63 protein-coding genes (1 of these 63 cut by a window edge) are annotated in these 57,007 nt (G+C 59.0%); 36 read left to right on the top strand and 27 right to left on the bottom strand.

Features of this window, described 5'->3' with window-relative positions; genetic code table 11:
* The 7 genes from OK438_03690 to acs all read left to right on the top strand — a co-directional run.
* On the top strand, positions 1-168 hold the 3' portion of the coding sequence (locus tag OK438_03690; protein MDA4124536.1) for a hypothetical protein. Its footprint begins 378 nt before the window's first position; the window shows 168 of its 546 coding nt (coding positions 379-546); the start codon falls outside the window, past its left edge; it ends in the stop codon at positions 166-168.
* 260 nt (positions 169-428) lie between these two features.
* Positions 429-833: a hypothetical protein gene (locus tag OK438_03685; GenBank protein MDA4124535.1), complete on the top strand. Its 405-nt coding sequence runs from the start codon at positions 429-431 to the stop codon at positions 831-833.
* A 103-nt stretch (positions 834-936) separates the two neighbouring features.
* Complete coding sequence (locus tag OK438_03680) at positions 937-1,818, top strand: hypothetical protein (protein ID MDA4124534.1); 882 nt, start codon at positions 937-939, stop codon at positions 1,816-1,818.
* Between the two features lie 33 nt (positions 1,819-1,851).
* Entirely contained in the window at positions 1,852-2,214 is a 363-nt protein-coding gene (locus OK438_03675; protein ID MDA4124533.1) for a hypothetical protein, read from the top strand.
* Positions 2,215-2,277: 63 nt separating this feature from the next.
* Positions 2,278-2,553 (top strand): hypothetical protein, encoded by a 276-nt coding sequence (locus tag OK438_03670; protein ID MDA4124532.1) that lies wholly within the window; start codon positions 2,278-2,280, stop codon positions 2,551-2,553.
* A gap of 54 nt (positions 2,554-2,607) precedes the next feature.
* Positions 2,608-4,785 carry an acetate--CoA ligase family protein gene (locus OK438_03665; protein ID MDA4124531.1) on the top strand — a complete coding sequence of 726 codons (2,178 nt, stop codon included), beginning with the start codon at positions 2,608-2,610 and terminating at the stop codon, positions 4,783-4,785.
* A gap of 82 nt (positions 4,786-4,867) precedes the next feature.
* Positions 4,868-6,898, top strand: coding sequence for an acetate--CoA ligase (gene acs / locus OK438_03660; GenBank protein ID MDA4124530.1), 2,031 nt, complete (start codon positions 4,868-4,870; stop codon positions 6,896-6,898).
* Positions 6,899-6,917: 19 nt separating this feature from the next.
* Here acs and OK438_03655 read toward each other — a convergent pair whose 3' ends face one another.
* Positions 6,918-7,538: an acetate uptake transporter gene (locus tag OK438_03655; GenBank protein ID MDA4124529.1), complete on the bottom strand. Its 621-nt coding sequence runs from the start codon at positions 7,536-7,538 to the stop codon at positions 6,918-6,920.
* 77 nt (positions 7,539-7,615) lie between these two features.
* Here OK438_03655 and OK438_03650 point away from each other — a divergent pair, with 77 nt between their 5' ends.
* Positions 7,616-8,584, top strand: a complete 969-nt coding sequence (locus tag OK438_03650) for a cupredoxin domain-containing protein (GenBank protein ID MDA4124528.1) — start codon at positions 7,616-7,618, stop codon at positions 8,582-8,584.
* On the opposite strand, the gene OK438_03645 is transcribed toward OK438_03650, so the two are convergent.
* Together OK438_03645 and OK438_03640 are read right to left on the bottom strand one after the other, a co-directional pair.
* Positions 8,581-8,904 carry a hypothetical protein gene (locus tag OK438_03645; GenBank protein ID MDA4124527.1) on the bottom strand — a complete coding sequence of 108 codons (324 nt, stop codon included), beginning with the start codon at positions 8,902-8,904 and terminating at the stop codon, positions 8,581-8,583. The genes OK438_03650 and OK438_03645 overlap by 4 nt on opposite strands.
* A 78-nt stretch (positions 8,905-8,982) precedes the next feature.
* Positions 8,983-9,396, bottom strand: coding sequence for a hypothetical protein (locus tag OK438_03640; GenBank protein MDA4124526.1), 414 nt, complete (start codon positions 9,394-9,396; stop codon positions 8,983-8,985).
* Positions 9,397-9,457: 61 nt separating this feature from the next.
* On the opposite strand from OK438_03640, the gene OK438_03635 reads away from it, so the two are divergent.
* On the top strand, positions 9,458-10,546 hold the full coding sequence (locus OK438_03635) for a mandelate racemase/muconate lactonizing enzyme family protein (protein ID MDA4124525.1): 1,089 nt from the start codon (positions 9,458-9,460) through the stop codon (positions 10,544-10,546).
* Between the two features lie 72 nt (positions 10,547-10,618).
* Here the strand turns inward: OK438_03635 and OK438_03630 are convergent, their stop codons facing one another.
* The 5 genes from OK438_03630 to OK438_03610 all read right to left on the bottom strand — a co-directional run bounded on the left by OK438_03630 (position 10,619) and on the right by OK438_03610 (position 15,710).
* Positions 10,619-12,541, bottom strand: a complete 1,923-nt coding sequence (locus tag OK438_03630) for a helicase-related protein (GenBank protein MDA4124524.1) — start codon at positions 12,539-12,541, stop codon at positions 10,619-10,621.
* A gap of 98 nt (positions 12,542-12,639) precedes the next feature.
* Positions 12,640-13,293 (bottom strand): TMEM175 family protein, encoded by a 654-nt coding sequence (locus OK438_03625; GenBank protein MDA4124523.1) that lies wholly within the window; start codon positions 13,291-13,293, stop codon positions 12,640-12,642.
* 1 nt (position 13,294) lies between these two features.
* Positions 13,295-14,080: an HAD-IIA family hydrolase gene (locus tag OK438_03620; protein ID MDA4124522.1), complete on the bottom strand. Its 786-nt coding sequence runs from the start codon at positions 14,078-14,080 to the stop codon at positions 13,295-13,297.
* Positions 14,077-14,505, bottom strand: coding sequence for a DUF126 domain-containing protein (locus tag OK438_03615; GenBank protein MDA4124521.1), 429 nt, complete (start codon positions 14,503-14,505; stop codon positions 14,077-14,079). The genes OK438_03620 and OK438_03615 overlap by 4 nt, the downstream gene beginning before the upstream one ends.
* Positions 14,502-15,710 (bottom strand): aconitase X catalytic domain-containing protein, encoded by a 1,209-nt coding sequence (locus OK438_03610; protein ID MDA4124520.1) that lies wholly within the window; start codon positions 15,708-15,710, stop codon positions 14,502-14,504. Before OK438_03610 ends, OK438_03615 begins: the two co-directional genes overlap by 4 nt.
* A 55-nt stretch (positions 15,711-15,765) precedes the next feature.
* Here OK438_03610 and OK438_03605 point away from each other — a divergent pair, with 55 nt between their 5' ends.
* The 3 genes from OK438_03605 to rpsJ are packed head-to-tail and all read left to right on the top strand — an operon-like array spanning position 15,766 to position 18,786.
* Entirely contained in the window at positions 15,766-16,917 is a 1,152-nt protein-coding gene (locus OK438_03605) for an iron-containing alcohol dehydrogenase (protein MDA4124519.1), read from the top strand.
* Positions 16,918-16,971: 54 nt separating this feature from the next.
* Positions 16,972-18,429: an aldehyde dehydrogenase family protein gene (locus OK438_03600; GenBank protein MDA4124518.1), complete on the top strand. Its 1,458-nt coding sequence runs from the start codon at positions 16,972-16,974 to the stop codon at positions 18,427-18,429.
* Between the two features lie 45 nt (positions 18,430-18,474).
* Entirely contained in the window at positions 18,475-18,786 is a 312-nt protein-coding gene (gene rpsJ / locus OK438_03595) for a 30S ribosomal protein S10 (GenBank protein MDA4124517.1), read from the top strand.
* Here the strand turns inward: rpsJ and OK438_03590 are convergent.
* Genes OK438_03590 through OK438_03580 form a run of 3 tightly spaced genes read right to left on the bottom strand, consistent with a single transcriptional unit; the run spans position 18,783 to position 20,678 of the window.
* Entirely contained in the window at positions 18,783-19,676 is an 894-nt protein-coding gene (locus OK438_03590) for an NAD(P)-dependent oxidoreductase (GenBank protein ID MDA4124516.1), read from the bottom strand. The genes rpsJ and OK438_03590 overlap by 4 nt on opposite strands.
* 27 nt (positions 19,677-19,703) lie before the next feature.
* Entirely contained in the window at positions 19,704-20,099 is a 396-nt protein-coding gene (locus OK438_03585) for a hypothetical protein (protein MDA4124515.1), read from the bottom strand.
* A 33-nt stretch (positions 20,100-20,132) separates the two neighbouring features.
* Positions 20,133-20,678, bottom strand: a complete 546-nt coding sequence (locus OK438_03580; protein ID MDA4124514.1) for an NUDIX domain-containing protein — start codon at positions 20,676-20,678, stop codon at positions 20,133-20,135.
* A 178-nt stretch (positions 20,679-20,856) separates the two neighbouring features.
* Between OK438_03580 and pyrB the strand changes: the two genes are divergently transcribed.
* The 7 genes from pyrB to OK438_03545 all read left to right on the top strand — a co-directional run bounded on the left by pyrB (position 20,857) and on the right by OK438_03545 (position 28,010).
* Complete coding sequence (gene pyrB / locus OK438_03575; GenBank protein MDA4124513.1) at positions 20,857-21,792, top strand: aspartate carbamoyltransferase; 936 nt, start codon at positions 20,857-20,859, stop codon at positions 21,790-21,792.
* Positions 21,793-22,284, top strand: coding sequence for an aspartate carbamoyltransferase regulatory subunit (locus OK438_03570; protein MDA4124512.1), 492 nt, complete (start codon positions 21,793-21,795; stop codon positions 22,282-22,284).
* Between the two features lie 86 nt (positions 22,285-22,370).
* The gene (gene arcC, locus OK438_03565; protein ID MDA4124511.1) at positions 22,371-23,315 is read left to right on the top strand and encodes a carbamate kinase; all 945 of its coding nucleotides are present in this window, start codon (positions 22,371-22,373) and stop codon (positions 23,313-23,315) included.
* Between the two features lie 109 nt (positions 23,316-23,424).
* Positions 23,425-25,824 carry a xanthine dehydrogenase family protein molybdopterin-binding subunit gene (locus OK438_03560; protein MDA4124510.1) on the top strand — a complete coding sequence of 800 codons (2,400 nt, stop codon included), beginning with the start codon at positions 23,425-23,427 and terminating at the stop codon, positions 25,822-25,824.
* The gene (locus OK438_03555) at positions 25,821-26,690 is read left to right on the top strand and encodes a xanthine dehydrogenase family protein subunit M (GenBank protein MDA4124509.1); all 870 of its coding nucleotides are present in this window, start codon (positions 25,821-25,823) and stop codon (positions 26,688-26,690) included. The genes OK438_03560 and OK438_03555 overlap by 4 nt, the downstream gene beginning before the upstream one ends.
* Positions 26,687-27,184: a 2Fe-2S iron-sulfur cluster-binding protein gene (locus OK438_03550; protein MDA4124508.1), complete on the top strand. Its 498-nt coding sequence runs from the start codon at positions 26,687-26,689 to the stop codon at positions 27,182-27,184. Before OK438_03555 ends, OK438_03550 begins: the two co-directional genes overlap by 4 nt.
* Before the next feature lie 85 nt (positions 27,185-27,269).
* Positions 27,270-28,010 carry a hypothetical protein gene (locus OK438_03545; GenBank protein MDA4124507.1) on the top strand — a complete coding sequence of 247 codons (741 nt, stop codon included), beginning with the start codon at positions 27,270-27,272 and terminating at the stop codon, positions 28,008-28,010.
* Between the two features lie 34 nt (positions 28,011-28,044).
* Here the strand turns inward: OK438_03545 and OK438_03540 are convergent, their stop codons facing one another.
* Entirely contained in the window at positions 28,045-28,224 is a 180-nt protein-coding gene (locus OK438_03540) for a hypothetical protein (GenBank protein MDA4124506.1), read from the bottom strand.
* Positions 28,217-29,827, bottom strand: coding sequence for a hypothetical protein (locus OK438_03535; protein MDA4124505.1), 1,611 nt, complete (start codon positions 29,825-29,827; stop codon positions 28,217-28,219). The genes OK438_03540 and OK438_03535 overlap by 8 nt, the downstream gene beginning before the upstream one ends.
* A gap of 85 nt (positions 29,828-29,912) precedes the next feature.
* Between OK438_03535 and OK438_03530 the strand changes: the two genes are divergently transcribed.
* Genes OK438_03530 through OK438_03520 form a run of 3 tightly spaced genes read left to right on the top strand, consistent with a single transcriptional unit; the run spans position 29,913 to position 33,642 of the window.
* Positions 29,913-31,175 (top strand): DUF1116 domain-containing protein, encoded by a 1,263-nt coding sequence (locus tag OK438_03530; GenBank protein MDA4124504.1) that lies wholly within the window; start codon positions 29,913-29,915, stop codon positions 31,173-31,175.
* A complete protein-coding gene (locus tag OK438_03525) occupies positions 31,172-32,059 on the top strand; it encodes a DUF2877 domain-containing protein (protein MDA4124503.1) in 888 nt (295 codons plus the stop codon). Before OK438_03530 ends, OK438_03525 begins: the two co-directional genes overlap by 4 nt.
* Positions 32,060-32,100: 41 nt before the next feature.
* Positions 32,101-33,642: an ABC transporter ATP-binding protein gene (locus tag OK438_03520; protein MDA4124502.1), complete on the top strand. Its 1,542-nt coding sequence runs from the start codon at positions 32,101-32,103 to the stop codon at positions 33,640-33,642.
* Here the strand turns inward: OK438_03520 and OK438_03515 are convergent.
* The 4 genes from OK438_03515 to OK438_03500 form a co-directional block, all read right to left on the bottom strand.
* Complete coding sequence (locus tag OK438_03515) at positions 33,639-34,577, bottom strand: ABC transporter permease (GenBank protein MDA4124501.1); 939 nt, start codon at positions 34,575-34,577, stop codon at positions 33,639-33,641. The genes OK438_03520 and OK438_03515 overlap by 4 nt on opposite strands.
* A complete protein-coding gene (locus OK438_03510; GenBank protein MDA4124500.1) occupies positions 34,574-35,548 on the bottom strand; it encodes an ABC transporter permease in 975 nt (324 codons plus the stop codon). Before OK438_03510 ends, OK438_03515 begins: the two co-directional genes overlap by 4 nt.
* A gap of 73 nt (positions 35,549-35,621) precedes the next feature.
* Entirely contained in the window at positions 35,622-36,836 is a 1,215-nt protein-coding gene (locus tag OK438_03505) for a BMP family ABC transporter substrate-binding protein (protein MDA4124499.1), read from the bottom strand.
* 54 nt (positions 36,837-36,890) lie between these two features.
* Positions 36,891-37,328, bottom strand: coding sequence for an SRPBCC domain-containing protein (locus OK438_03500; GenBank protein MDA4124498.1), 438 nt, complete (start codon positions 37,326-37,328; stop codon positions 36,891-36,893).
* 149 nt (positions 37,329-37,477) lie between these two features.
* Here OK438_03500 and OK438_03495 point away from each other — a divergent pair, with 149 nt between their 5' ends.
* The 3 genes from OK438_03495 (at position 37,478) to OK438_03485 (ending at position 40,505) form a co-directional block, all read left to right on the top strand.
* Entirely contained in the window at positions 37,478-38,206 is a 729-nt protein-coding gene (locus OK438_03495) for an N-acetyltransferase (GenBank protein MDA4124497.1), read from the top strand.
* Positions 38,207-38,319: 113 nt separating this feature from the next.
* Positions 38,320-39,120 (top strand): cyclase family protein, encoded by an 801-nt coding sequence (locus OK438_03490; protein ID MDA4124496.1) that lies wholly within the window; start codon positions 38,320-38,322, stop codon positions 39,118-39,120.
* Between the two features lie 11 nt (positions 39,121-39,131).
* Positions 39,132-40,505, top strand: a complete 1,374-nt coding sequence (locus OK438_03485; protein ID MDA4124495.1) for a hypothetical protein — start codon at positions 39,132-39,134, stop codon at positions 40,503-40,505.
* Between the two features lie 10 nt (positions 40,506-40,515).
* Here the strand turns inward: OK438_03485 and mce are convergent, their stop codons facing one another.
* Entirely contained in the window at positions 40,516-40,917 is a 402-nt protein-coding gene (gene mce / locus OK438_03480; GenBank protein MDA4124494.1) for a methylmalonyl-CoA epimerase, read from the bottom strand.
* Between the two features lie 10 nt (positions 40,918-40,927).
* Positions 40,928-42,502, bottom strand: coding sequence for a methylmalonyl-CoA mutase family protein (locus OK438_03475; GenBank protein MDA4124493.1), 1,575 nt, complete (start codon positions 42,500-42,502; stop codon positions 40,928-40,930).
* Positions 42,503-42,659: 157 nt separating this feature from the next.
* Here OK438_03475 and OK438_03470 point away from each other — a divergent pair, with 157 nt between their 5' ends.
* Positions 42,660-43,754: a YncE family protein gene (locus tag OK438_03470; protein ID MDA4124492.1), complete on the top strand. Its 1,095-nt coding sequence runs from the start codon at positions 42,660-42,662 to the stop codon at positions 43,752-43,754.
* 26 nt (positions 43,755-43,780) lie between these two features.
* A complete protein-coding gene (locus tag OK438_03465; GenBank protein MDA4124491.1) occupies positions 43,781-45,025 on the top strand; it encodes an amidohydrolase family protein in 1,245 nt (414 codons plus the stop codon).
* Positions 45,026-45,031: 6 nt separating this feature from the next.
* Here OK438_03465 and OK438_03460 read toward each other — a convergent pair whose 3' ends face one another.
* Complete coding sequence (locus OK438_03460; GenBank protein MDA4124490.1) at positions 45,032-45,541, bottom strand: OsmC family protein; 510 nt, start codon at positions 45,539-45,541, stop codon at positions 45,032-45,034.
* A gap of 137 nt (positions 45,542-45,678) precedes the next feature.
* Here OK438_03460 and OK438_03455 point away from each other — a divergent pair, with 137 nt between their 5' ends.
* Complete coding sequence (locus tag OK438_03455; protein MDA4124489.1) at positions 45,679-46,956, top strand: molybdopterin molybdotransferase MoeA; 1,278 nt, start codon at positions 45,679-45,681, stop codon at positions 46,954-46,956.
* Positions 46,957-46,959: 3 nt separating this feature from the next.
* Here the strand turns inward: OK438_03455 and OK438_03450 are convergent, their stop codons facing one another.
* Positions 46,960-47,550: a nucleotidyltransferase family protein gene (locus OK438_03450; GenBank protein ID MDA4124488.1), complete on the bottom strand. Its 591-nt coding sequence runs from the start codon at positions 47,548-47,550 to the stop codon at positions 46,960-46,962.
* A gap of 62 nt (positions 47,551-47,612) precedes the next feature.
* On the opposite strand from OK438_03450, the gene OK438_03445 reads away from it, so the two are divergent.
* The 3 genes from OK438_03445 to OK438_03435 are packed head-to-tail and all read left to right on the top strand — an operon-like array spanning position 47,613 to position 48,771.
* Positions 47,613-48,467 carry an XdhC family protein gene (locus OK438_03445; GenBank protein MDA4124487.1) on the top strand — a complete coding sequence of 285 codons (855 nt, stop codon included), beginning with the start codon at positions 47,613-47,615 and terminating at the stop codon, positions 48,465-48,467.
* Position 48,468: 1 nt separating this feature from the next.
* Positions 48,469-48,591: a hypothetical protein gene (locus OK438_03440; GenBank protein ID MDA4124486.1), complete on the top strand. Its 123-nt coding sequence runs from the start codon at positions 48,469-48,471 to the stop codon at positions 48,589-48,591.
* A 15-nt stretch (positions 48,592-48,606) separates the two neighbouring features.
* Positions 48,607-48,771 carry a hypothetical protein gene (locus OK438_03435; GenBank protein MDA4124485.1) on the top strand — a complete coding sequence of 55 codons (165 nt, stop codon included), beginning with the start codon at positions 48,607-48,609 and terminating at the stop codon, positions 48,769-48,771.
* Here OK438_03435 and OK438_03430 read toward each other — a convergent pair.
* From OK438_03430 to moaA, 3 genes are read right to left on the bottom strand one after another with little or no spacing between them, the layout of a single operon-like run.
* Positions 48,746-49,213 (bottom strand): molybdenum cofactor biosynthesis protein MoaE, encoded by a 468-nt coding sequence (locus OK438_03430; protein ID MDA4124484.1) that lies wholly within the window; start codon positions 49,211-49,213, stop codon positions 48,746-48,748. The two genes, OK438_03435 and OK438_03430, sit on opposite strands and share 26 nt — an antisense overlap.
* Entirely contained in the window at positions 49,214-49,462 is a 249-nt protein-coding gene (locus OK438_03425) for a MoaD/ThiS family protein (protein MDA4124483.1), read from the bottom strand.
* Between the two features lie 4 nt (positions 49,463-49,466).
* Positions 49,467-50,492: a GTP 3',8-cyclase MoaA gene (moaA, locus tag OK438_03420; protein MDA4124482.1), complete on the bottom strand. Its 1,026-nt coding sequence runs from the start codon at positions 50,490-50,492 to the stop codon at positions 49,467-49,469.
* 91 nt (positions 50,493-50,583) lie between these two features.
* On the opposite strand from moaA, the gene moaC reads away from it, so the two are divergent.
* The 4 genes from moaC to OK438_03400 are packed head-to-tail and all read left to right on the top strand — an operon-like array spanning position 50,584 to position 53,744.
* The gene (gene moaC, locus OK438_03415) at positions 50,584-51,018 is read left to right on the top strand and encodes a cyclic pyranopterin monophosphate synthase MoaC (protein MDA4124481.1); all 435 of its coding nucleotides are present in this window, start codon (positions 50,584-50,586) and stop codon (positions 51,016-51,018) included.
* A complete protein-coding gene (locus OK438_03410) occupies positions 51,015-51,581 on the top strand; it encodes a MogA/MoaB family molybdenum cofactor biosynthesis protein (GenBank protein MDA4124480.1) in 567 nt (188 codons plus the stop codon). The genes moaC and OK438_03410 overlap by 4 nt, the downstream gene beginning before the upstream one ends.
* The gene (locus OK438_03405; protein MDA4124479.1) at positions 51,553-52,461 is read left to right on the top strand and encodes a sulfite exporter TauE/SafE family protein; all 909 of its coding nucleotides are present in this window, start codon (positions 51,553-51,555) and stop codon (positions 52,459-52,461) included. Before OK438_03410 ends, OK438_03405 begins: the two co-directional genes overlap by 29 nt.
* 5 nt (positions 52,462-52,466) lie before the next feature.
* Positions 52,467-53,744: a dihydroorotase family protein gene (locus OK438_03400; protein ID MDA4124478.1), complete on the top strand. Its 1,278-nt coding sequence runs from the start codon at positions 52,467-52,469 to the stop codon at positions 53,742-53,744.
* Here OK438_03400 and OK438_03395 read toward each other — a convergent pair.
* Together OK438_03395 and OK438_03390 are read right to left on the bottom strand one after the other, a co-directional pair.
* On the bottom strand, positions 53,737-54,108 hold the full coding sequence (locus tag OK438_03395; protein ID MDA4124477.1) for a hypothetical protein: 372 nt from the start codon (positions 54,106-54,108) through the stop codon (positions 53,737-53,739). The genes OK438_03400 and OK438_03395 overlap by 8 nt on opposite strands.
* Before the next feature lie 68 nt (positions 54,109-54,176).
* Positions 54,177-55,583 (bottom strand): amidase, encoded by a 1,407-nt coding sequence (locus OK438_03390; protein MDA4124476.1) that lies wholly within the window; start codon positions 55,581-55,583, stop codon positions 54,177-54,179.
* A 116-nt stretch (positions 55,584-55,699) separates the two neighbouring features.
* Between OK438_03390 and OK438_03385 the strand changes: the two genes are divergently transcribed.
* Entirely contained in the window at positions 55,700-56,269 is a 570-nt protein-coding gene (locus tag OK438_03385) for a hypothetical protein (GenBank protein ID MDA4124475.1), read from the top strand.
* Positions 56,270-56,293: 24 nt separating this feature from the next.
* Here OK438_03385 and OK438_03380 read toward each other — a convergent pair whose 3' ends face one another.
* Entirely contained in the window at positions 56,294-56,755 is a 462-nt protein-coding gene (locus OK438_03380) for a PaaI family thioesterase (GenBank protein ID MDA4124474.1), read from the bottom strand.
* Positions 56,756-57,007 lie beyond the last annotated feature (252 nt).

Here is a 57,007-nt window from a genome sequence, read left to right as displayed (position 1 = left end):
TGGGGAATGACTGCTGCGACCTCAGGCGGCGGAGGTCTCAACCCTGGGCAGGTCCACGAACAGATACTTGGATGGATGACTCAGCCGATAGGCGCATTCATACTGCTCGCTGCAGTTGGTGCCCTTCTCGGCGGACTGGGATACATAATCAGAAGCAGGACAAAGTAGTCCTGCTTCCTCTTTGTTTTTCCGCGAAAGCTTGACAGATACGTTTCAAGAGGACATTCTGGGTCCCGGAATTCATCCCTCCATTCGTATCGGTTCCCAGGGGTGGCAATCATGAGGGGTCCTTATATCGACCAAAGGAATCTGTCTGTTTTGGCCGAAAGAGTTTGATCGCGACCCCGAGAGGACCTTGGCACGCAAGATTCAGAGTCGCCTTCTACGTCAATGCCTTCGGAGCGCTCGTGTGGACGGTGCTCATGGTCTTGCCGTTCGCCCCTTTCACTTACCTGCCTCCCATAATGGTCGCGGGAGGGCCCGGCCAGTGGCTTGTCGTCGCCTACGTCCTCTTCGTCTCGGTGGGAGCGGGTGGGTTCGCCTGGCTCGCCGGGCTCCTGCGGACAATTGAGATCGAAGAGAGCCGCCGTGTCGAACCGTCTTTGATGTGGCCCGGGTTTGTCCTGATGTATTTTGGAGTAACGGCAAGTTGTGCTCTCCTTGGCTTCGCGGGCGCAATCGGCGGGTACGATTCGACCCTCAGCGGAGGGCCAATCAACCAGGTCCACGACGTCCTCTCGCCATTCCTGAATCCGGTGACATTGACCGTCCTGACTGGGGTATTCGGTGCGTTTCTCGCGCTCCTAGCAATGATTCGTGCTAGGGGCCCTTGAATTGCATGCGGGGCGCCGGGACCCACTAGCAAGGCTCTTCAGGTTAGCCCTGACTCTCTGGTGTGCAGTCTCGCTTGCTACAGTTGCGGGCGTCAGCGCGATAGTGCCCAAGTCCGAAGGAAACCAATACTCTGGTGCCTCCTGGGGGGTGGGGGTCGTCGTACCGGACGGGGCGGGTCTCTCCGGTGGTGCGGCGGTGTCCTGGGCGAGCACGAGGAACCTGACAGCGGTCGTGCAAATCCCCAGCCTCGTCAACGTTACAGCTGTGACCTATGCGATTGTCTCCCTTATGACACAGGACGGCTTCGTCCTCCAGGCTGCGGTCGGAGTGTACCCTGGCAACTCCACTTGGCTTGCCTACTCGATGTTCATCGCCGAGGTCAAAGCGAATCCCCAGACCTATCACTGGGTCCTCAACTCGAGCCTCCCGCGGATGTACCCTGGCGACAAGGTGGCAATCTCAATCTTCCTTTCGCAGACTGAGGGATGGAGCTTCATGGTCAGGAACCTCGACCGGGGGTCCATGGTCCAGCAAGATTTCGGCGCCGGAGCGGTCCAGGCTGTCAGGAGCGGGGACCAGGAGGTCTTCGCCCTGGAATCCTATGCCAGGGACGCAGCCACCTTCGAGAAGATGGGGAACCTTACACTTGTTTCCGTTATGCTCGACGGAAGGGACCTTGTAGGAGGTTGGTACTCCTACGGCGACTGGGACGCAAGACACAACCCCCTGGTGGTGGTGGGAGGCGCGACGCCCCCCCAGTTTATTGCCTTCACCAAGGGTCAGAACGCACTTGGATCCTGGACCTACAGGGGGGGATGGAGCGGGGTCAGCCAGGAGTATCCGTTCGGCGCCTGGACCCTTTTGGTGGTCACGACCGTTGCGGCGGTAGCGATCGGAGCGGTGGCGGCCTGGCGATTTCTCAGAAATGAGAGGCCAGAAGCCGAGCCCCGGGACGGCGAGCCTTCCACCGAGAATCCTGAATAGACTCAAATAAGGTAAATGTGGCTTTCATCGCGTTTGGAAATCACAGACCCTGCTAGGACCCAGTCGCTGGTGCAGGGGCTCGCCGACGAGTACTCCAGGAAGATACTTCTTTCTGCCATCCCGGCGGCCAAGTCGGTCGAGGACATGAGCAGGGAGAATGACATCCCACTCAGCACTTGCTACAGGAGGGTCCACGAGTTGCTGGACGCGCAGATCCTCGTGGTCGAGAAGATAATCGTGACCCCCGACGGGAAAAAGTACGAGCTCCTCAGAAGCGCGTTCAGGGCTGTGAGCATCAGCTTCGAAGGGGGCGTAATGAAGGTGGATGCCACCGTCAACGAAGACGTCGCCGAGAAGCTCAGGCGGCTATGGCTGAGCATGAGGGTGGCGAAATGATTGTTCACGATGAATCTCGGCTTCCAAGCTTTAAAGACCAGAAGAGGGGGTGAACGATGAGAATTGGACTTAGTCTACCTTAGCGCTGCGCAGGGGCTCATACTTGTACTTGGTGGCGTCGTCGTCTTCTACGCCCTTCGGTCCTACTCTAGGACCAAGAGTCGTGCAATGCTTCTGTTGGGACTTGGCTTCGGCTTTGTGACTGCGGGCGCGGCGATTGCAGGTGTGCTCTTCAACGTGGCCGGCGAGGACCTTACCACGGTGGAATCGCTTCAGGCTGCGAGCCAAGCGATAGGTTTCTTCATCATAGTGTTTTCGCTGACACAGACCAAGGACTAGGGTCGGATTGGTCCCCGATCCCCAGTCGGGTTGCGGGCATGAAGGGCGGTTGCCTTGATTGACGAGCCTGAGGGAAGCGCTGATTCCTCGAGAGCGGCGGTCAGGCGCTTTCTCGAGCCGAGGAGCATCGCGGTAATCGGGGCGTCGAGGGAACGGGACTCGATTGGCGGCGCCCTCTTTAGGAACTTGGTCGAGGCGGACTTCAACGGTACAGTCTATCCAGTCAATCGCGATTCCAAGGTAGTCCAGACTGTGAAGGCGTATCCGTCGGTCTCGGAGTGTCCTGACCCCGTAGACCTCGCGTTCATCGTCGTGCCCGCCAGGTTCGTAGTCCAGACTGCGAGGGAGTGTGCCAAGAAGGGAGTCCAGGCGCTGGTGGTGATCTCCGCCGGGTTCGCGGAGATAGGCCCCGAGGGCGCGAAGCTCCAGGACGAGCTGGTCGGGGTCTGCAGGGAATCAGGAATGCGCCTCATAGGGCCTAACTGTATGGGGATCATCAACACCGACCCGGCCGTCCGCCTGAACGGCCAGTTCGCTGCTCCTGTCTCAAGTCTCGGCAGGATTGGATTCCTGTCGCAGTCAGGGGCTCTCGGCTACGTGATAATCGACCAAGCGAACAAGCTCGGACTAGGAATGTCCAGTTTCATCTCCGTGGGGAATAAGGCGGACATTTCAGGGAACGACCTGATACAATACTGGGAGGAAGACAAGAACACGGACCTCATCTTGCTGCATCTGGAGTCCTTCGGGAACCCGAGGAAGTTCGCCAGGCTGGCTCGAAGAATCTCGAGGATGAAGCCAATAGTCGCGGTCAAGGCGGGAAGGTCAGCGGCGGGGTTCAGGGCGACGCAATCCCATACAGGCGCTTTGGTGGCTGCGTCGGAGACCGCGGTGGAGGCCCTGTTCAGCCAGGCGGGGGTCATTAGAACAGATTCATTGGAGGAGATGTTCGACGTAGCTGCTTTCCTTTCCACTCAACCGGTGCCGAAAGGCAACAGGGTCGCCATTGTGACAAACTCCGGTGGACCGGGGATCCTCGCGGCGGACGCCTGTGAGAGCCTCGGAGTCCACGTGCCTGAGCTCTCCGAAAGGACGAGAGGGAGGCTTGCGAAGTTCCTGCTTCCCATAGCCGGGACCAAGAACCCTGTTGACATGACATCGGTGGCGGACGCCGAAGACTACGGGAAGGCGATACGGGTGGTCGCAGAGGACCCGAGCGTGGACTCGCTGATTGTCATCTTCATCCCCCCAATCGCTGTCAGGACAGAGGACGTGGCGGCGGCCATCCTCGGGGCAGCAAAGGACCTGAAGGGGCGCATTCCGATCATCACGAACTTCATGGCCACCAAAGGAGTGTCAGGGCAGCTTTCCGGAGGGAACATCAGGATTCCATCCTATCCGTTTCCTGAACTTGCGGCCCAGGCACTTTCCCAGGCAGTGCGCTATTCGAAATGGCTGGCTGCGCCCACAGGGAAGGTCAAGGACTTCCCGAAGGTCTTGAGGGGGGAGGCAAAGGGGGTTGTTCTGAAGGCCCTTGGCCTGGGCCAAAGCTGGCTCGATGCCAGATCCGTTGACGAGCTCCTGCGGTCCTACGGCATCTCCCTGGTCAACACGGCCAGGGCGACAAGCTCCGAGGAGGCGGGGAGGCTCGCACTCGGATTCTCCGGGAGGGTGGTTCTCAAGGCTAACGCTCCTGCGCTAGTCCACAAGATCGAGCTTGGGGCAGTGAAGCTCGGCCTGGATCCGGGGGACGTTGAATCTCAGGCCCGCCAGATGGGCTCTAAGCTCAGGAGGAAAGGAATTGGGGATGTTTCGTTCATCGTGCAGGAGATGGTCACCGACGCGGTCGAGATGTTCGTGGGCGTGACAAATGACTCCGACTTCGGCCCGGTGGTGGCCTGCGGCGCTGGAGGCACCTTCGTCGAACTGATCAGAGATGTGGCCGTGAGGCTTACTCCCCTGACCGATACCGACGCGGGGTCGATGGTGCGGTCCCTGAGGACCTTTCCCATGCTCGACGGGTACAGGGGCGAGCCGAAGCGGGACGTCGGCGCCCTAGAGGACCTACTGCTCCGGGTAAATCAGCTGGTGGAAGAGATACCCGAAATCGCGGAGCTGGACCTCAACCCTGTGATGGTGCTTGGAGACGGAAAGGGGGTGATGGTTGTGGATGCTCGTGTCCGAGTCGCTCCGGCTTCGGGTGCCCCAGCCTTGGGTGCGGCCAAGCGATAGACCCGAAGAATCGGTTCTGGCGGCCCAAACCGAATGCTTTCGGGAGAAGTCATTTATCAGGGCAAGAACGCGTCGAAAACGCATGACCGAATCACAGGGAATCGCCGAGTCAAAGATTGACGTCCACTGGAAGGAAGAGCCGCTTGTCGACCCGCCGAAGAGTTTCGTAGCCCAAGCCAACATGGCCGACGGTGACATCTACAAAAGGTTCAGCGAGAAGAACTTCCCAGAGTGCTACAAAGAGTACGCTGAGATGCTGACCTGGGACGAGCCCTGGAAGACCACCCTCGACGCGAGCAATCCCCCCTTCTGGAAGTGGTTCGTGGGTGGGAAGCTGAACGTTGCCTACAACTGCGTCGACAGGCACCTTGAAAAGTATGGAAACAAGGCAGCGATCGTCTGGGTTCCCGAGCCTGAAGACGAGCAGATCCAGACCATCACCTACCAGGAGCTGTACGTCAGGGTCAACGAGTTCGCGCTGGTCCTTCAGTCGCTGGGTCTGAAGACGGGAGACAGGGTCACCTTCCACCTGCCGATGACCCCTGAGCTCCCCATTTCCATGCTGGCCTGCGCAAGGCTCGGGATAATCCACAATGAGGTGTTCGGAGGGTTCAGCGCTAAGGCTTGCGCCGAAAGGGTTGTGGGTTCTGGGAGCCATATCCTGGTAACATGCGACGCGTACTATCGAAACGGACAGCTGCTCGACAAGAAGAAAGACGCCGACCAGACAGTGGAGGAGGTCAAGAAGCTGGGAGGGACTCTGGACAAGGTCCTGGTCTGGAGGCGCCACAGAGGGAAGTACGTCTCGGATGCTCCCATGGTGGAGGGACGCGACCATTTCGTGGACGACCTGCTGAAGGAGCAGAGGGGCAAGACGGTCAAGCCGGTGTCGATGGACGCCGAAGCACCTCTCTTCCTGATGTACACGAGCGGTTCCACGGGCCGCCCGAAGGGTGCGCAGCACAGGACTGGAGGATACCTGGCATACGTGGCAGGGACTGCGAAATACGTCCAGGACATCCATCCTCAGGACGTCTACTGGTGCTTCGCCGACATCGGCTGGATTACCGGCCATTCGTACATTGTCTACGGTCCGCTGGCGGTCGCGGCGACCAGTGTGATGTACGAAGGCGTCCCGATGTTCCCCGACGTCGGAAGGATCTGGCGCATCGCCGAGCGGCTCGGAGTCAACATCTTCCACACCGCCCCGACCACCATCAGGATGATGAGGAAGGCAGGCCCGGAGGAACCGCGCAAGCACAGCTATCACTTCAAGTGCATGACGACTGTAGGGGAGCCGATCGAACCCGAGACTTGGCACTGGTTCTACGACGAAGTGGGCAAAGGGGAGGCTGCTATTACGGACACCTGGTGGCAGACGGAGACGGGTGGTTTTCTATGCAGCACGGTCCCCGCGGTCATTCCGATGAAACCTGGGAGCGCAGGCCCGGGGATGCCCGGCATCTACCCCGTGATACTGGACGACGAAGGAAGAGAGGTGAAGGCAGGGGCTGGGGCAGGGAACATCTGCATCAGGAACCCGTGGCCGGGGATCATGCAGACCATCTGGGGAGACCCTGACAGGTTCGTCAAGGTATACTACGAGAGATACTGCAGGGACAAGGAGAGCAAGGACTGGAGAGACTGGCCATACTTCTCAGGGGACGGCGCGATGGAGAGCGCTGATGGGTACTACAGGATCCTGGGGAGAATCGACGACGTGATCAAGGTCGCGGGGCACAGGCTCGGCACCAAGGAGCTTGAGAACGCGGCGCTTACTACCGAAGAGGTGGGGGAGGCCGCAGCCGTCGCCGTGGAGGACGAGCTAAGGGGACACGTCCCGGTGATCTACGTGTCCCTGAAGCCTGGCTACGAGCCCAGTAAGGAGCTGGCATCGAAGATTAGGGACAACGTGTCGAAGGAGCTAGGGCCTATCGCGAGGCCGAAGAGCGTCTACATCGTCCCGGACCTGCCGAAGACGAGGTCGGGAAAGATAATGCGAAGGATCCTTGTTTCGATATCCGAGAACCGAGATTATGGGGACGTCACGACACTGGCGAACGCGGAAGTCGTCGAGCGCATAAGAGACCTGGTCCAGGGAAAGGAAAAGTGAGGATCTGCAGCGGGGTGGGCTAGGCCCTGGCACGGACGGGGAACGTGGGCAGGACAGTCTTGCCGTATACCTCGTTCAGGACCAATGCCACTGAGGCATACATCGCGCTCAGGCCACACACCACACCCTCGTAGCCTGCGTAGGTTAGGAGGCTCGAGTTGCCCCAGGCGAACCCGCCCGCGAGCATGAAGAATAGGATGAAGAGGGAACCGAACACGAACATCAGGGAGCCGTTTATCCTCAGGGTCCCGAAGAACATGAAGAGCGTAAAGAGACCCCAGATGAAGAGGTAGGAAGACAGGGAGGCCGCACTGGCAGCTGCCCCCAGGCCCAGTTTTGGAAGTATCTGGATCATTGCGAAGGACTCCCAGAAGAAGCCGTAGGAAAGGAAGGCCGTCATGCCGAATGTGTTGCCCTTTCTGAACTCGAAGGCACCTGCGATGATTTGCGCCGCGCCCCCGTAGAATAGCCCCATGGTGAGGATCACAGAGTCCAGAGGATAGACGCCGGCGTTGGCTAGGTTCAACAGCACAGTCGTGGTGCCGAAGGCCATCAGGCCGAGGGGCGCAGGGTTGGCAAGGATCGGGTTGGAAGAAGCGGGCCCTGCAACAGCCATGAGGCTGAGGCCCTGGGGCATCATAATAAGCTCCGTCCCGAACTGGTTTGGTTGGACGCTTCGAAGCCCTTAAAGGAAGAGCCAGGGGGACGGCATCCTAAATGGGAGCGCCGAGGAAGGGGCTTTCAACGGCAGGGACCGCGATAATCGTTCTCATGCTCGGCGTGGGGGTAGTGTCGACGGTCTACATCTCGTCGGCCCAATCGGGCTCCGACCAGCTCAGCTCCCAGAGCCAGCAGATCGCCTCTCTGAAGCTACAGCTCCAGCAGCTCGTCGCTGAGGTCAACAGCGGGAGCTCGTCTGGGAACACGCGCCTGACCCTCCCCATAATGAATCAGACACCGACGATTCGATCAATTAGAGAGACGTGGTACCTCACTCCTGCGGCTCACCAGGACAGGTTTGACCCATCCTTCGTGATCGTGAACCAAGGAGACAACGTCCGCATCACGCTGATTGATAACGACACGGTCGCCCACGACTTCGTAGTGGGACCCCCCTACAACATCGTCGTGAACGCTACCGTCCCAGGTTTGGTCAACGATCTGACAGGGCAGACCTTCACCACGGCGGCGAAGAATAACAGCCCGGGTGTTTCGGTGACTGGAAAACCCGGGAGCGTTCAGGCCGGCTATTCTTTCGTCGCGAAATACTCCGGAATCTACGAGTTCGTCTGCACTTACCATGCGGAGGTTGGGATGATCGGCTACCTCGTCGTGCTCCCCAATGCGGCCTACAACAGCACCGCGACCGGGGGAGGGACAGGGCCAGGGACGTCCCCGAAGACGTCTATGGTCACTATGGTCTCCGGAGCAGGGACCGACACGTCGATCACGGGCTACAGCCCCGACGGCATCACCGTGGTCATTGGCGTGAACAACACAGTACAATGGACCAACGGCGACAGTTCTCCCCACACGGTCACGGCGAATGACGGGAGCTTCTATTCAGGGAACATGGCTCCGGGCGGGACATTCAGCTATACCTTCGCAAGGGCTGGAGTGTACCAGTATCACTGCACCTACCATCCATGGATGATAGGGACCGTGACGGTGAAGGCCTCGGGCTAGCGCAGCATCTCAGCCTGAATAAGCTCTGACAGTTTCTGGAAGTACAGACGAGTGGCGGTCGGCATGTCATCGAGGTTCCGGTCTATCGCCTCGAGCACATACTTCACCGCCCGCTTGGATGTCTTGAACTCAAACTTCATCGGGAGGATCGGGTCCTGGACCACGTCGATCGAGTCCACGAGGTGCCTCGGGGCCTCAGACCTGGCGTCGTCCGCCACCTTGTTGTACCACCCGGCGAGAACGTTCGGGTCAAGCCCAAGCTTCAGGTTCTCGATCTCTTGCAGCAACCTGTTTAGGACCAGCATCTCTTCGTTGGCCAATTGAGTGTCTGAGAACAAGTTGCGCGACAGGCGTTTAAAGAAAAGGTGTCAAGAGATGTTGAGTCTCAGCATAGGTGGTCAACTGCAGCGCATCTGAAAGATCTCGGTCTTCTCGTACTCGGCTTCCCAGAGGTGAGTGCTGTTCCTCCCCCGCCTGACGGTCAGGAGTGTATACCCCTCAGGCCCATCCTTGAAGGCCCTCGTCAGGATGGCGGTGGCCGGTTCGGAGTCCTCGTCGAAGTTGAGGACGATATGCTGCCTGTACTTCTCTACCTCCTTCATGTGGTCGGTTAGGCAGAGGGTCCTGCCCTGGACCCGGGAGGAGGTGATGAGCTTGACCTCGTTGCCGCAGGCTTCGCACTTCACCTTCTTCATCCCGTCGGTCATGCAGACTCGCCCGACACCTATGACCAGGGGGAAGGTGCCCGTCTCCGTCTCGACGGCCCCGCAGATCGCGCACTTGGCAGGAGATTTCGAAGATGTGTGCTGCATTTGGTCGAACGCAAAGCGGGCGCCAATCAATTTAAGGTTGCCTCGCCCAGTCGGGCTTGGGATGAGACTGGAGTCTCTTGAGGCGTTTCCGATTGTGGTCAAGGTAGACGAGAAACTCCGCGCCGGGACGTTCACCTACTCCCAGTACCAGACTGTTGTCGTGAAAGCCGTCTGCGACGGCGTCGGAGGCTGGGGGGAGGCGATGACTAGGTTCGAGCCGGAGGCGACTGCCCTGTTGGTGAGGTACTTCGGCAGGCAGATTATGGGGAGCGAGTTCGCCACGCCGGGGGTGGCCTGGGGGAAGCTGTGGAAGGAACTCAGGGTCAGGGGCCACACGAGGGGGATCGACGTCGAGGCACTGAGCGGGGTCGAGATGGCCTTGTTTGACTGCTATGGAAAACTGAAGCGAAGCCCGATCTCGAAACTGCTTTTCAAAGATTCGCGGTCCAGTGTCGAAGTCTACGCAGGTTCGATTTTCCAATCGAGAGGTCCGCTTGAAGGCCAGATCTCCCGCGCCAAAAATGCGGGGATGAAGGGGGCGAAGGTGAAAGTGGGGTTCGGTGTCAAGAAAGACGAAGGATTGATGAGGCTAGCGAGGAGGGCTTGGCCGGATGGGATGCTCGTCGCCGACGCCAACGGGGCCTACGACGCGAAATCAGCGCTGAAGGCCTGCGAGCTCCTGAAGCGGCTTGGTCTGGAATGGTTCGAGGAGCCTGTGCCGTCGGACGACTGGGAAGGTTACCGACTGCTGAGGGGGAATGGAGTCCCAATCGGGGCGGGAGAGGCTTGGTTCGGCGGAGACCTGCAGTACGCGGTTGAGAATGAACTCATTGACATCCTAGAGCCGAGCGTAAGCAGGTGCGGAGGAATCGGAGTCCTGGCAGATGCGGCGAAGCTGGCACGGCGTGAGGGCCTTGGTTTCTCCCCAATGACCGGGGCGAACTCGGCGATCTCGTTGGCTGCTTCCCTTCAGGTTGCCTGTGCGTTTCCGACTGTTGGGGTTGAGACGAGCCCGTTCCCCAACCCTCTGCTCCATGACCTGGCCCACGGTTTCCACCCAGCGAAGAACGGAGCCATGAGGGTCCCGACCGGGCCGGGCCTAGGGATTGAAGTGGACGAGAGTTTCGTGAGAAAGGCTGCGGCCGTCTGAAGCGCGAATGCGCTGGACGTTTCAAACGGCTGCTGGAAGCGAGTTCGTCCCGACGAGAGCCAGGTTCCTATCTCACCTTGAGTACCGGATCCTGCTCCGGCCTCCGCGGAAACGCCAGCTCTGATTGTTTTCGCGTCGTCTGTTCTGGTGGCGATGCTTCCGTGCAGGTTCTACGGCGACCATGTCGAACAGTATCCGTCGGTAGTTCATCATGAAGGACCTGGCAAAGAACTGGCCCGGGACAACGATGTCGCGCAGGTCGTTCTCGTTCCTCTCGTTGGAGTCGTACATCTCGAACGAGAGACAGTCTTCGAGATATGGCTTGAGCTTGAAGATGGGTGGGTCCACCACCACTTCCTTGGGTATCGGCTCCAGATTGGACGTGCGGAGGAGGTCGTTGAGCGAGTCTCGTGCCGCTTCATAGTTCTTCCACGCCTCTTCCACGAACCCCGGGAAGAATCCGATTGCAACGAGCTTTGAAATGAAAGAGCCCCCAGCGTCCTCTGTGTACTTCTTGAGAAGGTGAGCTTTGATGTTGAGTTCGTTGGTCTTGTCGAAGGCATACAAGAATTGGCGAGCTAGACCTTCTGCCTCCGACTTGTAGGCGTGGTTGAGCGAGTCGCCGAAGGCCCCGCAGGCTAGGAAGAATCGGGCCATGTCATAGTCGTCTGAGATCAGCGCGCTTGAAATCATATGCGCGAAGTCGGGCTCGTAGGGGATTTCGCTCATCAATACCCCCTTCCAGGTGGCCTTGCGGGTGCGGCGGTCGATGGCCCCAATCTCGACCAGCCAGTCTTCGGCGAAGGCAACCTCCCGATGGTCGACTCGGGACATGAAGTCCAGCTCTGATAACTTAAGACCGTACTTTGACATGAGCAGTACAAGGTCAAACGGCGTTTCAGTCTCCAGGGCCTTCCGCACCGGTATGGGGGTTATTTTCCGCGCGATCGGGGTGTCCGTCAGGATGACGGCCCGACCCGGTTTGAAACGACCGATCCTCCCCATCATCTGAAGGAGGGAGTTGTTGTCAAGCTTCTGGTAGCGGAGGGTCTTCTGACCCAGCCTTTCCTTGCTGTCGATTACATCGTTGAAGATGAGGACGTTATCGACATAGATGTTGACGGAGGAGGCTATCACATTGGTCGCGAAGATCCTCAGGTTCTTGTCGAGTTCGGCCCGCTCCTGGATCTTGTTGATCTCTGAGCCCGCCAGGCCTCCGTGGATGAAGACCCCGCCGTAGTTACCGGCATACTTCTCGACCAGGCGCCTCGTGGGGAGGAAGACCAGCCATGACTCATCCCGAGGCTGAGTGTAGAGATAGGAAGATAGGGCGGCGAACATCTCATCGAGGTCGCGTACCAGCTCCATCTCAAGCTTGACCGGAAACCTACGGCCGGTCATCGAGTAGAGTTTGGAGATTCCGAGGAACGACATGAACTCCTTTGGGTCGATTGTGGCGCTCATTATCCGGAAGAGGTTCCCTGCTGCGGCCTCCTCCTTCTTCGCGAGGGACATGCAGAGTTCGAGTTGGGAGGACATTTGGTGGCTTTCGTCGAAGTAGATTGAAGAGTTTGAAATCGAATTCTCAGCGAGCATTCTGAGGAGGACTCCGTCGGTGACGATCTTTATCCTCCCGCCGATGTTGATTTTCGTGTCCTTGGTGATGACCGCGAATTCGCGTTCGAGTTCGGGATGGAGCGCCTTGAGCGAATAGTACAGGGCGTTGCAGGTTGCCCTGGACGGCTCTCGAATGACGATCTGCCTGTTCCCCTTAGACAAGGAGAATTCGTGGACTGGAGTCACGGTGCTCTTACCGGTCCCTACGTCCCCGATTATCACGAAGTGGTCGGAGAAATCTATCGAATCGAGGATCGAGTAGATTGGGAGCGTGGATTCCTTGCCTGCAGGAGTTGAAGGTGACTCGGCCTCTATCCCGGTCACTGGAGCGACGGGAAGCCGGAAGTCGTAGTCGATGTCGAAACCATTGTTAGCCATTTGAAATCTGAAGCCCTGGAAACATCGACCCCCTTGGCCCAGAAATAAACCAGTCTCCCGCATTCGTCCAAGAATCTAACCGCACCACTCTCCGACATTCATGTGGCTGTGGAGGCCCCTCTCAGTTCCACGCCTCGCCTGATGAAGGCCACGGCGAACGTTGCGATCCAGATAAGGAGCCTCACAGGGGAACCATAGATGGTGAAGTCCCAGAATACTGGAAATACCGACACGAAGAACATGGCCGAGCTGACCAGCAAGGAGTTCCGCATCAAGCGAAAACTCCTGAGGAATCTTTGCGATAGTCGTCCAGTTCCCTCCCTAGAGAGTTCGTGATAGAAGTAGGCGAGAATGAGGTTCATCAGACCAATGTCGAGAGCGTAGGCTGCAGTCGAAATTGGTGCTCCGAGTTGGCCGGGAGGCGGTGCGAACGATACTAGGTTGAAGAGGTAAGGCTCGATTGAAACTAGGAAAAGGAGCACCATATTTGCTGCGACGAGCGTCCCGGTTTCGACGGGAAGGACTGACATGGCGTTGGTGTACCTGAACCAAACGAACGCCAGTATGAGGAAGCTGAACCCGAAGAGGGTCAGGGAGCCGACAAGCGAGGAAAGATTGCTGGGCTTGGATGAGATCAGGGCGATTGCTCCAATCGAGAGCGCTAGCCCGAATATGAGGTCGGACAGTGTCTGGATTCTTGGACGTGGGATGACTTTGGCATCCTGAGACGAAGCCGGGCTGCTCTCAGCCAAACTAGAGCAACCCGACGAGTTCGTCCACGTTGGAGATCGTCGCGATGGGAGTGAGACCACCAGCCTGGGTGTCGACCCCTGAGGTCACGAGTATGAAATCGATGCCGGCACGCTTCGCTCCGATGAGATCGGTGTCGACCTGGTCTCCTATCATGACTGCCTTCTCAGGGTCGCATTCCGCGCGTTCCAGCGCCACTCTGAACATCAGAGGCGAGGGCTTTCCGATGACGATCGCCCTTTTCTCGGTCGCGAACTCTATTGCCTTGACAATTGGGCCGGTGGCGATTGCTGGTCCGGTCTTGTACATGTACCGCCTGGAAATGTGGGTGGCCACTATCGGAGCCCCGGTCCGGACGAGTCTGGCGGCATGGTCGAGCTTGTCGTAGGTGAGCGCCCGGTCCAGTCCAACGACGACGAAATCCGCCTTTTCCCCTTGCGTCCGTCTGTGACCGAACTTCCTCATTTCTTCTTCAAGACCAGCTTCACCTACCAGAAAATAGGACACCCGGCCGTGCTTCCGGTGTAGGTAATCGGCGGTCAGTAGGCCGCTTGTGAGCACCTCCTCCTTTCTGATGGGGATGCCGAAACTGCGGAGCCGTGAATATACAGTCTCCACTGAGTCCGTCGAGTTGTTGGTGAGGACGAAGAGCTTCTTTCCGCGCTTCCGCAGGGCTTCAACCGCCTTTGTGCCCCCAATCTTGACCCTGCTCTCCTTCCCTTTGTAGAACACCCCGTCAAGGTCGAAGAGGAATAGGTCCTTGGCCCTCAGAAGAGACTCTGGCTTCATACTTCCAAGACTACCTCCCCTTTCTCTCCATCCACATCGACTGCTGCTCCGGTCTTGACTGCGGAGTAGAGTTCGCGGGGGAAATCCGAGAGCACGGGAATAGACTTGCCGTAGATGATTCTCGACATGACCGAGCCTATAACGGCGGTCAGGTCGGGCCCTTCGGTCACGATCGCTGCAGGCCCGTTCCCCAGCCTGACCGTCTCCAGAAACCAAGAAGACCCAGTCGTCGAGCCCTTTCCGTAGGGGTAGAAGAGAACCTTGCCAGCGACCTTGGAGCCCTTCATCTCGCTGTGGTGGTCTGTGACAATCCCTGTCGCTGGTTCGACGCCGTGGGCGAACGTGAACGCCCTTCGCGAAGTAAGAGCCACTCCTTTGGCGCTCCCGCCGACGAGGCACCGGCCTTTGAAGACCCTTCGGGTCAACGCGTCACCTCCGACAGGATATCGCTCAGAGAGGCATACCTCATCTTAACTTCCCCCTCGGCGGAGATTATTTCCGCAAGCTTGGCCGAGTTCGTAAGGACGATGTTGAAACCCATCCCCTTCAGCGGGGAAATCTCCGCGTCTGTGCTCTGAGAGAGCCGGGCGCCAGATGCCTCGATGTCGGCCCTGATGCCCGTGCGCGTTGCCATGTCGTATGATTGGGACGAGGTGTAGGCGTACATTTTCGAGCCCGTCTTGAGCCTGCGCCCTTTCAGGGCCTTCGCGAGCTGGCCAAGTTCGGTTATCGACAGGTGGGGCACCCCGAGGGCAACCAGGTCGGGAGTCTCCGAGGTCTGGTTCAGCTCTTCCTCCACGGCCTTGAGGTCTGACCTTGTAATATCGATCTTCTCGACGTGTTCACCTCCAGCGGCGGCATTGAGGGACGGGGACCCAGGGGTGATACCCGGGAAGTGGATCATGGTGACTGGGCCCGCAGCCGCTGCCCCGGCGCCCAGGTGCTTGAGGTCGTCGGAGGTGACGTTCCCAGGAAGGCCCCCGAGGGCGGGGAGGCGCGACGCCGCCTTCCTCCCGATGAAGAACCCTATGGAACGGTAGTCAAGGTCACTCGGCCTGTCAATCGATAGGTTGAATGCAAGATTGGCCACCCTGTTCTCATCCTTCAACATGCCGAACTCCGGAGTAAGCCCGAGAATGGCGCAGGCGATGTCCAGCCCTGCCGTGATCTTGTTGGACCGGCAGCCGATTATCGAGTTGGCGAAGACAACCGAACTCGATTCAGCCCAGGCAACGGCCTCACCCCGCTTGGGGAAGTTGCAGACTTGGTACTGAACGCAGGTCCAACACTGGATTCCACCGAGCTTCGCGTATGCCTGGCAGAGCCTCAGTTGCTTGCGCGCGAACTCTTCGGGGATCCCGAAGCTCGCCCAGTTCTCGAGGTCGATGCTCGCCGGGTCCACGGTCGTCGGGACTCCGAACTTTCCCCCTGCGTTCGCGAAGCGCTCAAGGACCTCGATGCCCGCTTCGTGAAGGCTGCTGTAATGGGCGAGCACGTGCGCAGACTTGATGGGAACCAGCGAATCGGCCCCAACTGCATCGCCGACCTTGGTCGCAATCTCCATCGCAAGTTGTTTAGCCTCTCCCGCTTCACCGCGGAACAGCTTCTCCTGGGCCGAATCCAGATGCAATTCTGTGCCCACCGCCCGGGAATCGTTCTTAAAGCAGTTCTCCGCTCGCGCTCCGTTGAAGTTTTCCTATTTCCTCCCCACGAAGCTCGTCTTCGGGTTCGGCGCCATAGACGGACTCCGCCAGGAGGCGGAGAATCTCGGGGGGACGAAGGCGCTAGTCGTCACCGACAAGGTGATGGTCAAGACCGGGATCGCCCAGAAAGTGGTCGACCGGCTCGGGGGGGTGTCGGTCGAGGTGTTCGATGAAGTCGAGGCTGAACCCAGGATAGAGGTAGCCCAGGCGGTCGCCGACCGGGTGAGGAAAGGGAGCCACACCATGGTCGTCGGCGTGGGCGGGGGGAGCTCGATGGACATGGCGAAGGTCGCCGCGGGGTTCGCCACCAACGACGGGCCCGCGTTGAATTTCGTGGGGACCAACAAGTTCACGAACAAGCCCCTCCCTTCGATAATGCTCCCGACCACGGCAGGGACGGGGGCTGAACTCACGGTGACGTCGATGGTCACTGTCGAAGGGCACAAGCAGTGGATCAACAGCCCCCTGCTCCTTCCTTCGGTCGCGCTAGTGGACCCGGAGTTGACGATGAGCATGCCACAGAGCGTTACCGCGGCCACCGGCATGGACGCGCTCTGTCACAACACTGAGGCCTACCTCTCCTCCCTCGCGAGTCCGATAACGGACTCGGCAGCCCTCGAGGGGATAAGGTTGATCGTCCCCAACCTCGTCAGGGCCTACGACGACGGGGCCGACAGGAGGGCGAGAGAGGCGATGAGCCTGGGAGCGCTCATGGGAGGAATCGCACTCCAGGCCAAGATGGTCTTCGGCCACTCCATAGGCTACACAATCGCCACCCGCTATAGGCTCCCCCACGGGGTTTCATGCGGGCTCCCCCTCCCCTACATCATAGCCAACTACTCTATCGCCTGCGCTCCGAAGATGAAGGCCCTGGGGGATGCGTTCGGGTTGAGTGGCCAGGGTTCGGACCCGGTACAGAATGGCGGGGAGGCGGCCAACAAGGCCTTGGAGATCGCTCAGCACCTGAAGATTCCAGTCACCCTGAAGGAACTCGGGATCAAGGAAGAGGAATTACAGCCCCTTGCAAGCGAGTGTGTCAGCATGTACCCCCGTCCCAACAGCCCGCTCGTCTTCGATGAGAAGAGCATGACGCACTTCTATAGGATGATGTGGGACGGGACGCTGACGGCCTAGACGGGCAATTCTTATAGAGGCAGTGGCCGTCTTCATACCGCATCAATCGTGAAGATGTTCATCGATGGCGAATGGACTGACGCTGCCAGCGGCGAGACTTTTCCGGTCTTCAATCCTGCGACCGGCGAGAAGATAGATTCGGTGCCGAAGGGTGGAAGAGAAGACATACGCAGAGCTGTGGACTCGGCGAAGGAATCCTACGAGAAGTGGTCTGAGCGCCCCGCCATCGAGCGGTCGAGGGTCCTGCTGAAGTTGGCAGATACGGTCAGGGCGAACGTCGAAGAGCTGGCCACCACCCTCACCATGGAGCAGGGAAAGCCCCTGGGGGAGTCGAGGAGCGAAGTCAACTCCTTTGCGAACACCTGTGAGTATTACGCTGGATTGATCGGAAGGCAAAGGGGAGCTCAGACTCCCTTCTCCACCGGGGAGGGTTTCTTCATCGTGACCAAGAGACCGCTAGGCGTCGTGGGCGCGATTCTGCCTTGGAACTTCCCGGTCTCCCTGATGGGATGGAAGGTCGGTCCGGGCCTGGCAGCTGGGAATACCTTCGTAGTGAAGCCGTCGAGCACAACTCCCCTGACCGACTTGAAACTCGCGGCGCTACTCGTCAAGGCCGGACTGCCAGCCGGGGCTGTGAACGTGGTTACGGGTCCCGGGAGCGTCGTGGGAGAGGAGCTTCTAGACAATCCGAAGGTGGCCAAGATCGCCTTCACGGGTGAGACGGCGACAGGAAAGAGGATAATGGAAGGGTCTTCGAAGCAGATCAAAAGGCTGACTTTGGAGCTTGGGGGCTCTGACCCGATGATCGTGTGTGACGATGCTGACATCGAGCTGGCCGTCGAGGGTGCCACCTGGGGACGATTCAGGAACTGCGGACAGTCGTGCACGTCTGTGAAACGTCTTTTCCTTTTCGATTCCATAGCTGACCAGTTTGTGGAGAAGTTCGCGGAGAAAGTCAAGACCATTCATGTCGGGAATGGGCTGGCTCAGGGGACTCACATGGGCCCCGTCCACACGAGCGAGCAGAGGAGGAAGGTGGAGGAGATGGTGGAAGATGCTGAGAACAGGGGCGCGAAGTCTATCGTCAAAGGAGGGATGCCAAAGGAAAAGGAGCTCGAGAAGGGGAACTTCTACATCCCTACGGTCCTCGGGGACGTCGACTACGACGCGAGGATGGCCAAGGAAGAGTGCTTCGGGCCTGCGCTCCCCATATTCAGGGTGAAGGACTTGGAGGAAGCGATAGAGAGGGCGAACGACACGATCTACGGGCTCGGCTCCTCCGTCTGGACCAAGGACGTGGAGAGGGCTTACCATGCGGCCGAGAGGATCGAGGCAGGCACGACCTGGGTGAACTCACCCCCGATTTCGAGGGCGGAGGTCCCCTTTGGCGGGTTCAAGCAGAGCGGTTTCGGGAGAGAGCTGGGGCTCGAAGGTCTTGACTCCTATTACGAGACCAAGAGCATCCAGGTTTTGGAATACGGGAAGGGCAAGAAATGGGCGTTTCCGATCTGAATTCGTAAAGCTCTAAATAGAGTCAGGAATCGCGCTTTCAAGAGAATGCCTCAGTTCGCGAGGATAAAGTTGACGAGCACCAACCTGCCCGAGCTTGAGAGGGTGGCCAAGGACATCAGAGACATCGCCGACAAGACGGGCGTGAAGGTGAGAGGACCCCAGCCGCTTCCGACAAAGAGGTTGAAGATTACGACCCGCAAGGCCCCGACGGGGGAGGGGAGTCACACCTTCGACCACTGGCAGCTTCGCGTTCACAGGAGGATTCTGGATGTGCAGCCCGACGACAGGACCATGAGGCAGATCACGAAAATGAGAATTCCAGAGGACGTTAAGGTAGAGCTGATACTGACGGCCTAGGCCTGCTTCCTGACCCATTCGATCGTTCGCGTTAGCCCTTGTTCAAGGTTCAGTTCGTGTTTGTATCCCAGGACCGATTTCACCTTCTCGGTCGAGGGATAGCTGATCTGCGGCTCCTTTTCAAGCTCCGTCCTTGGAGGCGCGAGAGTGAACTCGGACTTCGAGCCGGTCAGGTTCTTGACCGTTTCCGCCAGCTCCCTGATCGATACGGGCCTTTCGCCCCCGAAGTTGAATGCCTGTCCGACCGCCTTGTCGTTCTCCATGATCAGGACCGCTAGCTTCGCGTAGTTGATGGCGTGGGAGGGAGAGGTGGTGTCCTTGCCTCCGTTGAACAGAGTCAGAGGCTCGTTCTTCAGGCAGGCCCGGATGAAGCGGTTGGTAGCCCTCGAGGGCTGGTCGAACTCTCCGAAGAGAAGCCAGCTCCTGGTCAGGGAAACCGGGACGCCCTTCGTCTTGTGGAAGCTCATGGCCAGGTTCTCGGATATCACCTTCGAGTAGTCGTAGGGTAGGCGAGGGTCGAAGGGGGCGTCTTCTGTAACGGGGTTTGTCTTCGGCGCGCCGAACACGTTTGCGGACGATGCGCAGATTATCCTCTCCACCTTCTTCCGGTTTGCGAGCTCGAGCATGTTCAGGGTCCCGACGCAGTTGACCTCGAAGCAGAGTCGGGGGTCATCTACGGTCCTCTTGATCTCGGTGATTGCGGCGAGGTGTATGATCGCTTCGAATTCCAAAGATGCGAGCTTCTTGAAGACGAAGTCTCTGTCGAGGATGTCCCCCGAGACTTCCCACCCGGAGAGATCTGTGGGGATTGGTTCGAACCCCTTCTCGGTGAGGTAGGAGACAAGGTTCCTCCCCACCATTCCCGAGGCGCCTGTGATGAGGACCTTCAAGTGGCGCCGCACTCTGCCAGTTTCTATTTAAGCTGAGGATGAAACGCCGGCCTTCGCCAGCATCTGCCCGACCAATTCTGGGTCGACCACGCCGTAGCCCATGGTCTCCGTGCCGTCCGCTAGGGTCATGGGCAGTCGGGAGACGTAGTACGGGACTTCGAAGTCGGCGAGCCGGGAAGCGTCTTCTGTCTCGAAGAGCTTGGACCAAACGCCACTGGTGAGAGAGAATAGGAAGACGGCGACGACCCTTCTTTCTCCGAACCCGCCGCCGCGCCCCCCTGCGGCCAGGGAACCCTCTGCCATCTTCAGGAGGAAGAGGCGATTGTCTCCTGTCCCTGGCTTGAGGTCCACGTCCTTCTCGGAGATCAGGATCACCCTCGAACCGCCGGACATGAGAGAAGAGAGTTCGGCCGAAGAATCCATTTCGCGAGACCTTCTGCAGACGCTATAAAAGCGTCAGCGAATCTTCTTCATCGGAGCAGTCGCCGAAGGAATCTTTCCGTCGAGGTAAGCTCTCAGGATGATTCTGGCATCGGGAGTAAGTCTATGGCCCGACAGCATTCTCCTAAGCTCCTGACTCGTGAATTCCTGGACAGAGTCGACCTCGACGGGGTTGATCTTTACCTCGGCGTTCGTTTGGGTTCCATAGACTGAAACCCATTCACGCTCAGTCATACCTCGGCTGCGAATGGCGGGGAGAAGGATCTTCGACAGGTGAACCAGCTTGCCTCGGAGCCCAAGCTCCTCAAGGAGTTCGCGCCGTGCCGCTTTGGTCCGGCTCTCACCCTTCTTGACATGCCCAGTGCTTGAAAGGGTCCAAAGGCCTGGGTGCCACAGGTCTTCCCTGCTCCTCCGTTGGAGAATCACCCGTCCGTTGGTCCTGCTGACGATGACACCCACTGTCCTGTGGAGGAGACCTTCGTTCAAGCAATCGGCCAGGGTGGCTTTTCCAACGACCCTGTCGTCCTCGTCGACGGCGTCCACCACTTCATCTCCTGGCAACCTCCTCACCTAGTTGCTGACGCCCCTGCAGCATTACACTTATAACAAGTCAGTATGATGTCGTCAAATCGGGCTCACCATTCAGGACTATGCTGCTCGCAGGCCAACCCGATTGAGCAACGCTTGCCTTCTCCAAGAATCAGCACACATCAGACTCGGATATGGGGTTGCCTAATTGATGGAGAAATCAGACTTCATCGGGAGAGACGTGGTAAGCATACGGGACTTCGAGCGGGACCAACTTGACCACCTCTTCGATTCCGTGGAAGCACTGGAAAAGCAGCCCAGAAGCCTCAACGACATTCTTGAGGGAAAGCTCGCAGTCATACTCTTCTTTGAGCCGTCGACCCGGACCTACTCGAGCTTCCACATAGCTGCAGACAACCTGGGGATGAAGGTAACAGGTTTCGCCAGCGCCGCAGGCTCATCGGTTTCCAAGGGGGAGACGCTCCACGACACGATACGGATGTTCGAAGGCTACGGAGCCGATCTCTTCGTCATACGGCACGCCAGGCCCGGATCCCTTCGGTTTGCTGCTGAAATAACGGATGTACCCGTGATCAACGCCGGAGATGGGAGCAGGGAACACCCCACCCAAGCGATGACCGACATGTACGCCATCAGGAAGGCGTTCGGCAAGTTGGATGGGCTCAAGGTTGGGATACTCGGAGACCTGAGATACGGTAGGACGGCCTCATCGCTTGCCTATGCCCTATCAAACTACGACGTCGAAATGACCTTCATTGCCCCCGAGGCCCTGAAGATGCGCCCGGAAGTGGAGCAATACCTGGAGCAGCGCGGCGCGACCACCAAGTCTGAAACCGACCTGAAGAACGTGGTCGGGGACCTTGACGTTCTATACGTGACGAGGATCCAGAAAGAGAGAATTCCTGACCCCACAGAGTTCGAGAAGGTGAAGGGGCTCTATCAGGTGAACCTTGAAGCCCTCGCCCGGGCGAAGCCCTCCCTCAAGGTCCTCCATCCCATGCCGAGGGTGGATGAGCTGGCTGCCGAGCTGGACGCTACGAATTACGCGCACTATTTCGTGCAAGCTGCCGCTGGCCTTCCCCTGAGAATGGTACTCATGAACTTCATGCTGGGAGGGGCGAGCTAGTTGTCAAAGAGAGAAGCGGGCGAGGAGATGCTTGTGAGAAAGATCGAACAGGGGACGGTCATCGACCACATCCCTGACTGGAAAGCCGAGACCGTCGCGAAGGTCCTCAGGCTGGACAAGCTGGCTCGGATGCAGGCCGATGTTTCGGTCGCGATACTTCAGAACGTGAAGAGTCAGAGCCTGGGCAGGAAGGACATTGTGAAGATAGACAGATGGCAGGTGGACGAAAGGGATGCGGACATCCTGTCCCTAGTCTTCCCGGGCATCTCGGTCAATTACGTCAACGAGTGGAAGGTGTCCAAGTATCAGGCGAGGGTGCCAGACGTTATCGAAGGGAGGATAAGGTGCCCCGAGGTCTCCTGCATATCGAATGCCGAGAGGGAGCCGGTGGTAACCAAATTCATCACCCTGAAGCGTGAGAGGCTCTTGCAGTGCCACTACTGCGACACATTGCTCGGGTTCGACGCTGTCCCTGACCACGTAAGCGGGTAGTCCGTCGAGGCCCCCAGCGGCAATGCATTGAGGCCTCGGGTTCCTGATTGAATGATTTTTAAGACCACACTTGGGCCAGCCGTTCCTTGAAGATCGTAATCGCCCTCGGAGGGAACGCCCTGGCGAGACCCGAGCAGGAGGGAACCTATGACGAGCAGGTCGCAAACGTCCGGGTCGTTTGTAGGCAGCTGGCGGAGATAATCAAGAACGGCCACCAGGTGGTGGTGACTCACGGAAACGGGCCACAGGTGGGCAACCTTGCGATTCAAGGGGGCGCCACCAAAGACGTCCCCGAACTTCCCTTGCACGTACTCGATGCCATGACCCAGGGGGAGATAGGATACCTGATTCAGAGGGAACTCGGCAACGCCCTCGAAGCCCTCGGGGTGAAGCTCTCAGTCGCATCCGTGGTCACCCAGGTCCTCGTGGACGTCAAAGACCCCGCCTTCGATAGTCCCTCCAAGCCGATCGGACCTTTCTACGACGAGACGCGGGCGAAGATGCTGGCAAAGGAGAAGGGGTTTGTAATGAAGAAGGTGGACAGAAACCCTGGGAGGCCCTACAGGAGGGTTGTTCCTTCTCCTGACCCAGTTCACGTTGTAGAGGAGAGAGTCATTGCAGGGATGATTCGCGAAGGATACGTGGTCGTGGCGGGCGGAGGGGGCGGGATCCCTGTCGTCAAGAACTCTTCAGGAAGATACGAGGGGGTCGACGCTGTCATCGACAAGGACCTTTGTGCAGAGAAGATCGCGGAGGCGGTAGGGGCCGACTGCCTACTGATACTCACAAATGTGGAGAAGCTCATGGCCGGATACGGGACCCCCAAGGCAAAGAGCTTGGATTCCCTGACTGTCAAGGAGGCAAAGAGGCTCCTGGCCCAGGGTGAGTTCCCCCCGGGAACAATGGGACCGAAAGTCCTGGCCTGCCTCCGGTTCGTCGAGTGGCGGGGCGGCCGGGGGATCATAGCGTCTCTTGCAGGAGCTGTCGACGCGCTGGCGGGAAGGTCAGGAACCAGAATCACGCCAGGTTAGGATCGAGAACCACGTGAGGCAGGCACCGAGAGGACGCCTCGAACGCTGAGAGTAGACACTTCGGGGTAAGGGAATATCCTTTTATAATTTTGAGAGGTTCTTTCCGTTCTTGACAGGCGAAGGCTGGGTAGGAAGGCCGGTCCCGCCACAGGACTCGGTGCTGAAGGTCACTGGTACTGCTAGCTACACCTATGACTGGGACCTACCTGGAACGCTCCATTCCAAGCTCGTAACCAGCACAGTCCCCCACGCGAAGATCTTGAACATCAACACGGCGAAGGCGAAGGAAGTCCCGGGCGTGGTCGCGGTGCTGACTGGCAGGGACATGCCGTTCCGGGTGGGAATGTACGCCGGTGACAGGGACCTTCTGGCCGTGGAGAAGGTAAGATGGGCTGGACATCCCGTCGCCCTGGTGGTGGCAGAATCACTGGAAGCAGCCGAGAGGGCCTCGGAATTGGTGGACGTGGAATACGAGGCACTGCCCGCTGTCCTGGACCCCATAGAATCACTGAAGCCAGACGCGCCCTTGCTCCATGAGAACATGCAGGAGTACAAGCATGCCCCTGCTTTCTATCCGGTCCCGGGGACGAACGTGGCGAACCGATTCCGGCTGATACACGGAGATGTGGAGAAGGGCTTCGCAGAGGCGGACGAGATAATCGAGGATGAGTTCACGGTCTCCCACGTCAGCCACGCGTACATGGAGACGCAGAACGTAGTCGCTCAGTTCCTTAGGGACGGGAGCGTCGAGGTCTGGACGAGCTGCCAATCACCCTTCGTAGTAAGGCAGATAATGTCTGAATCCCTCAAGATCCCGGCAAACAAGATCACTGTACGGGTCGCCTTCGTGGGAGGTGGGTTTGGCGGGAAGGCTGGCCTCGGATGGGAAGCCCTGGTGGCGACCGCGTCGAGGGCCGTGGGGTACAGGCCGGTCAAGCTTGTCCTTTCTCGGAAGGAGAACTTCGCCTCGGCCGCATCGCGGGAGGGGGTCGTGGCGAACGTCAAAGCCGGATTCAAGAAGGACGGGAAGTGCGTAGCGTACAAGGTGAGGTTTGTGCTGGACGCTGGAGCCTACGCGGACTACACGGTGAACGTGTCCCGGGCGATGGGGTATTCGGCGGAGGGAGTGTACGAGATCCCGAACGTGGATTGTGAGTCGCTCGCGGTATACACCAACAAGATACCCACCACAGCCATGAGAGGTTTCGGCTACTCAGAGAGCAACTGGGTATTGGAGCAGGTCTTCGAGCGGGCTGCCAACAAATTGGGCCTCGATTCTGCGAAATTGAGGAGGATCAACCTGTTGAGACCGGGGGAGTCACACACGGCGACGGGCGAGAAGCTGAGGGAGGACGTCGGGGACCCGAGGAAGGTCCTGCAGACGGTCCTTGAAGGCATAGAATGGGACGGGAAGGTCGGACCGCCGTCCGAGCCCTGGAAGGTGAGGGCCAGAGGGTTTGCCCTCTGCGTGAAGGGTCCATCGCAGCCTCCGAACGCCTCGTCATCCGCGATAATCAAGTTCAACGAAGATTCGACCATAGACCTGGTGGTCGGGACTGGGAACTTCGGCCAGGGGACTGCCACTGCCCTCACGCAGCTCGTTGCCGACAGGTTCGGAATCCCCGTCGAGAAGGTCAGGGTCGACCCCACACGGGATACTGGCAAGTCCGCCTACACGTGGCAGACCGTGGGGAGCAGGGGGCTCTTCACGGACGGCATGGCCACACTGAGGGCCTGCGACGACGCAAAGAACCAGATTCTCGAGCTCGCCTCCCAGGTCCTGCGAGTGCCGAAGGACGAACTGGAGGTATCGGAAGGGGCGGTGAAGGCAAAAGGGAGGCCCTGGGTGACGATTCCTTTGAAGGAGCTTGTCTTTGGATACGTCTACCCCAACGGGAATACGGTCGGCGGCCCAGTGATAGGTCGGGGATACTTCTCCTCGAGCCTGAACACCTACCTCGACCCCCAGACCGGCCAGGGGGTCCCGACAATCTTCCACACCTTCGGCGGCACGGCGGTGGATGTCGAGCTCGACCTAGTCACTGGCGCTGTCGAGGTCGCCAAGGCTGTCCAGGTCTTCGACGTAGGCAAGGCCATCAACCCGCTGCTCCTTAAGATGCAACTGAACGGCGGCTTCATCATGGGCATGAGCGTGGCGCTCTTCGAGAAGATCAAGTTCGACGAACAGGGCTGGGTGACGAACCCCAACTTCACCAGCTACTACATCGCGCGAATGAAGGACGTCCCCAAGGAGTTCGTGGGGAGGTTCGTGGAGACCCCGCAGTTCGACGGTCCCATGGGGGCAAGGGGCATTGGGGAACTGAGCATGATCTCCGTGGCCTCGGCCATATCGAACGCTATCTACCGCGCGACCGGAATCAGGCTCAACAACCTGCCCATGAGCCCCGAAGTAGTTTGGGAGGCCATCAGGGAGCAGAGGCCCGACCTAATCTCTCAGGCCATGGACAGCTTCTCGAAGGTCGAGAGCCCGGTGCGCGTGAAATCATGAGCTTCGGCTCTCCCTATGTGACACTCCCCGACTTCACCTACCACAGGCCGACGACGATAGAAGAAGTGCTCAAGATCCTCAAGGAGCACGGAGACGAGGCGAAAGTGATGGGTGGCGGGGTGGGCCTACTGGCATTCATGAAGGAGAGGTTGATGTCGCCGTCGCACGTCATCGACATCAAGGGAGTGAAGGAGCTCGGAGGGGCGGACTACGTCCCTGGCAGGGGCCTCAGGATCGGGGCTTCAGTGACGATTGCTGAACTCTGCCAGAACGACCTGATTCAGGACAAGTTCACCGTTCTTCACGAGGCCCTCTCGAGAGTGGCGGACCAGATGATAAGGGGCCGGGCGACCCTCGTCGGCAACCTCTGCGAAGCGATCCCCTGGGTGGACAGCCCGCCCGCACTTATTTCGCTTGACGCAACAGTCGAAGTGGTCGGGCCGGGGGGGAGGAGGAAGGTCCCGGTCGCCAGCTTCATCAAAGGCCCCGTCGATATCGACCTGGGCCCGGAGGAGATGGTTGCTTCTGTCGAAGTCCCCGACGTCAGCGGCATGAGGAGCACCTTCGAGAAGTTCACATCTGGCTCGGAGTTCTCTCTCGCGAGCATCGCGGTCACTCTCCAGTCCCAGGGAAGGAAGAGGACTGCGAGAGTGGTCTATGGAGCCGTGAACTCGACCCCCGTTCGATGCCAGGAAGTGGAACAGGTTCTTGAACAGGAAACGAGCAGGGCATCCATTAGGAGGGCGGCAGACACTGCAGCCGACAAGGTAGAATGCATGAGCGACGTCCTGGCGTCCTCGGATTACAGGAAGCATCTGGTCAAGGTCGTAACCACCAAGGCCCTTGGGAGGCTGCTGCAGAAATGAGAGACCTTGCGCTCATGGTCAACGGCCAATCGAGGAGCCTGAGGGCGAAGGACAACCTGCTACTCCTGGACCTGCTCAGGGATGGCCTCGAGGTCAGGAGCGTGAAGGCTGCCTGTTGGAGGGGAGAGTGCGGCCTCTGCACTGTCCTGCTCAACGGGAGCCTGGTCAAGTCCTGCCTCGTCCTCGCAGCCGAGGCTAACGGGGGGGAGGTGACGACCGTCGAAGGGATCTCTGAAGGCGAAAAGCTGACCCCCATTCAGGAGGCATTCGTCGAACACGGAGCGACCCAGTGCGGATTCTGTACCCCCGCCTGGGTCCTGACCACCCACGAACTCCTGAAGGCGAATCCCAATCCGAGTGAAAAAGAAGTCGAGGAGGCGGTGGGAGGGCTCCTTTGCCGGTGCGGGACCTACAACGAAATCAGAGAGGCTGTCGCAGATGCTTCAAAGGCCTACGCCAAAGCGCGAAAGTCCATTGTCCAGAGGGCAAGGTAGCCGCCGCCAAGAGCAGCAGCCGGGATTGCACCAAGGGCTGGTTAGGGACAAGAACTATAAACTGAAACCGGAGCGGTTTTGAAACATGGTAAAGCCAACGGTCCCGATTTCGTTCGATAGCTTTCAGTTTTCGGTGGAGGAGATTGAAGGATACCTCGGGGGCATCCCGGATGACCCAGCTTTTCAGAAGGCCCTCGCGCCGAAGATGTACACCCTGAAGAGCGGAGAGCAGATCATCATCAGACCCGCAGGGAAAGCAGAGGCCCCCGCCATCCTCGAGTCACTGAAGCCGTTGATTGATTCGAAGTACGACAAGGACTTCTACCACCTGGTCGGGACGAGGACCTACGCCGAGGTGCTCGCCTGGCACCAGAACAGGCTCAAGGACACCTACGTGATCGTAGCCACGAAGAAGGACGGGGAGCTGGTGGGCCTGGTCGACCATAGGTTCTGGGACAAGGACGTCGCAGTGAGCCTCCATACCCTCGTCCTCAAGAGAGCGGAGAGGGTGGGAGTGATCCTCTACCTCTCCAAGATAGAGCACGCTTTCGACGTGGTAGGGGTAAACGAGTGGTGGGCGACCTTTGAAAGTCCGTTTGGGTTCAGACTCGGCTTCAGGTTCCAGCACGTGACGAAACCATGGCCTGAGATGCAGCACGAGCTCGGAGGGGCCAGGATCTTCTACATCAACAGGCAGCAGTGGGAGCAGTATGTGAGACCCTTCGCGAAGGAGAAGAACTGGATGGGGACGAGACCGGTCCCTGCTGACACGCTCGCCTCGACCATGCCCCTCAAGCCGACCACGAAGATCGAAGTGGAATTCTAGCGGGCTGGACGTCTCCCACTCGAGAGCGGATGCTTCAGAGGAGACTGTCGAGCGCGTCCGCGAGTCTCTTCTCGAGTTTGGGGGCGTTCATCAGGTCGACCTGGACGCATCTGACCTTCTGAGATTCCATCGCCTGCCTGAATATGTCCAGCCCCACGTTCAGGACGACCAGCTCCGAATCCAACAGGGGAGGATGCTTCGAAGGTTCAACCAAGGAGGCCATCCCACTTTTCTTTCAGTCGAGATTCTGCCGTGTTCCCCCCGACCACCAGGGCGGCAGCTGCCGCCATCAGGGCATTGCTCGAGAACAAGAGTACGCCCGCGGTTGAAAGCTTCTCACTCTGCTCCCCGCGTGACTGTGGGTCGGAGTCGGTCCCGCATACGTGCGCCATGACAACCAACTCCTCGCCTCTGCTCTTCGCAGTCCCCTTGGCCTCTTCGATTGATGCCGTCAACGACCCCCCGGGGTCGGCGGAGGAGCCGTATCCGAGGACCACGTCCAACATGATGACAGCGACTGAAGGGTCCTTCGCCTCCTGTATGATTCGCAGCTTTCGCAGGGTCGGGTCGATCATTGGGTGTGCCCTCCCCGATGTGAAGAACTCGTCCCCCATGTCGACTATCGAATTCTCCCTGCTGGTGCCAGGGTCCCCCAGCATGAATCTGGGGGAGAGCGGAGTGTTGCTGAATGCCTCTCCGACAAGCTCTCTAAAGATCAAGAGTGTTTCATGGGCCAGAGTTCCCCCGCTGTAGAGGCCTCTTACGAAGCTTTGGCCCTGCGACAGGCGGGATGAGAGGGCTCCAGACATCGATTTCAGGTCTTCGAGGCGCATCGAGACCTTATCTTCGAACTCGGCCCTGGCCTCGCCACCAGCGATTCTTGAAGCATCCGAGACGGCCGAGTGCAGGGTCTTGCTGAACTTGATTCGTTTCTGAGACGACTTCGGTGCGTCGAGTCCGAGGAAGCAGGCTACGACCGGCTTTGTGGTCTGGTTCTCCGCATAGGCCATGACTTCGCGCATCACCTGGTCGGTCGGGGCCTTGGCGATGATCATTACGATCTTGGTTCCCGCGTCCGACTCCAGGAGCCCGAGACAATCCTTCATCATCAGGCCCCCTATTTCCTGAGACACGTCTGATCCACCGACGCCTAGCGCCTGCGAAACTCCTAGGCCCACGCTGTCGAGAAGGACAGCCGCCTCCTGAATCCCGGTCCCCGCGGACGCCACGATCCCTACGCTCCCCCTCCGCACAACGTTTGCGAAGCCCAGGCCTACTCCGTTGATAATCGAAGTTCCTGCGCCCGGGCCCAGAACCAGGAGTCCCCGCGAGTGAGCGTATTGTTTCAGTTTGGATTCCTGGTCGCGGGGCACGTGGTCGCTGAAGAGATGGACGTTGACCCCTCGCTTGAGGAGTTCCATGGAAGGGTCGAACGCCATTGTGCCAGGGACTGACACCACTGCCAGGTTTGCTCCTGGCAGGCTAGACAATGCTGAATCCAGAGAATGGAAGGTGGGAGACTTCTGTCCGAGCTGCGCCGAGGGGGGAGACATCACAATCCTTTCGATCCTTTTGATTGCTTCTTCCGCGTCAGACCCGGGTTTCGCCCTGACGGCCAAGATGAGGTCGCCCTCACTGGCTGCTCGGCCTTCCGGGCCTAGGAGCCCTAGGTCTTCGAGTAGCCGTTTGTTGGTTTCCGTGCCCATTGCAACTACGGCGTCCTCGACCCCTGGGAGACTCTTCGCTTCCTCGCTTAGGCGCATCAGCTGAAGAGAGTCTCTGAAGAAGTTCCGTTTGACGACGTTGATTCCGGACAACAGAGGGAAGTTTCTTCAATTCATGATAAACGTTGTGGAGTGGAAATGTTTTAACGGGTGCCGGCGGCCGAGAAATCGACGCCTTTTGCCTGTCTCAAGAGAAGAGATCGAAGCCGCAAACAACACGGCGGTGGAGAGGATGATGGATTCCGAGCCGGTTTGGGTGGACCTAGCGCCGGCGAAGGAAAAGATCCTGGGAATGAAGAAGACGCTCCTTCACGCCGGACCCCCGATAGGCTGGAGGGACGCCAGCGGACCTCTGAGGGGAGCGATAATCGGCGCCTGCATCTACGAGGGATGGGCTGAGACCGAAGCGCAGGCGACGAAGCTCGTGGAAGAGGGAGAGGTCGTTCTGGAACCTGACCACCACTATGATGCCGTGGGTCCCATGGCAGGAGTGATCTCCCCGAGCATGCCGGTGTATGAGCTGGTGGATAGGAAGTTTGGCACCAAGACGTATTCGAACATGAACGAGGGTGTGGGAAAGGTCCTTCGCTACGGGGCCTACAGCAAGGACGTCCTGGACAAGCTACGGTGGATGTCGGAGACCGTGGCGCCTGTGCTCAGGGCGACGGTGATGGACATGAAGTCGTCGGGGGGCCTACCCCTGAAACCCATGATCGCCCAGGCGCTCACCATGGGCGATGACTGCCACAACCGGTATGTCGCCACTACGTCGCTCTTCGCGAAGCAGATAGCTCCTCACATCGTCCGGACTGGGTTCGACATGGAAACGATCTCCAAGGTCAGCAAGTTCATCGACGAGAACAACTTCACCATGCTGAACATGGGAATGGCCGCAGCCAAGGCAATGACCATGGCTGGACACAACGTCAAGCACAGCACCATAGTAACGGTCATGTCCAGAAACGGGACCGATGCGGGCATATGGGTGAGCGCCCTGGGCAGGCGATGGTTCACCGCCAAGGCGCCTGTCCCCAGGGGACTCTGGTTCCCCGGATTCACTGAAGCCGACGCTAATCCAGATATCGGAGACAGTTCGATAACCGAGACAGCGGGCTTCGGGGGATTTGCGATGGCCACGGCACCTGCGATTGTATCCTGGGTGGGCGGGAGCGTCCAGGCCGCCATGGATGTAACCAACAGAATGTACGAGATTACTCAGACCCAGCACAAGCACTTCCTAATCCCATTCTTGGACTTCAAGGGGACGCCGACGGGAATCGACCTGAGGAAGGTCCTGAAGACAGGCATAGCGCCCACAATCAATACGGGAATCGCCCACAAGAAGGCAGGCATAGGGCAGGTGGGGGCTGGCACCATAACCTTCCCAATGCAGGTCTTCACGGAGGCGTTCGGGGCCTACGTGGATGAATACGGGGCTTGATCATCAACGCCACAGACGTAGGGGAGCTGGTGGTTTCACTTCCATCCAGGCAGTCTGAAGGCAGAGTGTCGAGGGTCTTCAGGAATTCCGCCTACATAGAAGCCGGAGACGAACTCTTGCTCCTCTTGCACGGAGAGTTGCGGTCTCCCATCAATGTCAATTTGAACCCCTCCGAGAACTTGGAGGAATTGCTCGCCGTCGAAGACAGCTGCAGCCTGGTGGATGGGGGGATCGTCTTTGGGGAGCTGACGGTGAAAACAAAGGGAGCGAAGGTCTACAGGAGTGGCCTGGGAGCGTCATGGTCGGGATCTCCGGTGGCCGGAAGCGTCCTCGTCAAGGGAATCGAAATGCTCAGGCTGCTCTACGGGGCAGCGAAGTCAGACCTTGACATCTTCTCGGAAGGCGCCTTCCGACAGTTTGCGGAGGACGTCATCTCCCCGTTGGCCGGAGGCCACCCGGATGAAGCCCATGCCCTTCGGTACTACCTCCCCTTGATCGGGGCAGGCGGAGGGTTCACTCCCGCTGGCGACGACTTCGTGGGCGGCTTTACGGCTGCTCTCAACCACGTCGCGCGCACAACCGGCGAGGCTGAGATTCTGTTCTCAAGGAGCGCCCTCACAGGACGTACCGTTCCCGAGAGCGCTGCGCTGATTCACTATGCCCAACGGGGTTACGTGGACGAGGAGCTCGAGCGCCTCATCGTTTCGACGTTTGGGGGGAGGCGTGAAAGGTTCTTCCAGGACCTGCTCCAGGTGGCGAAGCGAGGTCACACTTCGGGCATCGACATGTCGACGGGAGTCCTGCTCGCGGCCGCCGCGACCAGGGACAGGGCAGCCAAAGAGGGGGCCTTGGAGAGATGCCTCAGGGCAGTCCAGACCCATTAGGCTCAATCCTTTAATCAAACACGCTGAGTGGCAGAATCGACATGGAAGCTGGTGCACAAGGGCAAGCTGTCCTCCAGACCAGGAGTCTCACAAAGAGATTTGGGAGCCTAGTCGCAGTAAATGCAGTTGATTTCACGCTGCGCAAGGGCGAGATCCACGCCCTGCTCGGGGAGAACGGAGCGGGCAAGTCGACGCTCTGCAACGTCCTCTACGGATACTACAAGCCGGACGGAGGCGAGGTAGCAGTCAAGGGCCAGCGGGTCAGACTAACATCCCCGAAGGACGGCATGGGGGCAGGCATAGGGATGGTTCACCAGGAGCTGATGCTGATTCCCAACATCAGCGTGCTTCAGAACATGAGCCTGATGACCGACCTGGAACTGACGAAGCCGATGCTCGAGCTTGGAGAACTGAAGAAGAAGCTCATGGCAATGGAAGAGACCTATGGACTTGAGGTCGACCCTGAGGCGCTGGTGGAGAACCTTTCGGTCGGCGAAAGACAGAGGGTTGAGATACTGAAGTGCCTCTTCATCGGAGCGAACATACTCCTGCTCGACGAGCCCACGAGCTTCCTGACCGAAATCGAGACAGAGAAGCTCTTCTCAAGTCTCAAGCGAATGGTCGGGGAGGGGAGGTCAGTCGTCTTTGTCACACACAGGATTGACGAAGTGATGGCGATAGCGGACAGAATAACTGTGATGAAGCTCGGCAAGGTCATTGCGACCAAGCTCAGGAGCGAGGTCACCCAGGACCAGCTTGCCATGCTCATCGTCGGTCGCGAGGTAATGTACAACGTCCTAAAGGTGCAGACCCAAATCGGGAAACCCGTCTTGCAACTCGTCAACGTTTCAGCGGACAACGACATCGGGATCCGGGCCGTCCGGGACGCCTCTTTCGAGCTTAGGGCCGGTGAAATCCTGGGCGTCGCAGGCGTTTCAGGGAACGGTCAGAGGGAGTTAGACGAGGTCGTCACCGGGATGCGTAGGCCAGATTCTGGCAAAATCATCCTCGAGGGGAATGACGTCACTCGAGAAACCCCCGACGAAATGCGGAAGGCAGGGGTGGCTCACGTCTGCGAGGAGCACAAGACCGGATTCATCTTTGAGTTCTCGCTGAAGGACAACCTGATCCTCTCGCCTTTCCTGGCAGGCCGATTCAAGAAGGGGATGTTCCTCGACGAGTCCAAGTTGCGTCAGACAACGAGAGAGCTCCTAAAAGAATACAATGTGGTAGCTTCCTCCGAGATGGCGGAGCTCCGGACTCTGAGCGGAGGAAACAAGCAGAAATTCCTCCTTGCCCGGGAGCTCTTCTGGGGCCCCAAGGTGATCGTGGCCAACAATCCGACGAAGGGATTGGACATAGGGTCTGCCGAGTACATCCGGAACGTGTTGATGAAGCAGAAAGAGGCTGGCAGGGCGATTCTGATGATTTCGGCCGACCTGGACGAGATACTCGACATGAGTGATAGGATAGCCGTGATGAGTCAGGGGAGGATTGCAAAGATCGTCGAGACCAAGGACGCCGACATCCACGAACTCGCGACCCTGATGACGACCACGAGTCGACCGAAAGAGCTAGCCTAGCCCTTCCTGTAGGGCTTCAGCAGGTACTTCGGCGGCCTTGCCCTCCTTCCCAGGATTGGGATAAGTGCGAGTAGGTAGACGTAGGGGAGCATCGTGAAGAGCTGGGAACTCCCAGCAGTCGCGATTCCGGAAAGTTGCACGTATTCCGATTGGGCCGCGTAGACAACGTTGAAGGAAATTGCGGCGAAGAGGGTCTTGTACGGCCCCCAGTTTGCCAGGTAGATCATGGCGAGTGCGATGAACCCTCTCCCCGCGATAATGTCAAACTGGAAGTTTTGAAGGAAACCGATCTCGAAGTAGGCTCCGGCTAGACCTGCAAGGATGGCACCGAAGAGGACTGCAAGGAACCGGACCTTCAGGACGTTTACCCCCATGTTGTCGGCAGCCTTTGGGTTCTCGCCGACAGCCTTCACCCTAAGCCCATAGGAGGTTCTGTTCAGGAATAAGGAGGTCAAGATTACGAGGGCGATTGCGAGATACACCAGGATGTTCTGTTGGAAAAGCACCCTCCCGACGACCGGAATATCGCTCAGGTAAGGGATGTAGATGTTGGGGATGTTGGTGAATGGGGCCAAGCTCCTACCGGTTGAGAGGTTGTTGAACAGAACGAAGGACAGGCCGAGCCCGAAGAGGTAGACCGCGAGACCCAACACTATCTGACCGAGGCGCAGACGCACCGCGAGGTAGGAGAAGAATCCTCCAATAAGTCCGGCAACGCCCAGGGCAGCCGATATCGCCAGCCACGGATTGCCAGTGGTAACATCGATCGCGTAGGTTGTGAAGGCGGCCATGAGCATGATTCCTTCGATGCCCATGTTCGCCACCCCTGACTTCTCCGCCACGATCTCCCCCATTCCGGCGAAAAGGTACAGGGGAGAAAGAAGTAGGGCAGTGGAGAAGATCCCTTGGAGGACGTCTGCGATGAGGAAGCTCACGTCCTATCTCTCCTTTCAGCCAGGAATGCGCTTAGAAGAATTCCTATCATCATCACTCCCTCCATTGCGAAGACGACGGAAGTGGTCACGTTTGACAGGAGCGCCATGGCCTCCGCCCCAATCGTCATGTAGGCGAAAAAGAGTGAAGCAATCCCTATTCCTATCATGTGCTTCCGTCCCACCAGCGCAGCGATTACAGCGATGAAACCGAAGTTCGTCCCGAACGAGCCAGCGTCGATGTGGTAAAGGTAGCCCATCTGAAGGGTCGCGCCAGCCAAACCCGCGAGGGCTCCCGCGGACAACATCGTGATGACCATTACACGGGGGATGTTAATCCCAGCGTACTTCGCCGTTTCAGTACTTTCACCGACGGTGTCAGCCTTTAGCCTAAACGACGTCTTTTCGACCAGGAAGTAAAGGACGACCCCCAGGGCGACCGTGAAGGGCACGGCGTAGGTGATCGGGACTCCGTTCAGTATCTGGGGGATCTGGAACTTCGCTGGGAGCGTTGCCGTGTACGGATAGCCGACGGCCTGGGCGCTCTTGATTGGTCCGTTGAGCATGTAGTACCCGAAGTTCGTAGCGACCACGTTCAGCAGGAGAGTGACGACGATTTCGTTTGCCCCGAACTTGATTCTCAGCACCGCCGGGACCACTATCCAGAGGAGACCGCCCAGGGTTGCGAGAAGAATCATTGAAACGTAGAGGACAGGCCAGGGAAGGAAGGCCATGTAGGTATAGGCGACGAAGACCATGAGCATTCCGACGATCAGTTGACCTTGGGCTCCGATGTTCCACAGGCCTGCCTTGAGTGCAATTCCAATCCCCATGGCCATCGTGTAAAAGACTACAAACCTGACGAAGATCTGCTCGACACCGCCGGAAGTCGTTATTGGATTCAGAAAAAGGGTGGACAGGGCGACCTCGACGTTACCGCCGGCGTACGCCACTACCGCTAGCCCGGCTATCACGCCGAGCGCAATTGCGGCGGCGTTGTACGCCGTTACGCGTAGCCATCGAAGGCCCTGTATGTCGCTCGCACCCTTACGGGAGACTTGAAACCGGTGGCAGGTAGTTGAACTGAGCAGCCGCAGTCGAAAGACTGGTGTCTGCGCAGCTGGCGTCAGTTGTATGGTCGAAGCAGAAGGGGTTGCCGGTTGAAGGGTTTGTCTTGAAGTACAAGTTGATGGAGCCCAGAGTAATGTCGTTCTGCAGAGCACGTCCCGCAGCCTTCACGTTGGCTGGGAGATTTGGTCCGGGTTGCACCTGTACAATACCTGATTGCATGTTGGCTGTGAGGAATCCGAAGTTCCAGTTGTGTGTCACGTAGTCTATCAAGACTTTGTTGAATAGAGTTGCCCAGTTGACGACGATTGAACCCAACAGAATTCTGTTGTCCGAGGGCGCGATCGCTGTCAGGTTCGTGTAGACATTTGTCGCCCACACCTGACTTGTTGTTGGTTGTGCCAATGCTGCTCCGAGTACACCGACATCGATCCCGTCACCAGACGAGAATACGACGTCTGCCCCGTTGGTGTAGTCGTTGGTTGCGTCAGTTTGAGCCCCGGCTGAGTCTGACCAGGCAAACGCCTCGAACTTGTTGAAGAAGGTCACAGGGCTGGAGTCGGTGTAAAGAACACCGGCTTTGAATCCCTCGTGTCCACCCCAAATCGATGGTACGAAGCCGCCGCCGATTAGGCCGAATTTGTTGCTATGGCTGACCATGCCTGCCATCGCACCGAGGACGAAGCCCCCGCCGCTGATGTCCAGCCAGATTCTGTAAACGTTGGAAGAGTTGGCTGCTGTACAGTCAACACAAACGAACAGGGTGTGCGGATACTGAGGAGCAATTGTGCTTGCCATGACCTGATACTGGATTCCTTGGAGGAAGATGACGCCGTAGCCTGAAGACGCCCATTGCTGGGCAACTGGCTGCGCGTCTGTTCCTGAAACCTTGTTCTCAGAGAAGCTGAGGGTGAAGCCATACTGTGCTTGAAGGACCTTGAGCTCCGATTCTGCCTGATAGTTCCACGAATTGTCTGCGGGTGTGATAGGTTCAATCAGCCCAACCTTAAGGGCTGCCAGACCACTTGCAGCTGCGGTGCCTTGCACCGTAGTCGTGACTGTGTTGGTGACCGTGCTGGTCGTGCCAGCAGGGGGATAGAGGAAGGCGTATCCTGCGACGCCGACTAGGATAAGGATGATGACGATGAGTGAGATTACGAGCGAAGTTATTCCATTTCTTTTCATTCCTTGCATCGTAGTCACAAACGCCTTGTTGGTTATATAAGGTAACTTGCTTAGCCGTTAGGTTTAGCTTAGCTTCGCTTTCACGCAATCGAAGAGCTGAGTCACGATCTTCTTGATATTTCCCTCGACAAGTGGTTTGGCGAGGCTCCCCAGTGGCCCGTTGATGGTCACGTTGGCGTCCCAGGTGAGGTCGGATTCGGTTGCGACGGGGGCAATCGCGATGTTCACTAGGGCGTTGAACCCGCTCCCGGCGCCTGAGCCAGAAAGTTCCAGGACGGCTACATGAGTTGCCGGGTCTTCCTTCACGACCTTCGTCGTGGTCTGGAAGGTGCCCCTGATGAACCCGATTGAGACCTTGACGGTGGCGGAGATCCGTTTGTTCTCTCCTACGGTGAAGCTCTGGAGGCCGGGGACGCACTCGATCACCTTGCTTGGGTCTGAGACGTAGCTCCAAACCTTCTCCGTGTCGCTCGACAACCTAAACTTTCCTTGCAGTAGCATGTTCGAAATTCTCCCAGCAAGGCGATTTAAGGATTGGTTGACCGGGCCATTTCCCAAACCCATTAGGTGGCCCCTTTTCGTCGAAAGAGGAATCTGGGGAATCTGGTTAGGGGACAGACTTATAGCGACAATGTCAATCGCGGATGGTCATGTCCATGGACTGGTCGCCGCCTGAGAACGTCACCCTCAAGGAAGTCAAGATCAATGTCGAAGACATAGAACCAATACTGCGCGGGTTCGAGTCGCCCCTCCTGAAAATCGAGTACCCGCCGGGCTATGTCAACCTGCCCAATGGCGAGAAGATGCTGATCCGCAGAGCGAGGAAGGAGGAGGCCCCCATCGTGATGAAGACCGCCCTGAAGTTCTTCGACCGGGACACCGACTTCTATGACATAGTGTCGGCGAGAGTCTACGCGGAGTTCCTTGGGTGGTACAGGAACAGGATGAAAGACCATGTGTCGCTGATTGGGGTGATCAACGGGGAGCTCGCGGCGATAGGCAACTTCAGGCTCTGGGACAACGACGTCGCCATCAGCCTCCACACTCTCACCTTCAAGAGGAGGGCGGGCATTGGTGCCACAATGTATGCCGCCAAGGCGGAGTATGCCTTCGACCTGATGAACATGAAGGAATGGTGGGCAACCTATGAGAGCTACACTGGGTTCCGATACTGGGGAATCAAGTACGCTCAGTACCAGAAGCCGTATCCACAGATGCAGCATGAGCTAGGGGGGTCCAGGATCTTCTTCACCACGAAGGAGGACTGGGACAGGTTCGCCAAGCCCATGCTTAAGGACAGGCTTGTGATCCGACCTGCTCCTGCGGACCTCCTCGCCTCGGCGGAGAAGGTCGTGGTGCCCGCAGAAGTGGAAGTCTAGCCACCCGTCTGGGACAAACAGCGTTAGGGGTTCGTAGCCTCCTACATCGCCAGATTACTACTTGTGAGAAACGACCCCTATCTTTTATAGCGCTTGGCGGGCGCGAAGAAGCGATGACCAAGCTTTATGATCTGTCACAGCCCCTGAATCAGGAGACGCCTTTCTGGCCTCTCTATCCGCCTTTCGAAGTGAAGTTCATCAAAAGGAAGGTGGAGCACGGCGTCAACGCGATGTACATCATGACGTCGATGCACATGGGGACCCACCTCGACGCGCCCCTGCACTTCGTGACGAACGGGAAGACCATCGATCAGATACCCCTCGAATGGTTGTACGGTCCCGGCATTATCGTCGACGTGAGCGAGGTGGGTGACCTCGGAATCTATACCGAGGAAATCGTCGAGAGGAACGCGAAGGAAGCGGGCGGGGTCAAGGACGGCGACCTCCTGTTGCTGTACACAGGCTGGAGCAAGTTCGCTTGGTACCAACCCCCCAAGCCCAAGGGGACGGCCGACGAAGAGAGGTACACTCACATGCACCCAGGACCCACGAGGGCCTTCTGCGACTACCTGCTCAGGAAGAAGATTCACATCTGGGGAGTGGACGCAGTCTCCACTGACCATCCGATGAACCTCCCCATCGGGCGGTTCCTTCCCAGGGTCAGTGAGAAGGTCAGCGCCTTCGCCGCCAAGAAATACGGGGCTGAGAACCTGCCCAAGCTCTTCCCGGCTGAAGACTATCAGGTCACTCACAACGTCCTCTTCCCTCAGGACTGCATCCACATCGAGAACCTGGGCGGTCAGATCGAACAGGTCCTCGGAGGCAAGAAGGCTGTCCGCACTACGATCGGCTGCTTCCCGTTCCTGTTCAAGGGCGGGGAGGCTGCCTTCGCCAGGGTCGTAGCCTTCACCTAGGAGCGGGGTCGGTGCAGAGCCGGATGGTAACAGTTCAGCCCCCCTCGGTGGGTTGGCTTCTTTCGTTGATCGAGGACGGCAGGATCTTCGATGTTGACGGAAGCGCGGTGGACCTCAGGGACGGAGTGTCCGCTGAAGCGATAGCCCAAGATGACGGCGTGATAGCTGGGACGGCACGCGTGGGAGGGAACGAGGTCGCAATATTCGCCCAGGAGCCCTCCTACAAGGGCGGGTCCATGGGCCTAAAGCACACGAAGAGGCTCGAGAAACTCGTCGCCATCGCCACGGACAGGGGTCTGCCGGTCATCGGCCTCTACGACTCGGGGGGCGTCAGGGTCCAGGAAGGGGGGAACTCCCTCGAGGAGGCGAGCGCTCTCCTAGGACAGCTGATGAAGGCGAAGGACGCGGTGCCGGTGGTCAACGCTGTGATGGGGACTACCACGGGGGCAGCAACCTACTCTGCCTACATGGGCGACGTCCTCGTAGTGACGAGGGGATTGAGCAGGATGTTCGTCTGGGGCCCTGGAGTCGTGAAGGCTGAGACCGGGGCGGAGGTTGGCATGGAAGAACTGGGAGGGGCGGATGTGCAGGTGGCCAACGGGACCGCGTCTCTGGCGGCTGAGGGCGAGAAGGAAAGTCTGGAGCTTGTGAAACGGGTCGTCGGTTTCTTCGCGTCGAGGCAAGGGAATCCGGTCATGCCACGGGCCACGGTCAAAACCGAAGACCCGCTGGGCATCATCGAGGGAACCTTCGACGCGGCGTCGTTCCTGGAGTTCAGGAGCGGCTTCGCGCCCAGCGTGACTACGGGCCTCGCCCGGCTCGAGGGAAGGACTGTCGGGGTAGTCGCATCGAACCGGAAGGCCCTCAGGGGGTTCATGGACAACAACTCATGCAAGAAAGTCTCCAAGTTCGTCTCCATGTGCAACTCCCTGGCCGTCCCTCTAGTCACCTTCCTCGACAGCCCTGGATTCTACCCCTCAGCAGAACAGGAGAGGGCCGGCCTGATTGCGTTGAGCGGGGAGGCAGTCAGGGAATACGCATCCGACCGATGCCCGAAGGTCACAGTCGTTTCGGGGGAAGCCTACGGAGGCGTCTTCGTGGGTTTTGCGAGCAAGGCTCTGGGAGCGAAGAAGGTCTTCGCCTACCCCGGAGCGAGGATCTCGGTAATGGGTCTCCCGGCGTTCCTTGAGATCTTCCAGAAGAGAAAACTCGAGGCCCTTGAGGGTGAGCAAAGGACGAAGGAGCTCGAAAGGGTGTCACTGGAGTTCCTGAAGCAGATGGACCCGTCCATAGGGGTCAGGCTGGGATACATCGACGAGATCATAGACCCGGCGGATACCAGGGCGAAGCTGGTGGCAGCCTTCCGGGCGTCCGACGCGAAGTGAACGGTTCGTCTCATTCGTCCGCGCTGTTCTGCGTCAGCTCGACCAGGACGTGTCCGCTGTCCCTAGGGTGCATGAAGTTGATCTTGCTGCCGAACTTTCCGTCCGCCGGCTTTTCGTAGAGGAAGCGGAACCCCTTCGCTGCCAGTTCCTTCATGCTGGCTTCGATGTCCTCGACCGAGTAAGCCACATGATGCAGCCCCTCTCCCTTTTCCCTTAGGAACTTCGCCACGCTGCTTTCATCGCTGAGGGGCTCAAGGAGCTCAAGGCTAACGCTCCCGGCCTTCAGGATGGCGATCTTCACCTTCTGACCTGCCACCTCTGTCCTCCTGACTTCGAAGTCCCCCATCCTTTGGTAAATGGCGAGTGTCTCGTCGATGCTCTTGACCGCAACGGCAACATGATCGAACTTCAAACCGGACCACCTAGAAGGCCGCGGACGCCTTGTAGACGCCGTAGACCAATCGCAGGGCGTCGCTGATCTCGCCTACGGTGCACCTGGCCCGCACCGCCTCAGCGACAGCGGGAAGGAGGTTCTCGCCCTCCTGGGCTGAACTCTTCAGGCGCTCGAGTTTCTCCTGGACTGTTCCACCGTCCCTGGTCTTCTTCAGCCTCTTCAGCTTCCGCGTCCTCTGCTCTTGGATCCTTTCGGGAAGGAGCTGGACCTTGGTACGCCCCCTACGGGCGGGCTGGAAAGCGTTGACGCCGACGACAATCCGCCGTTTACTTTCAATCTGGAGCTGCTTGTCATAGGCCGCATTTACGATCTCCCGCTTGACGTATCCGCTCTCGATGGCCTTCAACATCCCTCCGATCTTCTCGATTCTCCTTATCTCTTCGAACGCCAGTTTCTCGAGCTTGTCTGTCAGGTACTCGAGGTAGTAGGAGCCGCCGAGCGGGTCCGTGGTCAGCGTCACACCCGATTCGTGGGCGATGAGCTGTTGGGTCCTGAGGGCCAGTCTGGCAGATTCCTCTGAGGGGAGCGAAAGGGCCTCGTCCATTGAGTTGGTGTGGAGTGATTGGGTTCCGCCCAGCACGGCGGCGAGAGCTTGTATCGAGATCCTCACGACGTTGTTGATGGGGTCCTGGGCTGTGAGAGTTTCGCCCGCCGTCTGTGTGTGGAACCTGAGTTTCATAGATTCCTCGTCCTTCGCCCCGAAATCCTGCCGCGCTATCTTTGCCCAGATTCGCCTTGCCGCCCGGAACTTCGCGACTTCTTCCATGAAGTCGTTGTTGCATGCGAAGAAGAACGAGAGGTGTGGTGCGAACTGGTCGAAGTCCAGTCCTCTCTCCAGAGCTGCACGGGTGTAGGTCATGGCGTCAGCGAAGGTGAAGGCGAGCTCCTGGACCGCGGTGGAACCAGCTTCCCGGATGTGGTAGCCGCTTATGCTGATGGGATGCCACTTCGGATAGTTCTTCACCGAGAACTCCACCAAGTCTATGGCGAGCGACAACGAGAAGGCTGGCGGGTAGATGTAGGTGTTCCGGGCCAGATACTCCTTCAGTATGTCGTTCTGGACGGTTCCCCTAATTTCGTTCTTGGGCACGCCAGATTCCTCCGCTATCGCCACGTACATCGAGAAGAGGACAGGAGCAGTGGCGTTAATCGTCATGGAAGTGCTCACCTTCCCCAGGTCTACCCCAGCGAAAATCTCCCGCATGTCGTCCAGCAGGCTCACCGCCACTCCGACCCTCCCTATCTCACCAAGGGCGCGCGGGTTGTCTGAGTCAAAACCGAGCTGAGTTGGAAGGTCGAAGGCCAGGCTCAGGCCCGTCTGACCTTGGCCGAGCATGTATCGGAGACGCTTGTTCGTCTCCGACGAGGTACCAAAGCCGGAGTACTCCCTCATCGTCCAGAGCCTCTTCCGGTACATTTCGGGATGGATGCCCCTGGTGTAGGGGAACTCGCCTGGAACTTCTTCCATGGGCGGGCCCTCGTCCGCTGTGTAGACGGGCGAGACCTCGATGCCCGACAGGGTCTTGTGCTCCGAAGAGTCCATTTTGAGCGCTGCCGCCTCTATCTTGCCAAACTCAGGGTCGCATTGTTAAACTTGGTTCCTTACCGATTCGGGGTCCCAGTGGCGCCTGGGAGTCGTGCGTGCAGGTCTGACCTGGGCAGAAGGTTTAGGGCGCTAGTCTGGGGTGGGGAGGCTGGCCTTGAAGTCTGCAGCCCTATTGCTTCTCCTTGTCCTCCTGCTATCGGCTGCTACCGCCTCGGGCCAGAAAGCAGATTCCACCATCGACTACGGCCGTTCCTGGCCCCGTTCGATGACGGTCGACCCCGCCAGAGGGATTCTCTACGTCGACGGCATGTCGGGGATCTACCCTCCGACCGGCTACTCTTTCGGGATAGTCAACGTCTCGACCCACCTGGTGGAGAGGGTGCTCCCCTTGAATGTCACGTCGGGAGAAATGACAATCGACGAATCGAGCGGAGACGTATACGTGGCAGGGTACAACTCGATCGAGGTCTTCGACGGGAGGACCCAGGAGTTCGCAAGGAACATCTTCCTAGGAGTGCAGGTCTTCTATGTCCTATACGACAGCGCTTCCCGGAGTCTCTTCGTTTCCAACGGCCTGAACAAGGTCTTCGAGGTCGACCCCCTGTCGGGGAGGATCCTTGCGAGCGCCACGGTGGGGAACGGGGCCGAGGGAATGGCGCTTGACCAGAAAAGCGGAGAGCTCTATGTCGCCGACTACCTTTCTGATTCGATATCGGTATTGAGGGCCGATGGACTAGCCCCGGTGACGACCATAGAGCTTCCCGCCCTTTCCTATCCGGCGCAGATCGTTTTGAACTCGAACACGGGGAAGCTCTATTCCACCACGGGAATCAACTCGATAGACGTCGTCGATACCTCGACCAACCGCTTCTTGGGGAGTGTGACAGTGGCACCCCTGGCCTCCAACTCCACTCTTGCCATTGCACTGGACCAGAAGGCAGACCGCGTCTATGTCCTGACAGGACCGGGAACGACCATCGTTCAGGTCGATGGCGCCGGGGATACGGTCAGGGGGAGATTCAGCGTGAGTTCAGATGCCTACGAACTTGCGGTGAACCAGGATACACAGGAGCTCTATGTCACGGTCTATCACCAGATAGATGTCTTCCCTCTGACCCAAAGTGGGACGACCGGGGTTGTTTCTGACGCATTGCTTGTCTTGCTCCTGGCCGTGGGGGTAGTAGTGGCTGTGATCCTCGCCCGGAGGGCCTCGAGGGCGGCGCCTCCTAACTCGAGCCAAGACAGATAACTGCTCGGGGGGAAGAGGATGTGGCGTTGGACATCATTGTCCGGCAGGCAGCGGTGAGGGGCAGGAAGGGGCGCTGGGACGTGGGGATCGAGAACGGAAAGATTTCTGAGGTGCAGGAGAGGGTTTCCGGTTCGGCCGAGCTCGAACTGCCCGCTAACGGAAGGCTTCTGACCCCGGGGTACGTGAACATCCACTGTCACCTGGACAAGTGCCTGACAGGGGCCTGGGCCGACGTCGGAGCTGGGCCGAACGTGGGGTCTCCTGACGTGATTCCCAGGGCGACGAGGGTCAAGGAGAGATTCACACAGGACGACATAGTCTCCAGGGCCAGTGAAGCGGTGAAGTCATCAATCCTAGCCGGCACAACCGCAGTAAGGGCGTTTGCAGACGTGGATACGGTCGGAGGGCTCCTAGCAGTGAAGAGCCTGCTCCGAGTCAAGGCCACATTCAAAGAGGCGATCGACCTGCAGGTCGTGGCCTTTCCACAGGAGGGAATCCTTAGAGATGCAGGGACCGAGGAGCTGCTCGAGCAGGCCCTCGAACTCGGAGCGGACGTGGTCGGGGGAATCCCCTGGTACGAGAGCACAAGAGAGGCATCGGAGCATCACACTGACTTCGTATTCGACCTGGCGAAGCGGCACGGCAAGGATGTACATGCGCTGATAGACGACACATCCGACCCAGGTTCGAAGAACATAGAATACCTGCTTTCGAAGACGATCAGGGAGGGCTTCAAGGGACGGGTGGCGGCCTCGCACTGCAGGGGAGCCCTGGACTCGCCGGACGCGGCCTACGCGAGGCGGGTCGTTGGACTGGCGAAGGAAGCAGGAGCAACCGTTGTTGAGAATTCGCACGTCAGCCTCTTCATGTACGGTAGGACTGACGAACATCCGGTGAGAAGAGGAGTTACGAGAGTCCGGGAGTTCCTTGAGGGAGGCGTCAATGTAGCCATCGGTCAGGACGACATCGACGACCCCTACTACCCGTTCGGCAGAGGAGACATGCTGGAGCTGGCTCTGATTATGGCCCACGCGGCGCAGCTGAGCACCCCAGAAGACCTCGAAAAGGCCTACGACATGATAACCACCAATCCGGCGAAGGGGATGCGCCTATCCGGGTACGGGATGCAGGTGGGGGATGAGGCGGACCTTGTGCTTCTGGATTCGACCTCAGTCCATGAAGCCCTCAGGATGCAGCCGGCAAGACTGGCGGTCATACACCGAGGGAAGCTCGTCGCTGAGACCAAGGCGGAGCGCAAGCTCTACCTCTGATCGGCGCTAGTCCAGAAGGTCCCCGTTGAGATAGAGGTTAGTTTTCAGGGTGAGGCCGGCCTTCCGGAGAGTGTTGTGAGCGTAGCACATGTCCTGGGCCTCTTTCGCAAGCTCCACGATTGCATCCCTTGGAGCATTGCTGGATACCCTGACGTCGTAGATCATCTCGTCAAACGCACCTCCGATTCTCCTGTCGAAATGGCCGCGGGCAGTCATCTGCAAGTCATCGAGGGAGATTCCCTTTGCAATCGCCGCAGTGGAATACTGGTTCATCAGGCAGGATGCTGCCCCAGCCAAGAAATAGGCCAGCGGGTTCGGCCCCTGGTCGGTGCCGCCTCTCTCTGCCGGCTCGTCGACGATAAACACGAAGTCTCGCTTTCGGGCCTCCATCTTCAGATGGTCGACCCGCCTGAGATCGACGCGCTCGGCCCCGAAGAGGAATTCCTTGTCGGAGGCCTCGTGGCGCTTCCTCACGTGCTCCTTTATCGTATCAATAAGGCGCTCGTCCGCTGTCAACGTCCGTTCGGCTAGGCCGATTCTATTTAGGATTTCACCGGCCGAAGTCGATTCCATCCGTTTCTGAGGGTCGTCAGGACGTTCTCCGCCCATTCGAGAAAGGATATAATGAAACAAGAGGGAATGGATTCAACTTGGTGCGTGGGTTCAGGGATTACGTGCCATTGGGCCGGGCCCTGGAAACCGTCGAGCGGCTCTCTCGGGACCGGTCCAGAAGGGAGGAAATAGGAGTCAAGGATGCATACGGCAGGGTCGCAGCGGATGATGTGTCGTCGCCTTCGGATGTCCCCGATCGGACGCGTTCGCACATGGATGGTTACGCGGCCCTGGCTTCAGACCTCAGAGGAGCCTCGCCTCGCACGCCCAAAGCCCTCAGTCTGAAGCCAACCAGGGGCACAGGTCACAGGAGGGCGATCAGAGTTTCGTCCGGTCAGACGGCGAGCGTGGTCACCGGGGGCCTGCTTCCACTCGGCGCTGACACGGTGGTCCCCGTAGAGGAGGTCAAGATGGTCGGAAGCAGAGTCATCTTCACTGCCAAGAGTAGGCGTGGCAACCACTGCTTCGAGGCCGGGTCGGATGTCAGGAAGGGAGACATCCTGGTGAGACGCGGGAGAACAATTAGGGCTCAAGAGATTGGCCTCCTGGCTCTACTGGGAGTGAAGACGATCGCTGTATGGGCGAGGCCTCGGGTCGCACTGATCGCGACGGGGAGTGAGCTGGTCTCCGCCTTCGGTCCCGACGACCCCTCGAGGGTGAGGGAAAGCCATACGCCGATCTTCGAGAACCTGATAAGGGAAAACGGCGGGGAGCCGGTGGTCTTCGGGATTGTTCCTGACGATGTTGGCAGGATTGCATCTGCTCTGGAACTTGCCCTCAGGAATTCCGACCTGGTGCTGACTCTTGGAGGGACCTCGGTGGGCGAAAGGGACCTCGTGGAGAAGGCGCTGCGGCGCGTGGCTAAGGGAGAGGAGATGATCCACGGGATCGGAATGGACAGAGGGAGGGTCGCAGGATTAGCAGAGGCCAGAGGCAAACCTGTGGTCATGCTCCCAGGACCAGTCCAGGGTGCCATGAACGCGTTCGTCCTGCTAGCACTTCCCTTGATTTCAAGACTGGCCGGGAGTAGAAGGGCCAGAGAACCGAGCGTTGTCGCCAGGCTGGAGACCGGATGGAAGGCCAGGAAGAGGTTTCAGCACTTCACGAAGGTCATGTACGTCAGCCTCAGGAGAAGGGGGAAGGTGTTCGTGGCGAAGCCCATGGTCAGGGACACGGAGTCGATGAGCATCCTTGTTGAGTCCAACGGCTTTGTGCTAGTCCCTGAGCGCACTGTCAGCCTCCGTGCAGGAGCTGATGTGGAGGTCAGGCTTCTGCCGGGATTCTCCTATCTCAAGGGAGGATTCCTCGAGGAAGGATAGGCGTCACTTTTCGAACCTGTCTCTGAGGCGGAGGAGGTCTTCCTTTGTGTCGACGTCCGCCACAACACCGATGTCGTCCACCTGGACCTTCACGACTTCTTTCTGCATGCGCTCGATCAGCCCCTTCGCCCCGCTGTCTCCTCCGATTCTTCGGAGTTCGGGAAAGAGCCTCCTGTCGAAAAGAACCGGGTTCCCCCGTCGTCTCTGGAAGTAGGGTGCAACTATGAGCCCCCTGGTCTCGGAATATCTCTGGAGCATGGAATCTATCGTGGTTACGGAGACGAGGGGCTGGTCGCCGAGGGCGACGACAGCGGCAGAAGCCCTGGGGTCCACAACGTCGATCCCCACCCGAAGGGAGGATCCAAGGCCCTGCTCGTAGGCGGGGTTCAATACAATCCGTGCGCGGCCGAACTTGGAATCCTTCAGGATCTCATCGGCGCGGAACCCCAGGACAAGGACGACTTCGTCGACCCGCGATTCGAGGAAGCGACGGACGATTGTTTCCAGCATCGTCTCACTGCCAACCTTCAGGAGCTGTTTCGGCTCTCCGAATCGTGTCGAACTTCCCGCACCGAGTACCACCGCCGATATCATTGCTTCATTCGTCTCAAGGGGAGGCCAAGGATAAATAAGCAAGACAGGGAGAAAACCCTTCCTTGAACCAGGGGGAGTTCGCAAGGGTGCTGAGCGGCCTGATATCACATAGGGAACCCTTCGTCCTGGCGACGGTGGTCAGGATTGAGGGGTCAAGCCTCGGAAAGCCAGGATTCAAGGCCTTGATTTCAAAGGACGGGGAGACGCTGTATGGGTCCCTAGGAGGGGCGTGCCCGGAGTCTGCGATCGCGAACGCGATGAGGACGGCCATAAGTACGGGCACACCGAAAGTGATCACGGTGTACCTCGAGAGCGTCGAAAAAGCGGTCGAAGCGACTATCAGGAGTCAGACTGACGACGAAGTGCACGTAGAGACCAACTGCGGGGGGGTGATGGAGGTCTATGTTGAGCCATACCTGCCGCAACAGAGACTCTTCATCGTCGGCCAGGGCGGGAAGGACGACGTGGAGAATGAACTCGTGAAACTGGGAAAGACCTTGGACTTCGAGGTGATTGTGGTGGACCATGCTCCCCTCCTGACCGAAGAGCCGGACGAGCTGATCAGCCGGAGCGACTACGATCTTTCGGAGCTCGGAGTGGGCGAAGCGGATTCGGTGATAGTTCTGACCAAGGGGGAGCGGGACCAAGAGGTCCTGGTGGCGCTTTCCAAGTTCCGGCCGAGGTACGTCGGCCTGGTCGCGAGCAGGATGCGGGCCCAGGAGGACATCGAAGGCTTGAGGAAGAGAGGGGTGAGTGAAGAATTCATCGGATCAATCAGGGCTCCAGCTGGAGCTGACCTGGGAGGCATCACCTCGGCAGAGATCGCCCTCAGCATTATTGCAGATGTAGTTGCAACGAGACACGGGAGGAAGCTCCCCCAGAAGGGCGGCCTAGAACGAAAGCCCCTGGGCGCATAGTTTGGTACTCCTGTCTTTCCCAATCTCGTACCTCGTGACAGGGTTCCTCTTTGGAAACGGCGTCCCTCATTTTGTCTTTGGCGCCGCTGGGAAGGTCTTCAGAAGCCCCTTCGGGCAGAGGTAGTCGCCGCGGACGAATTTGATTTGGGGGGTCTCTAATCTGATCGTCGCGACCGTCATCGCTGGAAGTCTGACGGTCTTGAACTTGGGCAGCAGCTACGCCCTGGTCGCTCTCTTCGTAGGGTTCTGGCTGGCGATGATCATGTTCGGTATAGGAATCAAGAGGTTCCTGAACGAGCCCTAGGACCGACCATCGGTCGAATGGGTCTTCCTTCGACCCAGACCCGTCTTCCCCCCTTCAGAGTTTCGCGCTTCCAGATCGGGAGGGATTTCTTGATGCTTTCGATCGCGAACCTCGCAGCCTCGAAGGCCTGGGCTCTGTGGGCTGCTGAGACCGCCACGGCAACGCTCACTTCGCCAACGTTTAGAGTGCCCTCCCGATGGACGAGCCGTATCTCCTTGATGCGCCACCTCTTGCGCACCTCCTTCTCGAGCTGCAGAATCCGATGGTCTGCCATCGAACGGTAGGTCTCGTATTCCAGGGCCATCACATGCCTTCCCCGGTTGCTCTTCCTGACAGTGCCCAGAAAAATGACGGATCCGCCGGCCGAGTCGTCCCGGACTGATTCGAGGACTTTCGCTGGGTCGATCGGCTTCTTCGTGATGCCTGATTTCAGGCTAGTCAATCAACCACCCACCACGGGGGGAAGGAGAGCAACGCGGTCCCCATCCTGGAGGTAGGGGTCCTCCAAGGTGACCTCGGCGTTCACTGCGACCTTCACCACCTTCTGAAGCGTCCTGAGGCCCGGATGAATCGCGTAGACGAGCAAGAGGGCTTCGCTTACCCTCGGCGTCCCGGCGAAGTCGACGACCTCGCTATGCTTCCCAGCAGCCTCTCGGGCCTGTGCGAAGTAGATGACCCTGATGCGAGCCACTGCATTACCCACCTATCGCGTTCATGTTCCGGGGGTTTTCCCAGCCTTCCTTTATCCATGGCATGTACCCTACCCCGTCGGGCTTCCTCCAGACCGCCTGCTTGAGGAAGGAAGCGAGTTGGGCGTCTGACCCCCCGTTTCGAACTATCGGTTTCAGGTCGTGATACTCGGTGTCGAAGAGGCACGAAAGCAGCTTCCCGTCGGAGGTGAGGCGAAGCCTGTCGCAGTCGTCGCAGAAGGGAGCGCTCATGGGAGTGATGACTCCCAGTTCTCCCCTGCCGTCTTCGAACTGCCAGACCGAGGCGGTCTCTCCTTTGCTCCTCCCCCTTGGGACCAAGGGGAACTTGGAGGCGACCTTTTCTAGTATCTCCTCCCCGCTCACAATCTTCTCTGGACCCCAGATTCCCAGGCCGTCGAGGGGCATGAACTCGATGAACCTTATTGACATGTTCCTCTCCCGGGCGAACTCGACTAGCTCGAGGATCTCGTCGTCGTTGTAGCCACGGATTGCGACCGCGTTGATTTTCAGAGGCCTCAGGCCCGCACGGACGGCCTCGGAGATCCCCTGCAGGACCCGCGGGAGGGCGTTGGCTCCCGAGATCTTTGCGAAGCGGTCCTCCCTGAGGCTGTGCAGGCTGACTGTGACTCCGCGCAGGCCTGCGGCCTTCAGCGCCTGGGCCTTCTCAGCAAGGAACCAGCCGTTCGTGGTCATGTCGACCGAGTCGAGTCCTTCTATGCGCGCGAGCCTGGCGACGAGCCCTTCGACCCCCTTTCTGAGGAGCGGCTCACCTCCGGTGACTCGGACCCTGTTGATTCCGAGCGAGACCAGGACCCTGGCGACGCGCTCGATCTCCTCGAACGAGAGTATGTCCTCGCTGGGCAGCCAGCGGATGGATCCCTTGTCCGGCATGCAGAACAGGCAGGCAAAGTTGCACCGGTCGGTCACCGAGATCCGGAGTTTCCCCGCCACCCTGCCCTTCTTGTCCAGCAACTTTCCTTCAGGGAGCGATACGGACTGACCGGAATCCAATTACCTCGGATTCAGGCGTATGCGTGGTAATAAGCTTCCTTCGAGGAGGTTCAGGGTAACCTCATATCACGGCTGGCGCGACGCGGCTGTCGTGGGTTACAGGCAGGTCGACATTTCCAGGAAGCTTGTCTCGGCAAGGACGGCGACCGCGGTAGGGCGAATCCGGCTCACGCGCAAGACCGTAGACCTCATCCGCAGGGGTCGCATCGAGAAGGGCGACCCGTTGTCGCTTGCGAAGATCACAGGGATCATGGCAGCGAAGATGACGCCAGAACTCGTCCTCCTCTGTCACCCGCTGAGAATCGAGGGTACCACTGTAGAGGCTTCGTTGGGGCCGTCAGGCGTGGAGGTTTCTGTTACCGTGTCCGCAACGGAGAAGACAGGCGTGGAGATGGAAGCGCTGACGGGGCTCCTGGTAGCCCTCCTAAACGTCTGGGACGTTGTCAAGGCCTACGAGAAGGACAAGAAGGGACAGTACCCCACGACGCGAATCCATGATGTGCAAGTGCTGAGGAAGGCGAAGTGACCAATCCGCCCAGGGCACACAGGGCCAGGGGGAAGGGCACGCTCTCGTTCTACCTGGTCACCGTCAGCACCAGTAGGTTTGCGAAGATGAAGGAAGGGTCACAGTACGCGGACGAGTCGGGGGACATGGCTGAGCTGAGGATCTCGGAGGAGTCCCACAGGGTCCTGGGGAGGAAGCTCATCTCCGACGACCGCAGGATGATTCGTTCAGCTGTGAGGGGATTCCTCCGAAGCAAGGGGGACGTCTTGCTCCTTGTCGGAGGAACGGGGGTGTCCCCGCGTGATGTCACAGTCGAAAGCGTGGCTCCTTTCTTCGACAAGGAACTGGTGGGCTTCGGGGAACTGTTGAGGAGCATCAGCTTCGGCAGGATTGGGAGCGCTGCGATGCTCACCAGGGCAACCGCTGGCACGGCCAGGGGCAAGCTCATCGTCTGTCTGCCCGGTTCCCCTGACGCTGTGGACACAGCTCTCAAGAATTTCCTCTCGGAGTTCCCCCATGTGATTGCCGTGGCGAGGGAGGGGGGACCGATGAAACATGGCGGTGTGCGTTCAAATCGTAAGTGAGCCAGCAGGAAAGGAGCCTCAAGCTGATAGGCTCGAGACCCTCACCGGAAGGGTTGCGTCGGTGGTCTACGGATCACTCACCGGGTTCCTCGCCGGGCTCATTGGCCTCGGTGGAGCCGAACCGCGGATTCCCTTCATCCTCTACTACCTTCGTTTGAGTTTGGAGGAGATGATTGTCGTCAACCTTCTCATCAGTCTCGCAACTTCCTCCTTCAACCTCGCCGTCCGGGCGAACGCCGGGCTGTGGTCCGGGGATGCCGCGGTTGTCTCCGTTGCAATGGTGGCTGGATCGCTCCCAGGAGCCTATGCAGGGGCGGTGATGAGCCAAAGGGTGTCCAAGCGGGCCCTCAAGGCCTTCATCTCCCTAGTGTTGAGCCTCGTAGTTGCCAGGGTGGTGTACGGGCTCCTCTTCCCTGCGAGCGGGAGTGGGGCCCCAGCCCTTTCCCTCGAACTCGCGCTCTCCTTGACGACCGGCTTCGCCGTGGGCGTTGTCAGCGGCTCCGTGGGTGTAGCTGGAGGAGAGTATAGGATTCCGATCCTCACCTACCTACTGGGCTTCCCGATCAAGGTAGCTGGGACGGTGAGCCAGCTGGTGAGCCTCCCCACGATGGTGGTCGGGATTTGGAAACACAGGCGTCAAAGCACCTTCACCCGGAGGAGCATTAGGGGGGCAGCGATCCTTGGAACCCCGTCGGTCGCAGGCGCGGTCCTAAGTGGCTTTTTGGTCGTGAGAATACCGGCGACCTACATTGAAATCCTGTTCGCGCTGATTCTCACCTACACTGTAGCCGCCCTCTCCTGGGAGGTGGTCCGGGGTGGGAGGGTTGGGGACGACACGAAAAGGCAAGAGGAGATGCCTCTCCCCGATGGAAAAGTGTAGGGCCATTGGAACACGACCTAGTGATTCAGGGCACGGTCGTGGGCCCGGAAGGACTTAGCTCTCTCGAGGTCGGGGTGAGCAAGGGCCGGATTTCTGAAATCAGGAAACAGGGGTTAGTTGGCAGGCGCAGAATCAGCGCGGGGCGATCCCTGATCTTCCCAGGATTCATCGACGTCCACGTCCACATGAGGGAACCGGGGTGGGAGAACAAGGAGGATTTCAGGACTGGCTCCGAGGCTGCAATTCACGGCGGGGTGACGACGGTGGTGGACATGCCGAACAACCCCACCCCGACGACCACCCGGGAAGCACTGGACGAGAAGAGGAAGCTCGCCCAGTCCAAGGCTCGTGTCGACGTCCGGTTCTACGGTGGGGTGACTAGCGAGAGCCTGGGGTCCGTGGAAACGATCAAGGATGGAGTGGTAGGATACAAGATCTACCTCGCCAGGACCACGGGAGAGCTGACATTTCCATCTGAAGAGCTAGGGAAAGCGTTCGGCCTGATCGCCAGGACGAGGAAGCCAGTGAGTCTCCACTGCGAAGACCAGACGGTGATTGACGGGTGTGCGAGCAAGCTCGAAGGGAAGCGGAGGCCAGACGTCCACTGCGACATTCGCCCTCCCCAGGCCGAGATCGAGTCGGTCACGAAGGTGGTTGAGGCGCTCCGTGGAGCCAAAGGCCTGCATGCAAACGTCTGCCATGCCTCGACATCGGAGACGATTTCCCTGGTAGAATCGGCGAGGTCTGAAGGATTGCGACTGGAATGCGAAGCGGCCCTCCACCATCTCTACTTCAACAGGAAGGCGATGCTGGATAATCCACTCCTGAAGACCAATCCACCGCTCCGGGATGAATCGGATAGAATGTCCCTGGTCGAGGGGCTCCGCAACGGGAAGGTCTCATTTCTTGTCACGGACCATGCCCCACACTCCAAGGCGGAGAAGACGTCCGGGGGGATGAGCGGGGTCCCCGGCCTGGACGATTACGGGCACATAGTTTCCTGGTTGATCAGGACGGCAGGGACCGAGCCTGCGGCGATTGCGCGGGCGACGTCACGGAAGCCGGCATCCTACTCGGGCCTCACGGACAGGGGGCGGATAGAGGAGGGGCTCAGGGCTGACTTCGCCATCCTTGACATAAGCTCCCCCGAGAAGGTGACCGCTGAGGAGGTCCGCAGCAAATGCGGATGGTCGCCCTACGAAGGGATTGAGTTCCCAGGGAGGGTCAGATGGACCATAAGAGGGGGCGAGGTTCTTTTGGACGACTACGAGCTGGTCAGCTAGGTTTTGTAGCGGGTGTTCCGCCAGGGGACGAGGTAGGACTCATGGCTGCGGTGACGTTCTTTGCGGTGCGCCCTGCGTAGATGTACAACAGGATGAGGATGACCATCGCAACCAGCAGAAGGCCAATGGTGTAGGTGTAGTAGAGGTAGGCGAAAGTAGAGAGCGCGGCCATCACCACCCCCCAGCCTGCATAGTAGTGCCTGTCCTTGATGTCAACGAAGAAGAACGCGCTGATGATGGTCCAGACGCCGACGAAGAGAAGCGCATAGGAAACCGCGTAGGTCCCATTGACTAGGCCGAAAAAGAAAGCCGCTGCAGCGACAAGGATGGAGACGATTACCCCGCCTCCCCAACCAAGTCTCAATGAAATCTGCTCACCCTTTCTTTCTCAACCCCGATTATTATGCGTTGATATCGGTCCTGAGAGAGCGTCTAAGGCTGCCAGCTCGAGGGAGGGGCGGGAAAGGGACCGAAGCGGCCTTCGAACGCGTTGACGACTCTCAGAAGGACGGATTCGTCGAAGGGCTTTGCGGCCAACTGTACGCCCACGGGGAGGCCGTCGGAGAGGCCGGCCGCCACCGAGATTGCGGGGAATCCGACGGTGTTGAACGGAAGGGTGAGCCTGAGGAGGGCCGTTCGGACGTCCATCTCCTTCGCACCGGCCATCACGGACGAGTGGCCGAGCAGGGGCGCGGGAACGCAGGTCGTTGGAACGGCGACGAGGTCGACTTCTTTCATGGAAGAAATGAACCTCTCCATCAACGTCGGCCTCGCGTTCTGGGCGCTCACGTAGTCCACGCCGGAGACGTTCTTCCCCTCTTCGAGCAGCCTCCTGGTATCCTCGCCATACAACCCAGGGTGGGCCTCGAGCCAACTCAGGTGGAATGCCGTTGCCTCGGCCTTCCTGATGGGGAGCCATAGTTTGTAGGCCTCCTCCGCACCGTCCAGGTTCGACTCTTTCACCTCGCACCCGAGTTCGGACAGACGCTCCAAGAAACCGTTGAACTTCTCCTCCACGGCCGGGTCTATCTGGTCGTGGAAGAACCGCCTGGGGACGCCGACCCTGGGGTGCCCCAGTGGAGCGTCCAGGTCTTTCAAGTAGTCCGGGACCTCGGCCGATACAGTGGTGAGGTCCTCCTGGCCATGCCCGGCAAGAACCTGAAGAAGGGCAGCAGTGTCCCAGGCACTCGATGCGAGGGTGCCGACAGTGTCGAAGGAGGGCGCCAGTGGGATGACCCCAAGCCTGCTGATCCTGCCGTAGGTGGGCTTCAGGCCGAGCACGCCGCAGAGGGCAGCGGGGATCCGCACGGACCCGGCAGTGTCCGTCCCGAGGCCAAGGGGGGCCAATCCCGCTGCGACTGCAGCCGCCGACCCGCTGCTCGAACCTCCGGCCATCCTCTCAGTGTCCCAGGGATTGCGGACCGCGCCGAAGTGGGGATTCTCGCCGGTCACGCCCGAGGCGAACTCGTGGAGGTTGGTGGTTCCGAGGATCACGGCTCCTGCAGCCTTCAGCTTCTGTGCCACCGTGGAGTCGTAGGGCGCGACGTTCTTCGCCAGTATCTTTGAGCCAGCCGTGCACTTCACCCCTTCGATGTAGATCAGGTCCTTGATCACTATGGGCACCCCGTCCAGGGGGCCAAGTCGCCGCTTCTCGCGTGCGCGGAGCTCCGAAGCCTTTGCTGCAGCGAGGGCAGAGTCTCCCAGGATGGTGATGAAGCAGTTCAGACCCTCGTTCACCTTCTCGGCCCTTTGCAGGTAGGCTGTTGTGAGCCCGACTGGGGAGGCGGAACCGGATTCGTAGGCGTCTGAGATTTCCTTCGCGGTCCTCAGGGTCGTCATGGGCGAAGAGGGCAGGTGAACCCCTTATCAGTGTGAGTCCGGCAGAGGGGTTTCGACCTGGGTTTCTCACGGGGCTGGCTGCATCTATATCTAAGCCCACCAGGACTCGGAGACGGTTGGTCTCAGTCCGGACGATGTCCGCTGTGGGTGTCTTCATGATCTTTCTCTCGACAGGCATCCCGTGGCTCGAGGTGACGGGAGACAGTTCGGCCGTCTTCTCGGGGCTCGACATCTACGGTCAGTTGGGCTCGGTCTACGGCGTCTGCCACTGCCCCCCGGACAACCTGTCACTCGGGGGCGAACTTGTCCTGGTATTGCTGCCGTCTGTCACTCCGCCAGGGGTCCTCTCACCGGGGATCCTGATGTTTCCTGTGGCGGTATTCGCGGCCATCCTGGCTTTCGTGAAGCTGAGGCTTGTGGTCGTCGCGGGGGTGCTTGCGGCCGCCAGCGGCTCTCTGTGGGCGGGTGGATTGGCTCTGATAGGCAATCAGGTAGTGACTAGGCTCGAAGCCTGGGAAATCATCGCGAACAAGCAGGCAGGAATCACGACCACCGCGGCCCCGCACTTCTCCGTCGACCCCTCCGTGGGCCCCTACGTGCTCCTGGCAGGGGGAATCGTTCTCCTTGCGACCTACGTCCTAGACAGGCGTGAGAAGCTGGACCCGTCGGATGATTGGTCGGTCTAGGGGGCTGAGGGGAACGAGCTCGACTCATTGCCATCGGTGGAAGGCGGGATGGTCCTCCTTCACCCCAACAAAGAGCCCGGTCATCGTGGCAGTCGTCCTGCCAGCGGCCTCGACCTTCCCTGCGACGTAGACCTTGTCCCCGGCCACCTTGGTGGGCCAGGCCTTCAGGTGCCACTTCTCGTTCATGGGCGTCGGGCTCAGGAAGCGGACGGTGTACTCAGCGGTCACGGTTCCTGGAGGGGCCTTGAGGCCTCTCGAAGTCATGAGAGTGTAGGTCGCTGTCCAATTACCGAGGCAATCGAGAAGAACGGAGATGATGCCCCCGCTGGCGAAGTCTGAGAACGCCGCGTGATGCGGCTCTGGCTTCCATTCTGCGACCAGCTCCTCGCCATTGGGTACAGTCTTGATGTGAAGCCCCTTGGGGTTCTTGGGCCCGCATCCAAAGCAGATGCTGTTCGGCGCATACTTGTCTTGGAGGTTCTCCAAAGAGTCCAATCGAATCCCTGACAGACGTGTGACGAGGGGTTTACCGCGATAATATCGCTTGCGGTCCAGGGTCTCGGGCTGCGGTCAGCGCGCCAGCCTGGGTCATGGATCCCCGCATGCTTTCCCAACTATGAGAATTGTCTCCTCGTCTTATTAGCATATTCGAAAGCCCGAATATCCAAGTGAGAGAATGGCACAGATAGTAGCCACGCAAACCGCAGACAGGACCGTGCAGGATTCTAAATTGCTCGT

The organism is Nitrososphaerota archaeon (assembly GCA_027887005.1).
GTDB lineage: Archaea > Thermoproteota > Nitrososphaeria > Nitrososphaerales > Gagatemarchaeaceae > UBA183.
This window is presented reverse-complemented; position numbering and strand designations above follow the sequence as displayed.

What these genes read in the sequence shown, in the direction of transcription:
- OK438_03555 (MDA4124509.1), top strand. Translation starts at nt 25,821, where the DNA reads ATGAGCTTCGGCTCTCCCTATGTGACACTCCCCGACTTCACCTACCAC.
- OK438_03475 (MDA4124493.1), bottom strand. Translation starts at nt 42,502, where the DNA reads ATGGACTCTTCGGAGCACAAGACCCTGTCGGGCATCGAGGTCTCGCCC.
- OK438_03650 (MDA4124528.1), top strand. Translation starts at nt 7,616, where the DNA reads ATGGGAGCGCCGAGGAAGGGGCTTTCAACGGCAGGGACCGCGATAATC.
- OK438_03620 (MDA4124522.1), bottom strand. Translation starts at nt 14,080, where the DNA reads ATGAAGCCAGAGTCTCTTCTGAGGGCCAAGGACCTATTCCTCTTCGAC.
- OK438_03635 (MDA4124525.1), top strand. Translation starts at nt 9,458, where the DNA reads ATGAGACTGGAGTCTCTTGAGGCGTTTCCGATTGTGGTCAAGGTAGAC.
- OK438_03500 (MDA4124498.1), bottom strand. Translation starts at nt 37,328, where the DNA reads ATGCTACTGCAAGGAAAGTTTAGGTTGTCGAGCGACACGGAGAAGGTT.
- OK438_03490 (MDA4124496.1), top strand. Translation starts at nt 38,320, where the DNA reads ATGACCAAGCTTTATGATCTGTCACAGCCCCTGAATCAGGAGACGCCT.
- OK438_03655 (MDA4124529.1), bottom strand. Translation starts at nt 7,538, where the DNA reads ATGATGCCCCAGGGCCTCAGCCTCATGGCTGTTGCAGGGCCCGCTTCT.
- OK438_03600 (MDA4124518.1), top strand. Translation starts at nt 16,972, where the DNA reads ATGTTCATCGATGGCGAATGGACTGACGCTGCCAGCGGCGAGACTTTT.
- pyrB (MDA4124513.1), top strand. Translation starts at nt 20,857, where the DNA reads ATGGAGAAATCAGACTTCATCGGGAGAGACGTGGTAAGCATACGGGAC.
- OK438_03585 (MDA4124515.1), bottom strand. Translation starts at nt 20,099, where the DNA reads ATGGATTCTTCGGCCGAACTCTCTTCTCTCATGTCCGGCGGTTCGAGG.
- acs (MDA4124530.1), top strand. Translation starts at nt 4,868, where the DNA reads ATGACCGAATCACAGGGAATCGCCGAGTCAAAGATTGACGTCCACTGG.
- OK438_03450 (MDA4124488.1), bottom strand. Translation starts at nt 47,550, where the DNA reads ATGATATCGGCGGTGGTACTCGGTGCGGGAAGTTCGACACGATTCGGA.
- OK438_03630 (MDA4124524.1), bottom strand. Translation starts at nt 12,541, where the DNA reads ATGGCTAACAATGGTTTCGACATCGACTACGACTTCCGGCTTCCCGTC.
- OK438_03545 (MDA4124507.1), top strand. Translation starts at nt 27,270, where the DNA reads ATGGTAAAGCCAACGGTCCCGATTTCGTTCGATAGCTTTCAGTTTTCG.
- OK438_03520 (MDA4124502.1), top strand. Translation starts at nt 32,101, where the DNA reads ATGGAAGCTGGTGCACAAGGGCAAGCTGTCCTCCAGACCAGGAGTCTC.
- OK438_03505 (MDA4124499.1), bottom strand. Translation starts at nt 36,836, where the DNA reads ATGCAAGGAATGAAAAGAAATGGAATAACTTCGCTCGTAATCTCACTC.
- OK438_03495 (MDA4124497.1), top strand. Translation starts at nt 37,478, where the DNA reads ATGTCCATGGACTGGTCGCCGCCTGAGAACGTCACCCTCAAGGAAGTC.
- OK438_03405 (MDA4124479.1), top strand. Translation starts at nt 51,553, where the DNA reads ATGGCGGTGTGCGTTCAAATCGTAAGTGAGCCAGCAGGAAAGGAGCCT.
- OK438_03640 (MDA4124526.1), bottom strand. Translation starts at nt 9,396, where the DNA reads ATGCAGCACACATCTTCGAAATCTCCTGCCAAGTGCGCGATCTGCGGG.
- OK438_03390 (MDA4124476.1), bottom strand. Translation starts at nt 55,583, where the DNA reads ATGACGACCCTGAGGACCGCGAAGGAAATCTCAGACGCCTACGAATCC.
- OK438_03550 (MDA4124508.1), top strand. Translation starts at nt 26,687, where the DNA reads ATGAGAGACCTTGCGCTCATGGTCAACGGCCAATCGAGGAGCCTGAGG.
- rpsJ (MDA4124517.1), top strand. Translation starts at nt 18,475, where the DNA reads ATGCCTCAGTTCGCGAGGATAAAGTTGACGAGCACCAACCTGCCCGAG.